Below are 56,600 nucleotides of genomic sequence, written 5' to 3'. Positions count from 1 at the left end.
CCTGCAGGCGCAGACCCAGGCGCTCATGGCCCGGCATGGCATCGACATGCCCGCGGCCCATTTCCCGCTGCTCGCAGCGCTGGACCGGCATGGCCCGCTGGGCGTGGGGGAACTGAGCACAGCGGTCGGTGTCAGCCAGCCGGTGGTCACGCGCTCACTGCGGGGGCTCGAGGCCAGCGGGCTGGTGGAATCCCGCTCCCTGAAGGACGACCGGCGCATCCGCAAGGTGCAACTCAGCGAGGCCGGGCATGTGTTGGTCGAGCGTGCCCGGCGCGAGGTCTGGCCGGTGATCGAGGCCTCGGTGGCCCAGATCTGCGCACCGCTCGAAGGCCCGCTGCTGGAACAACTGGCCGCGCTGGAGGCGGGCCTGGAACATACCTCGCTGCTGCAGCGTGCCGCAGTGTCCATCGCGGCACAGCCCGCGCGATTCCAAGGAAAGGCATCCCGATGAACAGCCCACTCGACCGCCCTGTGTGGGCCTCTCTGCTGCATGCGCCGCAGCTCGCCGAAGGCAGGGACCTCGCCAGGCGCTACCGGCGCGACGTGAACCTGTTCGCGTCCGCGCGCGATGACGACAGCGCCAGCCTTGCGGCGCTGGCGGACTTGGTGGGGGCGGGAGAATCCGTCTACTTGGCGCAGGTTCCACCCGTGCAGGTACCGCCGGGCCTGCAGATCGTGCGCAGTGCCCAGGGCGTGCAGATGCTGGCCATGCAGCCCGTCACGCCCGAGCGGGGAGAAGAGGCCGTGCTGGCACTGGGCGATGCGGATGCGCCCGAGATGCTGGCGCTCGCGCAACTGACCGAGCCCGGCCCCTTTCTGCCGCGCACGCACACCATGGGTCGCTTCGTCGGCGTGAGGATCGGGGGGCGGCTGGCCGCGATGGCTGGCGAGCGCATGCATTTTGCGGGCGCCACGGAAGTCAGCGGGGTCTGCACCCATCCCGACTTCCGGGGGCGCGGCCTCGCGCGCCAGCTGTCGTCGGTGGTGGCGCACGCCATCCAGCAGCGTGGCGAACAGGCGTTCCTGCATGCCTGGACCACCAACCACGCGGCCATCGCGCTCTATGAAAGCCTGGGTTTCCAGACCCGCACGGAGGTGCAGGTGGCCGTGCTGGCGCGGTAGTCCCGGGCGAGGTTGCCTGCAAACGCTTGCCCGGGCCACGCCGGCCTTACCTGGAGCGCAGGGGCTCGGCCATGACGAAGCGCCGTTTCCCCGCCTCCTTGGCCCGGTACATGGCGTTGTCGGCCTGCTGCAGCAGGGCCTCGCAACTGGCCAGGCCGGTGGTGGCATGCGGGCCGTAGCTGGCACCGCCGATGCTCGCGGAAATCTGCAGCACCAGGCCCTCGATCAGGAACGGGGATGCCAGGCTTTCCACCAGCTTGCCAGCCACCTTGGCCGTGCCCCGCAAGCCCGGCTGCACCAGTGCCACGGCGAATTCGTCGCCCCCCAGCCGTGCAACCAGGTCGCCGCCCCGCACCTCCAGCAACAGGCGCTGGGCGGCCTGCTGCAACAGGGCGTCGCCGACCGCGTGGCCGTGGGCGTCGTTGATGCCCTTGAACCCATCGAGATCGACGAACAGGATGGAGACGTTGCCGCCGTTGCGGTGGGCCTGCGCCAGCTGCTGCTGCACGATCTGCCGGAACAGCGTCCGGTTGGCCAGGCCCGTCAGCATGTCATGGTGGGCCTCGTGCTTCGCCGTGTCCAGCAGGTGAGCGGCCTGGCGCAGTGCGTGGCCCACCTTGTCGGCCTCCGTCAGGCCCAGGGGCGGCACCACGATGGGGGCGCCCGAACCCAGGGCCAACGCCGGCCCGGTCAAGGCCTGCACGGCATTGGCGATGCTGCCGCCGATGCGCCAGGCCAGGAGCAGGCTGGCGGTCAGCATCAGCACCAGGCCTGCGATCAGCCACGCGACCGTGCTCAGCAGCGGGGTGCTGAGGCTGCTGCCTGGAATGCCGATGGAGACCGCCCAGCCCGTGGCGGGTGAGCGGCTGAAGGCCGAGAGCACGGGAATGCCTTCCAGGGTCACGGCATCCACCGAGTCCTCATCCACCTGGGCCAGCCGCTCCAGCAGCCGGGGGGCGCCCTTGGCACCGACAAACCGCCGCATCTCGTGGCTGCGCGCGACGATGCTCCCCTCGGCGTCGTGGATGGAGACGATCCAGTCCCTGGCCAGGTGCTGGTTGTTCAGCAACTGGGTCAGCCGTTCGGGCCACAGGCTGGCCCTCAGCCACTGGTCCGAAGCAGGGGCCTTGCCGGCGTTTCCGGGCGCCACGGGCACCGCGATGGTGACAGCGGTCTCCTTCTCGAAACGGGTTTGCAGAAAGGCCGCTTGCGAGAAGGAGGATGAGGCTGGGCGGGGGCCGTGCGATGGGGTGGTGGAGTGGGTGCCTGGCGGCAGACGGGTGTCCATCAGCACGCTGCCATGGCCGTCCTCCAGCACGAGGGCCGCCACGTGCAGGTGGCCCAGCGCATCCTCGGCCTGCAGCTGGAAGGCGGGCAGGTTGCCGTCCAGCAGCGACCGGGACGTGGACAGCACCCTGAGGCCCGACTCGACACCGGCGAGGTCCTTGTCCACGGTGGCAATGATGGCGCGGGCCGTGACCACCAGCGCCCTGGCCTGCTGCTCGCGCAGGCGCTGGTAGTCGTAGACCATGACCACCACGGCCATCAGGGACACGAGCAGGCTGGCCGCCACCACCAGGAACACCAGGCGCGAGCGGATGGTCGGTGGCATGGCGCCATAGACAGAAATCAGCAGCGTGGTGACCAGGAACAGCGCCACCAGCCCGCTGATGATGAAGCCCAGCCAGCTGCCACCGATGCCGGCCGGCCCTGCGCCGCAGACGCTGCCGGGGGCGAAGTTGGCGGCCGCCATGCCCGTGTAGTGCATGCCGGCGATGGCCGCCCCCATGACCAGTGCGCTGGCAGTTTTCTTGCGAAAGCCCGTCAGCACGGTTTCGTGGCGCAGGCGAAAGCAGATCAGCAGCGCAGCGCTCGAGGCAGCGATGGCGACGAGCACCGAGAGGCCAAACAGCCAGGGATCGTAGGCGATGCGCGGGCGCATCTGCATCGCTTCCATGCCCAGGTAGTGCATGGCGGCGATACCCAGGCCCATAAGCGTGCCTGCACCCAGCAGGCGTTGCCAGCCCAGGTGCCGCCGGCTGGCCGTGTGCAGGGCCAATGCCGAGGACAGCACGGCGACCAGCCAGGATGCCAGCGTGGTGCCGGCGTCGTAGGCCAGTGGCACCGGCAGCGAAAAGGCCAGCATGCCCACGAAATGCATGGACCAGATGCCGGTCCCCATGGCCAGGGCGCCGCACCCCAGCCACAGCAGTGCGCGGCGCGCATTGCCGATGGCTGCTGCCACCCGCGAGGCCATGTCCAGCGCCACGAACGATGCCACCACCGCCGTCGCGACCGACAGCAGCACCAGCACCAGGTCGTAGCTACCCTGCATGGGCGCCCGGGATCCGGCCCCTGTGCGGGGCGGCTGGCATGCGCAGACTCATCGACACCTCCCCTGGGAAACGCGTGGACATCCTCGTCGGACAACCATGCTAGCGGTTCCCTGCGGCGGCTGAAAGCTTTGCTTTGCACGCCGCCGCCGCAGCAGCAGCGGCCGGACCGGTGCCTCAGAGGCTGGGAATTTTTTGGCCGTGTCCGAAATGCGCGCCACAACGCCTCGGATCTAGGCGTAAAGCACAGCCATAGCTCGGGCTATGGCGAGCATTTGCAACGACGATCCGGGGTGTTTTGGCGTGCAAGGCGGGCGTGGATGAAAGATTCTCAGTCTCTCAGAACCGGTAGGTCGAGGTCAGTGCGTAGGTGCGTCCCTGCCCATAGAAGCAGTCACCCCGCGCCAGGCACTGGGTGATGTGCACCTTGTCGGCCAGGTTGGTCACGTTGAAGGCCAGGCGCCAGTCGCCCGCGTCGTAGGCCAGCAGGGCATCTGCCAGCGTGGCCGAAGGGGTGGTGATGGCAGACGTGCCGCTCCACTGCGAGCCGGTGTAGCGCACGCCGGCGCCGACGGTCCAGCCGCCGCGCCCTTCGGAGGCAAAGCGGTGCGACAGCCAGGCCGATGCCGTGTGCCTGGGCACGCTGGCCACGGGCAGGCCCTGGTCGCCAGCATTGCTGCGAGAAATCTTGGCATCGGTGTAGCCGTAGGCCAGGGTGGCGTCCCAGTGGCTGGCCAGGCTGGCGGTGATCTCGGCCTCTAGCCCGGTGACCTTGACCTCGCCGATCTGCAGGCTGTTGAGCGGGTTGGCCGGGTCATTGGTCTTGCGGTTGGTCTCGCGCAACTGGTAGGCGGCGACAAAGGCCGAAATGCCCTGGCCCGGCGGCTGCCACTTCACGCCCGCCTCCCACTGCTTGCCGCGCGTGGGCTTGTAGGGCGTGCCATGGAAGTCCACGCCGCCCAGCGGCTGGAAGGATTCGGAGTAACCCACGTACGGGGCCCAGCCGCCGTCCATCTGGTAGGTGGCGCCGGCGCGCTTGGTCCAGGCCTTGTCGTCCACGGCGGCTGCGGGGCGGCCTTCGGTGTCGGTCTTGGCGCTGTCGTGGCGCAGGCCCAGCGTGGCCGTCCATCGACCCCAGGTGATCTGGTCCTGGGCATAGAAGCCGAGCTGGCGCTGCGCCACGCCGGGCTGGCGCACCAGGGCCGATGCATTGGGGGCTGTGAAATTGCCGTAGACGGGGTTGTACACGTCAATGGACGGGGCCAGCGCACGCCAGGCCGACTGGCCCGATTGGTTGCGCTGCATGTCCAGGCCTGCCAGCAGCGTGTGTTGCGTGGCGCCCGCATTGAGCTTGCCCTCGAGCTGGGTGTCGATGAGCAGCATGCGGCCGGTGTTGAGGTTCCACACCGCGTCGCGCACCACGCTGCGGTTGTCGCTGTTGAACACCGGGCGCGCGGGGCGGCCTGCGCCGGCATTGGCCGTGAAGCTGGTGTAGATGGTGCGGTAGTCCACCTCGGTCACGGTGCGGCGCAGGTTCTGGCGCACCGTCCAGGCGTCGTTCAGGCGGTGGCTGAACAGGTAGCCCCAGGAGCTGTTCTCGGTGTTGAACGCATCCCAGCCCGGCTCGCTGATGAAGGCCGAGCGCGGGATCTGGCCATAGGGGCTGGGCAACTGCGTGCCCTGCCAGGGGAAAAAGCCGATCAGCGATCCGCTCTTGTCCTTCTGGTACAGGCCCTGCAGCGTGAGCGAGGTGTTCGCGCTGGGGCGCCAGGTCAGCGAGGGGGCCAGCACCACGCGCTCATCGGCCACGTGGTCGACCTGGGTGCCGCTGTCGCGGCCCACGGCCACCAGGCGGTACAGCCATTGGCCATTGGCATCGAGCGCGCCGGTCAGGTCGGCGGCGATCTGCTTGCGCGCATGGCTGCCCACCTGCACCTGCACTTCGCGTGCAGTCTCGGCCTGGGGCCGCTTGCTGGTGAGATTCAATACGCCGCCCACGCTGCCCTGGCCATAGAGCACCGAGGTCGGGCCGCGCAAAAATTCCACGCGCTCCAGCGTGTACGGGTCGGGCCGGCTGCTGTTGTAGGTGCCGTAGGTGCGCAGCAGGCCGTCCTGGTACTGGGACACATTGGCGCCGCGCGCGCTGAAGCTGTCCACGCGGCTGTCGAAGTAGTTGGAGACCGCGCCTGCGGTGTAGGCCGTGACCTGGCGCAGCGTCTGCACGCCCTGGGCCTCCATCTGGTCGCGCGTCACCACGCTGATGGCCTGCGGTGTTTCGAGCAGCGGCGTGTCGGTCTTGGTGGCGCTCAGGGCGCGTTTGGCCACGAAGCCGGAGACCGGCGCCGTGGGGTTCTCCCGCTCTGCGCCGGATTGCACGGTCACGGGGGCGAGGGTGGCTTCAGCGGCGGGGGGCGTGGCGGTCTGGGCCTGTGCACAGGTGCTGCAGACCATCAGGAACGCGGCGTGTGCAATGGCAGTGCGCGGAAGCCGCGCGAGGCAATGGGATGGCATGGTCGTCGATGCAGTGGTAAAGCCTGCGGCCATGCGGCAGCGAAGGCGGGTTGGCTGGGGGATGGCGGTGCACGACCGGCGCCGTGAAGGCTGCCGGTGGCAGTGGCTGGCGAAAGGAAAAGGGCCGGGTGCAGGTCCGGATGCCCTGGAAATCCCCCTTCCAGGCTCGATGGCCCTGCAGCCACCTGTGTCGGGGGTTGGCGCCCTTGCGGGCGCGGGTTGTCAGTGCTTCTCGGGTGCGGGTGGCAGCGGTGGCGATACGGCGCCCTCGGCCTGCACGAAGCTCAGCGTGGTGACGTAGCTGGCTTCACCGTACTTTTCGCCCTGCGCTTCGCCCGGGGTCTTGTCGGTGTGATGCACTTCGGCCACGTACTGGCCCTTCCAGGGGGTCAGGAACTCCACGGTGCCGTCGGCGGCGGACTCGGCTTCGCGGCTCCAGCCGGCGGGCGAGACCAGCTGTACCTTGGCCTTGGGCAGGGGGTTGCCGTTGAACACGACCTTGAGCTGACCGGGCTTGCCGGTGGGCACCAGGTCCAGCGTCTGGCCGGGGGTTACCGGTTGTGCCAGGCTGGCGACCCAGCGGGCCGAGGGCTGCCAGTACATGGCGGGCAGGTTGCGCTTGCTGCGGTCGATCAGCGGGTACGTGGCGGCGGCGAACAGCGTGTCGGCATTGCCGGTCACGGTGTAGGCGAAGGCGTCCTTGGTGAGCTTGCCCTCGACCTTCTGGCTGGCGGTGCCGGCGCGCTGCTCTAGCACGGGCACGCCCTTGAACTTGTCCAGCGAGCCGGGGGATGTTTCGCGCAGGTTGTCATTGAACTCGCCGAAGTGCAGGCGGGCTTGGCCGCCGGCGTTTTCGAGCCACACTTGGTGGGCCTGGGCCGTGGTGGCGCCGGCGATCAGCAGGGCGGCGGCCAGCAGGGGTTTCAGGGAGCATGTCATGGAAGTCTTCCCTTCAAGGGTTGGATGCAGAAAAAAACGGACTCGAACAATCGCCCCACCCCTGCCGAAGCGGGGACGGGGTATGTGGCTCGCTGCGCCGGGCGCAGCCGGTGGCAGTGGCTGACCGACCCCCTGCAGGCGGGGAACCGGAAAATCAGAAATCGACGCTGGCGCTCAGGCTGAAGGCGCGGGGAGCACCCACCACCAGGTAGCCCGAGCCTGGGTAGCCGCCCACCGAGGCCCAGTAGTTCTTGTTGGTCGCGTTGTCGATGCGTGCGCGCAGAGTGACCAGCTTGCCGCCCATCTCGGTCAGGTAGCGGGCGCCCAGGTCCAGTCGGTTCCAGCCGGCCACGCGCAAGGTGTTGGTGCCGTTGGCATAGCTCGATCCGGTGTGCACCAGGCGGCCATCCAGGGCCAGCCCGCGCACGCCGGGCACGTCCCACTCCAGCCCCAGGTTGGCCTGCAGCTTGGGCACGCCGATCACGCGCTGGCCTTCGGTGAGGGCCGAGCCGGTGCGCTGTTGCTTGGCATCGAGCCAGGTGGCACCGCCGAGCACGCGCAGGCCGCTCACGGCCTCGCCCTGCATGGCCAGTTCCACGCCTTGGTGGCGGTCCTTGCCGCTCGCGCTGAAGATGCCCGCTGCATCAACCACGGAGCGTGGCTTGTCGGTGGAGAACAGCGCGACGCTGCCGCCCACGCGGCCGGCGTCGTACTTCACGCCGATTTCCTTTTGCTTGGACACGTAGGGTGCCAGCATCACACCCCGGTTGGATGCGGTCGACGGGGCGGTATCGCCCTGGCTCAGACCCTCGGCATAGTTGGCGTACACCGACAGGCTCTTGTCCAGCTTGTACAACGCAGCCAGCAGGGGGCTGGTGCGGCTTTGGTCATAGCGGTCGCTCTGGGCGCCGGTGGCGTAGGCGAAATTGGCGATGTCGAACTTCTGGTGGCGCAGGCCCAGCGTCACGAGCAGGCGCTTGTCCAGCATCGACAGCGTGTCACCCAGCGCCACGCTGCTTAGTTTGATGCGGCCTGTGGTCAGCGGGTTGTTCATCACCCCGCCGCGCAGCGCGGTGCCGCTGTAGGCCGGCGTGGCGGTGTACAACGGGTTGTAGAGGTTGGTGGCCTGGGTATTGCCGAAGTCCATGACATAGGCGTTCTTCTTGTCCAGGCTGAATGTGGACGCCGCGAGCACCCATTCGTGGCCCACGCTGCCGGTCTGCAGCTTGCCGCGCAGGCCCAGCTCGCCGGTGTTCACATTGTCCTTGCGGTTGTTGTCGAAGCGGTAGGTCGTACCTGCGCCGGTGGCCGCATTGGCCACCGAGAGGTTGGCCAGCGAGTTCGATTCGGTGCCGCTGCGCGCGCCGGCAGCGGCCCAGGCGGTGATGTTGGAACTGATGTCCCACTCGCCGCGCAGCGTGCCGAAGGTGTCGCGCTCGTTGGAGAAGGCCCAGGGCTGCGCGAAGTTGGTGTTGCCGTCGGGTGCGGTCGGCATAGCGGTCACTGCGCCGAGCGTGACGTTGGTGCGGGTGCGGTTCAGCTTGTGGTCCTGCCAGCCGATGTCGCCCGACAGGCGCACATCGCGGCTGCGCCAGTCCAGGCCCACGGCGGCCAGGCCGAGCTTGGCCTTCTCGTCGTCGACGGCGGTGCCGCCATTGTGCGAGGCCACGTTCACGCGGATGCCGGCACTGCCATCGGGGCCGAAGCGGCGGGCGATGTCGGCTGCCACATCACTGTGGCCACCGCTGCCTACGCCGACACTGACCCGGCTCAGGGGCTCGTTGGGGGCGCGCTTGGGCAGCAGATTGATGGCACCGCCCAGGCCGCCGCCACCGGGGTTGGCACCGTTGAGGAAGGACGATGCGCCGCGCAGCACTTCCACGCGCTCGAACAACTCGGTGGCGATGTACTGGCGCGGCAGCAGGCCATACAGGCCGTTGTAGGCCGTGTCGTCCGAGCCCAGGATGAAGCCGCGGATGAAGTACGACTCCTGGAAGTTGCCGAAGCCCCGGGCCACGCGCACCGTGGGGTCGTTCTGCAGCACGTCGCCCACGCTGCGGGCGTGGCGGTCCTGGATCAGTTCATTGGTGTAGCTGATGGTGGAGAACGGCGTTTCCATCGCATCGTGCGTGCCCAGAATGCCCACGCGGCCGCCGCGCGCCACCTGGCCGCCGGGGTAGGCGGGCGACAGGCCTTGCGCCGATGCGTCGGCGCTGGCGTTCACGGTGACGGTGGAGAGCGTCTTGTCGCTGCCGGCAGCGGTCTGCGCGAGTGCTGCGGGCAGGGCCAGCGTGCACAGCAGGGCGGCGGCCAGGGCCGCTGGCGTGCGTGGGACCAGAGGGAAGCGTGGGGAGTGGTGCATGGCGGTCAGAGGAAGTGAACGGAGTGGGCGGTGTCAGAAAGGGGCGGCAGGGTCATCGCCGGGGTCGGGATCGGCTGGGGATGCGGCCGGCGTGGGCCGCCAGGCGAACCAGGCCATCACGGCCACGGGCAGGCCCAGGCCGACCCAGGACCACCAGTCGCCCCAGGTATCCGAGATGAGCGCGGTGGCCAGCCCGCTGGCGGTGAGCAGCCCGAGCACGATGGGCCAGCCCCACAGGGTGCGAAACGGCGTGGGTGCGTTTTTCATGCGGACTGCTCCGGACGGGCCATGGTGGCCGTGGCGCCAGCGGGCAGGCCGGTGGCCGTGGCGGTTGCAGGCGCGGCGGCCGAGGCAGGCGCCCTGCGGCGCAGCCACAGGTACAGGCCGCTGCCCAGCACCACGATGGTGGCAATGTCGAGCAGCGCCCAGAGAATCTTCATGGGCATGCCGCCGTAGTCGCCGAAGTGCAGCGGCTGCGAGACCAGAAGCGCCGTGAGGTACCAGGGCAACTGCGGTGCGGCGGTGACCTGGCCGCTGTGCGCGTCGACCAGCACCGGCTGCAGCAGGCGCGAGGTCAGGGGCTCGGCGCCTCGCAGGAACACGGTGTTGTGGTGCGGGCTTGAGAACGAGGTTCCGGGGAAGGCGATGAACGACAGTTTGTTGCCTGGCGCGTGCGTGCGCGCGGCGTCCGCTGCCTGCTGCAGCGGCCCGCGCTGGTCCATGGCGATCACGGGCTTGCCCTTGTATGGCGCCAGCAGGGTCGACAACTGGTCGTACTGCCAGTACTTGATCATCAGGTCGGCCCAGGTGTTGATCATGCCGGTGGCGCCCACCACGAGGGCCCAGACCAAGGTGACGACGCCCAGCAGGTTGTGCAGATCAAGCCACTTCACGCGTGTGGAGCGCTCGCGCCGCACGTCGCCGAACTGCAGCTTGCGCATGAAGGGCGCGTACAGCACCACGCCGGTGACGATGGCCACCAGCAGCAGCAGGCCCATGAAACCGAGGAACAGCTTGCCCGGCAGGCCCGCGAACAGGTCCACGTGCAGGCGGAACATCAGGTTCATGAAGCCCTGATTGGTAGGCACGTCGGACAGCACCTTGGCCGTGCGCGCATCGACCGCCACGGACTTGAAGTCCTCGGTGGGCTCGGGCGTGTGCGTGAGGGTGACGAACCAGACCTTGTCGTCGTCCTCGGCCTGCGAGACGAACTGCACCATGCGCCCGGGGTGCACGGCCTTGGCGGCGGTGATCACGGTATCGAGGCTGGCGCGCGGCGTGCCCTCGGGCATGGCGGGCGCCTCGACCTCGGTTCCCAGCAGGTAGCCGATTTCGTGGTGGAAGATCAGCGGCAGGCCGGTGAGGCACAGCAGCAGCATGAAGATGGTGCAGACCAGGCTGGACCACTTGTGGGTCCAGGACCAGCGGCGGATGGCGGTGGGTGACAGCATGGTTCGGGGCTCGGTGGACCCCCTTTGGGTCATGTCGATGGACGAGTGCCGCCACGGCTGCAGGGCCGAGACGGCATTTGGGCCCAAATTTTACAATGCAAGTAAGAATGATTTGTTTTTGCGTTGTATTTGGCTTGTTGTTTTGATGCCCAAAAAAAGGCCCGGCGTCCTTGGGGAGCGCCGGGTTTTGCCAACGCCGCAGGGTGGGCGTGATCAGTACCTTGCTTTGAGCGCCAGCGTCACGCGGCGCGGCTCGCCGTAGAAGTTCTGGCGAAAGGTGTTGGAGACCTTCTCGTAGTAGGTTTTGTCGAACAGGTTGTCCACCGAGAGGTTCAGCGCCAGTTGGTCGTTGATCTGGTAACCCACCTGGGCGCTGGCCAGCACGTAGTCGCCCGGGGTGATGCGCAGCGCACCGCTCTGCGCGAAGAACTCGCTGCGGTAGGAGATGCCGCCGCCGATGCTGAAGCCGCGCAGCGCGGGCGAGGTGAAGGCATAGCGCGTGAACAGGTTCACGCTGTGGCGGGGCGTGACGGGGCTGAACACCTGGCCCTGCTGGGCCACCGGTGCCTTGAGGTAGAGCGTGTCGTTGTAGGCGTAGCCGGCCACCACGTCCCAGCCGGGCTGGGGCTGGCCGCTGACCTCGGCCTCGAAGCCCTGCGAGCGCACCTTGCCGCCGGCGATGGACGCATTGGTCGCGTTCGGGTCGGTCATGGCGCGGTTCTCGTCGATGATGCGGAACACGGCAGCATGCGCCTGCAGGCGCTTGTCCAGGAACTCGCCCTTTACGCCGAACTCCACCTGCTTGCCAGTGCGTGGCGCGAGCAGGTTCTTGGCCGCGTCGAGCTGGCTCTGCACCACGAAGGTCTCGGAGTAGCCTGCGTAGGCGGTGTACTGCGGGTGGAAGTCGTACAGCACTGCCACCGAAGGCACGAACTGGCGGCCCGGGTCGGCCACGCTCGTGGCGGCACCGGTGCTGGTGCTGCGCGTCACAGCGTCGGCCCAGCTCAGGCGTCCGCCGGCCAGTACCTTGACGGCGTCCGCCACGCTGACCTGCGCCTGGCCGTACAGCGCGTTCTCGTTGCGCGTGGTGATGGCCGTGTAGCCGGGCAGCACGAGAGCCGGGTAGGGCGCGTTGTAATTGGGCGTGAGCAGGTTAACCTCTGAGGGGATGCCATAGACGAAGTTGTTGTCGTAGCTCTTGTTCTCGCTGCGGCTGGCGCCCACCAGCAGGCGGTGGGTGCGGCCCGCCACGTCCACCGGCAGGCTGGCGAACAGGTCGTAGTTGCGTGTCTTCACATGGGTCAGACCATCCACCATTTCCATGGTGAAGTTGCCATTGGGGGCGAGGGCGCTGTTGGCGCGGGCGGCACTGTAGAAGGCGGTGCGGTCCACATCGCGGGCCGACAGGCGCACCGTGCCGCCACCCGAGAGGCGGTGCTCCAGCTCGGCGAAGAGGTCGGTGGTTTCCAGGTCCTGGCGGTTGGACGCCAGGCCCGAGAAGGCGCTGCGCGGCAGGCTGGCCAGACGGCCGTCGGCATAGGTGGGCAGGCCCTGGTCGATGGACGCGCGCACGCGCTGCTGCGCGCCGCCGATGGACAGCGTGGTGGACGGGGCAATGTCCCATTCCAGCGTGCCGTAGCCCATGCGCTTGTTGTTGAACAGCGTGTCGACATGGCTGTCGCGGTCTTCTGCCACGGCCACTGCGCGGGCGCGCACTGTGCCGCTGGCGTTGAGGGCTCCGCCCACGTCCACCTCGCCGCGGCGCAGGCCGAAGGAGCCTACGGACGCATCGGCGTTGAGCATCAGCTTGCCCGGCGCGCGCTTGCGCACCAGGTTCACGGTGCCGCCCGGCTCGCTGCCGCCCTGCAGCATGCCGGCGGGGCCGCGCAGCACCTCGATGCGGTCGTACATGGCGGCGTCCAGCGTGCTGTAGTTGCCCTGCGGGATGGGCACACCGTCGAGCTGGATGGAGCCCAGGTCGAAGCCGCGCGACTGGAAGGTGTTGTAGTTGCCCGCGCCATCGAAGCGGGTCACGTTGATGCCGGTGCTGAACTTGACCGCGTCTTCCACCTTGGTGACGTTGCGGTCGTCCAGCTGCTGGCGCGTGATAACGCTGATGGACTGCGGAATCTCGCGCGGCGCCTGCTCCATCTTGCCCACGCTGAGCTTGCGGGCCGTGTACTGGCCCGTGCCTTCGGTGGTGTCGATGGAGTTGGTCACCTTCACCTCGGGCAGGGCGGCATCCTGCGCATTGGCGGTGGCGGCTATCAGGCAGCTGCAGGCGGCCATCCGGGCCATGGTGGTCAGTGGAAATGAGGGCACTTTGGATGCGCGAAGGTGGTGGGTGGAAAGGCGGCGTTGTGTCATGGCATGGGCACGGTGGATGACGGTTGAAATAAAAGACTCAGAAGCGCGTGCGCAGCGTGACCTGCAGCGCACGTGGCGAGCCGGGCAGGATCAGGTTGTCGTTGCTGCCATGGGCCGACACGTAGTACTTGCGATTGGTGAGGTTCTTCACGTTCACGTCCAGGCCCCACTGGCCCAGCGTGTACTGCAGGGCGGCATCCACCGTGGTGTAGGCGGGCAGGCTGACCAGATTGGTCAGCGACGTGTAGCGCTCCCCTACGTGGCTCACGCCACCGCCCAGGCGCAGGCCGTGGCCCACATCCTTCATGGCCCACAGGAAAGCCGAGTTGCGTGGCGTGAGCGCGGCCACCTTGCCCTGGGAGGGCACGTTCACAACGGGCAACTGGCTGCTGGCGGCACTGGCCAGCGACTTCGTCATGCGGCCGTTGAGGTAGGCGTAGCCCGCGCTCACGTCCCAGCCGGACAGCCGGCCGCTGCCGGTGAGCTCCAGCCCATTGGTGCGCTGCGTGCCCACGTTGATCTGGCGCGCAGGGTTGGACGGGTCGGTGTTCTTGATGTTGGTGCGTTCCAGATGGAAGAGCGCGCCGGTGAGGTTGAGGCGGCCATCCAGCAGGTCGAGCTTGACGCCGATCTCCTTGTTCTGCGTGATCTCGGGCTCGTTGGCCGTGTTGTTGGCTGCCAGAGCGAAAGTCTCGCCTGAGGGCTGGAAGGACTTGCTGTACGACACGTAGTACGACACCTGCTCACTGGGCTGCCAGACCAGGCCGGCGCGCGGGCTGAACTTCTTGTCGGTGCGCTCAAGGCTGGCCAGGGTGCGGTCAAAGCGGGTGTCCTGCTTGAAGACGTCGTAGCGCGCGCCCACCAGGGCCTTCCACTGCGGTGCCAGGGTGATCTGGTCCTGCAGGTACAGGCCCACGGTGCCCTGTTCGGTGTGGCTGGGGATGGCGCCGGTGGCGGTGTAGGCACTGACGGGGATGGCAGGCGTGGGCACGTTGCCGGGGTTCAGGATGCTCACGCGGTCCACCACGCCGCCCGAGACGGACTCGGCGCGCTTTTTCTGCTGGCCCAGCTCCATGCCCATCAGCCATTCCTGGCGCAGCCCGCCCAGGTGGTTGCGCCAGGTCACGTCGGTCTGGTTGAACACGCCGCTTTCGTCGCGAAAGACCAGGCTGCGTGTGCGGCCCACGGTCATCGTGACCGGGTCGGTGGTGCCGCTGGGAAGGGTGTTGTAGCGGTCCAGCGTGTAGTCATAGACGCGGGTGACGTTGCGCACCGACCAGTCGTCGTTGAAGCGGTGGTTGAGCGTGGCCGTTAAGGACTGGACGTTGCTGGTGCTGGTGTCGTCCTTCACCGCCGTGCCCGAGCCGTAGTAGGTGCCGGCCGGCACGTTGACGGGGCGGCCGTTGAGCGCGGGGATGCCGAAGTCCGTGAGCCGCTGGTCGCGGGCGTTGGTGTACTGCAGCAGCAACTGGGTCTCGGGTGCGAGCTTGAGCGCCAGCGAGGGTGCGAAGTTGTGGCGTTTGACGAACTGCTGGTCGCGGTAGCTGCCCGAATCCTCGCCCGCCAGGTTCAGGCGCAAGGCGGCGGCATCGTTGATGCCCAGGTTCACATCGGCCGTGGCGCGGCGAAAGGCGTGGCTGCCCAGGCCCACGGTGGCTTCGCCAAAGGTGGTGCCGAAGACGGGCTTTTTGGTCACGCGGTTGATGAGCCCGCCCGACGAGCCGCGCCCGTAGAGCACGGCGGCCGGGCCCTTGAGCACCTCGATGCGTTCGATGTCGGCCAGGTCGCGGAAGTACAGCGCGTCATCGCGCACGCCATCGACGAACTGGTCGGCGATGGCCGTGAAGCCGCGGATCACCACCTGGTCGCGCTGGCCGTCGCCATGGCTCATGGCCACGCCGGGCACGTTGCGCAGCGCGTCTTCCATGGAGCGCGCGCCCTGGTCGCGCAGCAGCTGCCCCGGCACCACGTTGACGGCCTGGGGCACATCCCGCAGCGGGGCGCTGCCCTTGGTGGCCGTGGTGCTGGCAGCGGGGGCGTAGGCGTCGTCCGCCGCGCCCGATTTGATGGTGACCTCGCCCAGCGTCTGGGGCGCGCGGGGCCCGGGGACGGACTGGGCCAGAACAGGGGTGCCGAAGGCGGCGATCAGGGCCGCGGTCACAGGCGTGCGTACGGCGGAGAACAGGGGATGCAGGGGCATGGGATACCTTGGGCGGGACACAGCGATGGAAGAAAACGAAACCGGAGAGAGGGGGCGGGCGGGGGAGGGGCAGCCCATCACCACCCGGCGGCCCGGGCGGCCAGCCCGGCCAGCAGGGCTGCGCCGGCCAGCGTTGGCGCGCGACGGGGCTGCCAGGTCATCACCGCGGTGACGGCCACGGCGGCCACCGACAGCGCGATGGTCCAGGCCGTCACACCCAGCGATGAGGGGGGGCCGGAGTGGGGCCGCGCGGCCAGCCACAGCGAGAGGGCCAGCAGCAGCCAGCCCACGCGACGCAGTTGCGCCAGGCGGGGTGTGGCGGTCTCGCGGCCCAGGGCATCCTCGTGGTGGCGGTCCATGCCCAGGGCAATCGCGGACCAGGCGGCAAAGCAGAAGAAAAAGGCGGACATGGCGACTCGTTCAGGCCTGGGAGGCCGGCAGGGCATCGGGGGTGGCCATGGCTGCGGCGCGGGTGGGCACCTCGGCCTTGCGGCCTGCCTTGCCCGGCAGCGGCCGGCCCGGGCGCAGGCGCCAGGCGAGCCAGGAGAGCAGCGCGCCGGTGGCCAGGAAGCTGAGGTCCATGCCGGCCCACAGCCAGTCGCCCGCAGGCAGGCTGATGCCCAGGTGGGTGGACGTGGTCAGCGCGTTGAGCACCGGCAGCGCCGCCCAGGCGGCGCCGGCAAGGGCCAGCACCAGCGACCAGCCGCGCCGGTTGGGGAACAGCACGCCCCAGAGCAGGGCCACGCCCCAGGCGCCGAAGAAGCACGACAGCTCGGCATCGGGCCGTTCGGGCGCGTCCAGTGGAATCAGCCGGTTGGACGCCATGTACACGGCGCAGGCCAGTGGCAGGCCTGCGAGCGAGGCGATGTTGAGGCTGGCCACCAGGCGCTGGCCGAATGGCAGGCGCAGCGGCCCATCGGCTGCAGCGCTGCCCTTGCGCTGGCCCTGCGCGCTGCGCTTGACCGACCACAGCACCATGCCGGTGGCGATCATCAGGCTGCCCAGCAGGCCGAAGCCCATCAGCACCCAGCGCATGCCCGGGCCGGCAAAGCGCCCCAGGTGCAGGCCATAGAGCACGCCATAGGTCACGGCGGCGGGCGTGGTGGCGTCGGTCTGTTCCAGCACGGCGCCGGTGGTGCCGTGGAACAGAATGCGCTCGGGCCGGTACTGCAGGCGGTCGCCTTCGTGGCGCGTGACCTCCACCACCGGCGTGCCCTGTGCGTCGCGCCGCGCCTGGATGCCACCGATGCGCCCGCCCTCCCAGCGCTGGCGCGCGGTTTGCAGGATGGCGGCGAGTGGCATCGCTGCGGGCAGCGGCTCCACCTTGTCGCCGGGATTGCGGCGCACGCGGCGCTCGGGTTTTTCGCCCTGCAGGTCGGCAAAGTAGGTCTGTGAATCCACGCCTTTGGGGCCCTGGTAGGCCGCAGCGATGCCCGAGGGCATGTACAGCGTGTGGAAGATCATCAGCCCGCTGAAGGTGATCATCAGGTAGAACGGCAGCACCAGCACGCCGGTGACGTTGTGGGCGTCAAGCCAGGCGCGCTGCCCGCCCTTGGCGGGGCGGAAGGTGAAGAAGTCCTTGAAGATGCGCCGGTGGGTGACCACGCCGGTGAGCAGGGCGATGAACATCAGCATGGTGGCCAGGCCCACCACCCAGCGGCCTTCGATGGCCCAACGGCTTTTCTGCGCGGTGCGCAACTCGTAGTGGAAGCGGTAGAAGAACTCGCCGCCCATGGTCTTGCGCGCATCCACCGTCTCGCCGGTCTGCGGGTTCATGAGCAGGGTCTCGAAGCGGCCATTGCCCGTGTCGCGCCACAGCAGCGTGACGGCATTCTGGCGCTCGTCGGGCATGCGCAGAATCCACTGCGTGACGTCGGGCACCTTGCGGTTCATGGCGGCCACGGCGCGCTCGGCCACGTCGGCAGTGGCGGGCGGCATGCCGTGCAGCTCGGGCCGCATCCACAGGTTCAGCTCGGTCTTGAAGAACGACAGCGTGCCCGTGAGGAAGATGGCAAACAGCAGCCAGCCCAGCACGAGACCGGCCCAGGTGTGCAGCCAGGACATGGCCTGGCGAAAGCCCTCGCGGGCCTGTTCGCGCGCTGCGCGCGGCGCGGGGGAAGCAGGGGTGATATCGGTCATTGCAGTGTCTCCAGCCAGCGCGGCGCCATGGCGCAGGCACCCAGCAGCAGCGCGGGTAGCAGGGTGCCGCCCCAGGCGCCCCAGGCCGTGCGGGCGTAGAAGGCCCAGCCTGCGGCGCCCGCGTAGACCAGCCAGGCCAGCATGGTGGCGGTGAGCACCGCTTCCACGCGCGGCATGGCCTGGGCCAGGGCGAGGGACAGGGCGGCGGTGAAGGCCGCAGCCAGCGCATACCCGCCCGCCGTGGCGGCCAGCGCGCGCGAGGTGATGGCCAGGCGGTAGCGCCAGCCGGGATGGGTCGTTTTCATGACGAGCCTCCCTGCCTCAGAAGCCGCCGCGCCGTGTGGGCGAGGCGGTGCACGGGCCCAGGCGGTGGTGGTCGTTCTGGTGGGGCAAGCGGCGGTGCATGTCGGTACTCCCTGGTGTCGCGTTCGGTGGTTGCTTGCGGCCAGGGGTGTTGGTAGTGCTTGCATGGCAGGCGCGGCGACACCCAAGGCGTGGCACCCGAAGGCGGCGGCGCCATGACGACGGTGCGCAGCCAACGGATGAAGGCCGCGCACAGGCGCGGCGCGGGATGCGGGGGCATCCCGGAATTCATGGTTGGCTGGCAGGAGAGGGTGCGTGAACGAACGCGCCCCGGTGCTGGGGGTGCGCTGTGGAGGCGGGCTGCTGGCTGGGCCCGTAGTTTACTTAATTGAGAACGGTTCTCATTATTTGTTTGCAACGTGTGTGCGTTTGCAACAACGTTGGCGCCGTCGAGCCACTGTTGTCCGGCGAGCGGGCATAAAAAAACGGGCCGAGGCCCGTTGTGGAAGGTGTGGGGTACTTGTCGTTGGCGCTGGTTTGTCAGTCTTTTTATGGTCGAGTCTGCTTTTTCTACTGTCTTCGTGGGGCGACTCGTGAATGGGGAAAGCTCAGTCTTCTTCGCTCATCTGGGACTGCAGGTAGTTCTGCAGGCCGACCTTGGCGATCAGCTCGATCTGGGTTTCCAGAAAGTCGATGTGCTCTTCGGTGTCGTCGAGGATCTTCTGCAGGATGTCGCGCGAGACGTAGTCGCGCACGGTCTCGCAGTGGGCAATGCCCTCCTTGATGGTGGCCTGGGCGCCTTTTTCGGAGCTCAGGTCGCAGGCCAGGATCTCCGGCACGTCCTCACCGACCTGCAGCTTGGCCAGGTCCTGCAGGTTGGGCAGGCCGTCGAGCATGAAGATGCGGTCCATGAGCACGTCGGCGTGCTTCATCTCGCCGATCGACTCCTGGTATTCCTTCTTGGCCAGCTTGTCGAAGCCCCAGTGCTTGAGCATGCGGTAGTGCAGGAAGTACTGGTTGATGGCGGTGAGCTCGTTCTTGAGCTGGGCCTGCAGATGGCCGATGACCTGTGCGTCGCCTTGCATGGGGAGACCTCCTTGTTATGTGATTCGCCGCTGATTGTCGTGAGCGCGGGCGCCGCACGCAAGGCAAGCCCCCGTACCTTCGCATTGGCTGCGTGTGATGCTGAGTTGTGTTCGCGTTCGGTGCTCTTCGCGGTGCCTCGCCCAGGGGTTTTCGCCAAAAATTCACAGAAGCTGCCCACAGTCATGCCGGGGACCCAGGCGCCTGAAACAGCCGCTTTCAACCCGCAACAGACGCAGGGCCGGGTTTCTAAGTATAGTCACAGGCAATTGATTCAATCAAATCAATTAATTGGATTGATGGCCTCAGAAGGCCTAAACTTCAGTCCCTAGTCAGTTCAACCACCCTTAAGGAAACAGCAATGTCCCTGATCAACACGCAAGTTCAACCCTTCAAGACCACCGCTTTCGTCAACCGCAATGGCAAGGGCGAGTTCATTGACCTGACCGAAGCCGATCTCAAAGGCAAGTGGTCCGTGCTGATCTTCATGCCTGCCGCCTTCACCTTCAACTGCCCCACCGAAATCGAAGACGCGGCCGACAATTACCCCGAATTCCAGAAGGCTGGCACCGAGGTCTACATCGTCACCACCGACACGCATTTCTCGCACAAGGTCTGGCACGAAACCTCGCCCGCCGTGGGCAAGGCCAAGTTCCCCCTGGTTGGCGACCCAACGCACCAGTTGACCAATGCCTTCGGCGTGCACATCCCTGAAGAAGGCCTGGCTCTGCGCGGCACCTTCGTGATCAACCCCGACGGCATCATCAAGACCGCCGAAGTGCATTCCAACGAAATCGCCCGCGACGTCAAGGAAACCGTGCGCAAGCTCAAGGCCGCCCAGTACACCGCCGCCCACCCCGGTGAAGTGTGCCCCGCCAAATGGAACGACGGCGCCAAGACCCTGGCTCCTTCGCTGGACCTGGTCGGCAAGATCTGATCGGCTGATTGCATCGGCAGAGCGGCCTTGGGGCCGCTCCCCAGCCGGACAGCGTCATGGCGCGCGTGCGCCATGCCGTCCGGCTTTTTTTCGCCCATTTTTTACGCTCTGTTGCGGACCCAGGCTTGCCACAAGCGGCCTTGGCCCCCACCCTATAAGTCAGAACTCGAAAGGACACCACCATGCTCGACGACCAACTCAAGACCCAGCTTGCCGCCTACCTGGAGCGCGTGACGCAGCCGTTCGAACTGGTGGCCTCCCTGGACGACAGCGCGACCTCGCGCGAGATGCTGGAGCTGTTGACCACCATCCAGTCCCTGCGCAGCGACAAGATCAGCCTGCGCACCGATGGCCAGGACGCACGCAAGCCCTCGTTCAGCCTGCAGCGCGTGGGCAGCACGAATTCGCTGCGCTTTGCCGGCCTGCCCCTGGGCCATGAGTTCACCTCGCTGGTGCTGGCCCTCTTGTGGACCGGTGGCCATCCGCCCAAGGTCGAGCCCGAAGTGATCGAGCAGATCGCCGCGCTCGACGGTGACTTCGAGTTCGACGTCTACATGAGCCTGACCTGCCACAACTGCCCGGACGTGGTGCAGGCGCTGTCGCTCATGTCCATTTTCAATCCCAAGATCAGGACCACGGTGGTCGAGGGCGGTGCCTTCCAGCAGGAAGTGGCCGACCGCGAGATCATGGCCGTGCCCATGGTGTTCATGAACGGCAAGGTCTTCGCCTCGGGCCGCATGTCGGTCGAGGAGATCATCGCCAAGCTCGACACCGGCGCGGCGGCCCGCGACGCGGCCAAGCTGTCGGCCAAGGCTCCTTATGACGTGCTCATCGTCGGCGGCGGCCCCGCCGGCGCGGCAGCCGCGGTGTACGCTGCCCGCAAGGGCATCCGCACCGGCGTGGCGGCCGAGCGCTTCGGCGGCCAGGTGAACGACACGCTGGCCATCGAGAACTACATCTCGGTGCTGGAGACCGACGGCCCCAAGTTCGCCGCTGCCCTGGAAGCCCACACCCGTGCCTACGACGTGGACATCATGAACCTGCAGCGCGCCGACAAGCTGATCCCCGCCAGCGAGCCCGGCGGCCTGATCGGCGTGCAACTGGCCAACGGTGCCACGCTGCATTCCAAGACGGTGATCCTGTCCACCGGCGCGCGCTGGCGCAACGTCAATGTGCCCGGCGAAGCCGAGTACAAGAACAAGGGCGTGGCCTACTGCCCGCACTGCGATGGCCCGCTGTTCAAGGGCAAGCGCACGGCGGTGATCGGCGGCGGCAACTCGGGTGTCGAGGCAGCCATCGACCTGGCCGGCCTGGTGGCCCATGTCACGCTGGTCGAGTTCGCCGACCAGCTCAAGGCTGATGCCGTGTTGGTCAACAAGCTCAAGAGTCTGCCCAACGTGAGCATCCACACCAACGCGCAGACCACCGAGATCACCGGTGCCGACGGCAAGGTCAATGGCCTCAAGTACAAGGACCGGGCGACGGGTGAAGAGCACCTGGTGGCGCTTGAAGGCGTGTTCGTGCAGATCGGCCTGGTGCCCAACACCGAATGGCTCAAGGGCACGGTGGAGCTGTCCAGGTTCGGCGAGGTCATCGTCGACTCACATGGCCGCACCAACCTGCCCGGCGTGTTCGCCGCAGGCGACTGCACCACGGTGCCGTTCAAGCAGATCGTCATTGCCGCAGGCGATGGCTCCAAGGCTGCCCTGGCCGCCTTCGACCACCTGATCCGCATGCCGGTGGTGGCCAAGGCCACGGCTGAGGCAGTGCCCGAGGCTGTGGCTGCGTGATTCTGCAGGCCCAGCATGGGATGAACGGGAGCCTTCGGGCTCCCGTTTCTGTTTTATGGACTGGGCAATGGGCAGAGTCAATTCGTATTGATAATTATTCTCATATAATGCAGCGGTAGCCAGCCATTGCCAGCCCTTTGAAAGGGCCTCCCGGCGTCCGAAGCCAGCTCTGTTTCCATCCGTCTCAGAGAAAAAGGGTTTCCTGCCGTGGCGCAACCAATCGACCAATCCCCCCGTTTCGCACTCCGTCCGCTGGCTCTGCTGACCGCGCTGGCGTGTACCTCCTTCACCGGCGCCCAGGCGCAGACCGCGGGCGCGCCCGTGCAGATCGTGGCTGCGGGCCCGGCGCTCAAGGAGGTGGTGATCAGCGGTTCGCGCAGCGAGCAGAACCCCGACGAACTGCCGATGAGCATCGACGTGATCAACGCCCGCGCGCTCGAAGAGGGCCAGGTGCGCGATATCCGCGATGCGGTGCGCGAGCTGCCCAACGTGTCGGTCACGCGCTCGCCCGCGCGCTTTTCGCTGGCCAGCGGCTCCACGGGCCGCGAGCAGAACGCGGGCTTCAACATCCGCGGCCTGGACGGCAACCGCGTGTTGATGATGGTGGACGGCATCCGCCTGCCGCGCAGCTATGTGTTCAGCGCCAACGCCTTCGGCCGCGACTACCTGGACATGGGCCTCTTGCAGCGCATCGAGGTGGTGCGCGGCGCCACGTCGGCGCTGTACGGCTCGGATGGCATGGCCGGCCTGGTGAACTTCATCACCGTGGACCCCGAGAACTTCCTCAAGGACGGCAAGACCCTGGGCGGCCAGGTGAATGCCGGCTACGACGGCGATGACCATGGCAAGCGCCTGGGTGCCACGGTGGCCGGCCGCGCCAACGACACGGTGCAATGGCTGGTGGCCGGCAGCGTGAACCGTTCGCGCGAGCTCGACAACATGGGCACCAAAGACTCGGCCAACGCCGATCGCACCCTGCCCAACCCGCAGAAGGACCAGGGCGGTGCGCTCATGGGCAAGGTGGTGCTCACGACCGGTGGTGGCCAGCGCCATGTGTTCACGCTGGAGCATGTGGACAAGACCTCCGACTACGAGCTGCTCACCGCGCGCTCCAAGCCGCCGCTGGCGGCCACGTCCACGCTGGCATCCAACTCATCCACCGACATGCAGCGCACGCGCGCCACGTGGGAGGGCCACTGGCGCCTGAACACCGGCTTCGCCGACGATGTGAAGGCCACGCTGAGCTTCCAGGACGCGCATTCGCGCGACTACGCCTTCGAGGACCGCAGCACCGCCGCCGACCGTGTGCGCGACGTGACCTACGACGAGCGCAGCTGGCAGGCCAATGTGCAGGGCAGCAAGCTGCTGCGCTCGGGTGGCGACTGGGTGCAGAAGATCACCTACGGCATCGACCATTCGTCCGCCAAGGTTACCAACCTGCAGGACGGCGTGACGCCGCCCGTGGGCGAGACCTTCCCACTCAAGCGCTTTCCCGACACCACCGAGACCAGCACCGCCCTGTATGTGCAGGACGAGATCATGAGCGGCCCCTGGAGCGTGACGCCCGGCGTGCGCTTCGACACCTTCCGCATCAAGGCCGACCAGAGCGGCTTCGGCGCGCAGGCGGTCTCGCTGTCCGGCAACGCCACCTCGCCCAAGCTCGGCGTGCTGTACCGCGCCACCGATGCCTGGAGCGTGTTCGGCAACTATGCCGCGGGCTTCCGTGCGCCCAACGCCGGCCAGGTCAACGCCTTCTTCGAGAACCCGGTCAGCAACTACAAGACGGTGCCCAACGGCGACCTCAAGCCCGAGAAGAGCCAGAACTTCGAGCTTGGCGTGCGCGGCCGCATGGACGCGCTGTCCATCGAGGCAGCCGCCTTCACCAGCCGCTACAAGGACTTCATCGAAGACCTGCGCCAGGTGGGCGGCACGGGCGCGCCGGGCAACCCGCTGGTGTTCCAGTCGGTCAACATCGGCCGCGTCAAGCTCAATGGCTTCGAGGTCAAGGGCGACATGCGCTGGGGCAGCTTCGTAGGCGGCCAGCTGAGCACCCCCTTCGCCTATGGCCAGACACGCGGGTGCGACACCGCCACCGGCAAGCCGGTCAACACCGTGGACCCGCAGCGCCTGACGGCCGGCCTGCGCTACGACACCAGCGCGTGGATGGCCCGCCTGGACCTGACGCACGCCGCCGCCAAGAAGGCCAGCGACGTGACCGTGGCCACGGGCAGCACGCAGTACCTCACGCCTTCGTACACGGTGCTCGACCTGTCGGGCCAGTGGCGCATCCGTAAGGACCTGCGCCTGAACGCGGGCATCTACAACCTGACCGACAAGAAGCACTGGCGCTGGGCCGACGTGCGCGGCCTGGCCGCCAACGCCAGCTTCATCGACGCCTACAGCCAGCCAGGCCGCAACGTGCGTGTCTCGCTGGTGGCGGACTTCTGATCGATCATTTCAACCCATCCATCGCGCAAGGAGACAGACCATGAGCCATGCATCCGACAGCCCCGCCTCCGGCGCCCACTGCGACGAGGAATACAGCCTGCCCTGCGCCGAGGCGCTGCTGGCCGGCACCCTGGCCCTGATGACGGGCTATGTGCAGGCCTGCTGCGACAGCCACCGCGATGCGATGGGCCGCAAGATCACCGCCAACCTGCAGATGCTGGCCGACGCCGAGGGCTTCACGCCGCACTTTCGCACCGTGGTCTGGAGCCTGCAGGGCCGCTGGGCCCAGCAGGGGGCAGGGCAGGGGGGCGATGCCGCCAGCGCCGCCCTGTCGGCCGCCGAGCAGCGCCGCGCGCTGTGGCTGACCGCACCGGAGACCGTGCAATGAGCGATGTACTGATGACGAACAACGCCGACCCGAACGGCATGCGCCTGCAGACCGCGCCCGCCATCCGCGAGCAGTTCGCCGCCGTGCGGGCCACGGGCAAGCGCGCCAAGGATGCGGCCGAAGCCCTGGGCCTGTCCGAAGGTGCAGCCATCGCGGCCCATGCGGGCGAGCACGAGTACCCGCTCAAGGCCGTGCCGCTGCAGGGCTCGTGGCTGCAACTGCTGCAGTCGCTGCAAGCCTGCGGCCCGCTGATGGCGCTGACGCGCAACGAGGGCGTGGTGCATGAGAAGACCGGGGTCTACATGAACATCTCGGCCGCGGGGCCCGTGGGCCTGGCCTTGAGCGAGGACATCGACCTGCGCCTGTTCTTCGCCCAGTGGCATGCCGGCTTTGCCGTGACCGAGGCCGCCAGCGACCCGGCACGCGCGCCCCAGCGCAGCCTGCAGTTCTTCAACGCCCACGGGCGTGCGGTGCACAAGGTGTTCGTGCGCGAAGCCACCGACCTGGCCGCGCTCGATGCCGTGGTGCAGCGCTTTGCCCAGCCGAGCGCGGGCTATGTGTTCGGTGCCGCGCCGCTGGCCGAAGTGCCGCGACCCGACACCGAGATCGACGCCGCCGGCCTGCGCGAGGCCTGGGCCGGGATGCAGGACACGCACGAGTTCTTCGGCCTCACGAAGAAGTTCGCGGTGGAGCGCCAGCAGAGCTTTCGCCTGGTCGAGGGGCAGTTTGCCTGGCGCCTGGCGAAGGAGTCCGTAGCGACGCTGCTGCAGGGCGCGGCGGCAAGCGGTCTGCCCATCATGGTCTTCGTTAGCAGCGGCGGTTGCATTCAGATCCATACCGGCCCCATGAACAACATCAAACCACTGGACACACCCGGAGCGCAGTGGATCAATGTGCTCGACCCCGGCTTCAACCTGCACCTGCGCACCGACATGGTGGCCAGCGTGTGGCTGGTGGAAAAACCCACGGCCGACGGCGTAGTGACCTCGGTCGAGGCCTTCGACCCTGCGGGCGAGCTGATGGCCATGTTCTTTGGTGCGCGCAAGCCCGGCAAGCCCGAGCTGCAGGGTTGGCGCGACCTGGCGGCACGCCTGCCACGATTGCAGGAGCTGGCCCATGCCGCGTGATACCGGTTGGATCGAACGCCGCCATCTGCTGCGCGGTGCTGCGGCGTTGCCGCTGTCCTTCGCGCTGGGCCAGGTCCATGCCGCAGGGGCTACCCGCATCGTCTCGCTGGGCGGCGCGCTGACCGAGGTGGTCTACCTGCTGGGCGCGCAGAGCCAGCTCGTGGGCACGGACACGACGAGCCTGTTTCCCGAGGCCGCGCTCAAGACCGCCAAGGTCGGCTACATGCGCCAGCTTTCGGCCGAGGGGCTGCTGTCCCTCAAGCCTGATGCCGTGGTGGGCACCACCGAGGCGGGCCCGCCCGTGGTGCTCGACCAGGTGCGCAGCGCCGGTGTGCGCGTGGAGCTGGTCAAGGCCGACCACACCTGGGACGAAGTGCAGCGCAAGGTGGCCACCGTGGGCCGCGTGGCGGGCCGCGAACGCGAGGCCACAGCCCTGCAGGCCGACCTGGACGCGCAATGGGCGGCGGTGCAGAAGGCGGTGGCCGCGGCCACGCGGCGCCCGCGTGCCTTGTTCATCCTCTCGCACAGCGGCAGCCCCATGGTGGCCGGCACCGGTACCGCAGCCGATGCGCTGATCCGCTTTGCCGGCGGCACGAATGCCATCACCCAGTTCGCAGGCTACCGGCCGCTCACGGCCGAGGCCATGGCCAGCGCCGCGCCCGAGGTGCTGCTCAACAGCACGCAAGGCATCGAGGCGCTGGGCGGCGAGGCTGCCTTCTGGCAGCGGCCGGAACTGGCCTTGACTCCGGCATTCCGCCGCAAGGCCCTGGTGACGATGGAGGCCAGCCAACTGCTCGGCTTCGGGCCGCGCCTGCCTGGCACCGTGCGGGAGATCCAGGTGCGTATGCAGGCGATCACCGCGTGAGCGGGTTGGCGGCCGTGCAGCCCCTGGTGCGGCTCACCCCGGGGCGCCTGTCCCCGCGCACCGCGCTGGCGCTGGGCCTGGCTCTGGTGCTGCTGGCCTTCGTCTGGGGAAGCACGCAGGGCGCCTATGCGATCACGCCGGTAGAGCTGTGGCAGGTGCTGCTGCAGGCCCTGGGCGCCGCGCCGGTGCCCGAGCATGCGCCCGAGTACCTGGTGTTCGTCAACATCCGCCTGCCGCGCCTGCTGATGGGCGTGGCCGCCGGGGCCGGCCTGGGCCTGGCCGGTGCGCTGATGCAGGGGCTGTTCTGCAACCCACTGGCCGACCCCGGCCTCATCGGCGTGAGCAGCGGTGCCGCGCTGGCGGCGGCCCTGGCCATCGTGCTGGGCATGCACTTTCTGCCCGATCTGCCGCGCACCCTGGGCAGCTGGACCCTGGTGCTCATGGCCTTTGGCGGCGGCCTGCTGGTCACCGCGCTCATCTACGGCCTGGCGCAGACCGATGGCGGCACGCGCATGGGGCTGATGCTGCTGGCCGGCGTGGCCGTCAATGCGCTGGCGTTGGCGGGGATCGGCTACCTCAATTTCATCTCCACCGACGAGCAGTTGCGCAACATCCAGATGTGGCTGTTGGGCAGCCTGGGCGGGGCGCGCTGGAGCGCTGTGGCCCTGGTGGGCAGTTTGGTCGCGGTGGCCTGCGGACTGGGCCTGGCGCTGGCGCGCCCGCTCAATGCCATTGCCCTGGGCGAGGCGCAGGCCGCGCTGCTGGGCGTGCCGGTGGAGCGCACCAAGCGCCTGGCCGTGCTGGTGACGGCGCTGGCGGTGGGTGCCGTGACTGCGGCCACCGGCATCATCGGTTTCATCGGCCTGGTGGCGCCGCACTGGGTGCGGCTCGTGGCCGGGCCGGACCACCGCGTGGTGCTGCCCTGCTCGGCGCTGCTGGGCGCCACGCTGGTGCTGGCGGCCGACGTGGTGGCGCGCACCATCGTCAAGCCGGCCGAGCTGCCGCTCGGGGTGCTCACGGCCTTCATCGGCGTGCCCCTGTTCCTGGCCATGCTGCGCCAGTTCAGGAGCAAAGTGTGAGCGCAAGTTCCCTCCATCCTGGCTATCCGCTGGTATGCGATCAGTTGGGGGTCGGCCTACTAGGGCGTCCGCTGCTGGCCACCGTGCATGCACGCCTGGCGCCTGGCCGCTTTACCGCCATCCTCGGGCCCAACGGGGCGGGTAAGTCCACGCTGCTGTCCATGCTCTCGGGCCAGCGCGCGCCGCGCTCGGGTTCGGTGAGCCTGGGGGGCAGGGCGCTCTCGGCCATGGCCGCGCTGGAACTGGCGCGCCTGCGTGCCGTGCTGCCGCAGGAGACAGCGGTGGCCTTCGACTTCACGGTGCAGGAGGTGGTGGAGATGGGGCGTTTCCCCCACCGCCAGTTGCCCAGTCGGCACGAGGTGCGCATTGCCCACGATGCGATGGAGGCCACCGGCGTGGCCCACCTGGCGACGCGGGGCGTCAACACCCTCTCGGGCGGCGAGCGCGCACGCGCCCACCTGGCCCGGGCGCTGGCCCAGATCTGGGAACCAAGGCCCGATGGCGCCACACGATGGCTGCTGCTGGACGAACCCACTGCAGCGCTCGACCTGGCGCACCAGCACCAGGCCATGGCCCTGGTGCGCCGCTGGGCGGTGGAGCAGGGCATTGGCGTGGTGGCGGTGCTGCACGACCTGAACCTGGCGCTGCGCTATGCGCACGACACGGTGCTGATGGGCGCTGGGCGCTGCGACGTGGGGCCCACCGGCGAGACGCTGGATGCCGCGGCCATTGCGCGCGTGTGGGGTGTGGAGTGCTCCGAGGTGCATGCCAGCGATGGCACGCCGCAGTTTCTCGTGGCGGCCGGATGATGTGCAGATGACGATTCGGTCATCTGCCATGGCCATGCCCTTGGCCCCATGGGGACATGCGCGCTTGCGCATGCTGCGCTGCACGTTCTTGTCACTAGAATGCGCGCACACCACCATGCGCCGCCTGCTCCTCGTCTTCCTGCTGCTGTTCATGCCGCTCCAGTCCATCTGGGCCGCTGCATCGCCGTATTGCGGGCACGAGGCCGCACCGCAGGCCTCGCATTTTGGCCACCATGTGCATGAGCACCAGGCCGATGACCAAGCCGCACCATCCCAGACCAGTGAAACGCCCGACCATAGGGGCCTTGCCACCTCTGGCACGGCCGACATGGATTGCCATGCCTGCCATGGCGCGGGCAGCGGCATGGCGCTGAGCGCCAGCGCCCAGGCCATCGTGGTGTCGGTGGGCCGCCCTGCGTCCCAGGCGGCGCCAGCCTGGGTCCACCCACCCCTCTCCCGCCCCGAACGCCCCAATTGGTTCCGCCTCGCCTGAGCGGCGAGGCGGGCACCGGGTAGCCCCTTCCTGACGATTCCACGTGGCCCCGGCGGGCCGCGGCGGTGCGCACCTGCGCGCCGGGCATCGTGCCTTGCCGATTTCAACCCCGTGGCCCCTGGCCACTGCAGAGGAATCGGATGCAACGAACGAGAAGAACGAACCACACACCACGGCTGTCCATGGCGGCTGTGGCCCTTGGATGGGCGCTGGCCGGCAGTGCCGCGCTGGCCCAGCCGCCGGCACCACCGCTCACGCTCAAGGCCCTGTTCGACAGGGCCTGGGAGCGCCAGCCCGAGGCACAGTCGGTCGCGCTGCGGCGCGAATCGGCGCAGACCGCGCGCAGCGGCGCATCGTCCTTTACGGCCGAGCCCGCCGCGCTGGAGTTGTCCACCAAGACCGACCGGCCCGGCAGCAACCAGGGCAGCCGCGAGGTCGAGCTGGGCGTGGCCCTGCCGCTGTGGCTGCCCGGCGAGCGCGCACGCAAGGCCGCACTCGGCGATGCCGAGATCAAAGCCGTGGAGAGCCGCCGCCTGGCCGCGCAGCTGCAATTGGCCGCCAGCGTGCGCGAGGCCTGGTGGGCCCTGCAGCGTGCGCAGGCGGAACTGGGCCTGGCCCAGTACCGCCTGCAGAACGCCCAGCGCCTGGCGGCCGACGTGGCCCGGCGCTTCCAGGCCGGCGACATGTCGCGTGCCGACCAGACCCAGGCCGAGGGTGCTGTGGCCCAGGCAGAAGCCGCCGTGGCCGAAGCCACCGGAACGCGCGATGTGGCGCAGGCGGCCCTGGCTGTCTGGGGTGGCGGCGTGGAGCTGGCCGACGGGGCAGAGCCCGAGGCCGTGCCCGGCGCCGGCCTGCCCGCCGACCACCCCGCCGTGGCCGACTGGCAGGACCAGGCCGAGGTGGCGCGCCGCGCCGCTGACCTGGCTGCCGTGCAGACCCGCGCTAACCCCGAACTGACCGTGGCCGCCACGCGCGGGCGTGAGCAATCGGGCGAGCGCTACCTGCAAAGCTTCACCGTCGGCCTGCGCGTTCCCCTGGGCGGTGGCGACCGGGCGCGCGCCAAGGAGGCCGCCGCACGCGCCGACGCGCTCGATGCCGAGGTGCGCGCCCGCGTGGAGCAGGACCGGCTGGCCGCCGACGTGGCCGCCGCCACGGCCCGCGTGAAGGCCACCCAGACCCAGCGCGAGGCCATGACCCGCCACGCAGCGCTGGCGCGTGACACGCGCGGCTTCATCGACAAGGCCTTCCGCCTGGGCGAGGCCGACTGGCCCACGCGCCTGCGCGTGGAGCTCGAAGCCGTGCAGGCAGAACGCCAGTTGGCGCGTGCCCGCATCGATGCAGCGGCCGCCGTTTCCACCTTGCGCCAGGCCCTCGGCCTGTTGCCGCAGTGAGCGTCGCCCCATCCACCCCGACACCATTTCTTGTGATCACCATGCAACTCCGTTCTCTCTTTTTCACCCTGGCCCTGGTGCTGCTGCCGCCGGCAGTCCATGCCGATGCCGGCCATGACCATGGCGAGGCTCCCGCCGCTGCGGCCGGCCCGGGCCTGCCGCGCTTTGCCGCCACCTCCGACCTGTTCGAGCTCGTGGGCGTGCTCGATGGGAAAAAGCTGGCGCTCTACCTCGACCATGCGGGTGACAACAGCCCCGTGAAGGAGGCCCAGCTGGAGCTCGATATCGCCGGCACGCGCGTGCCCGTCACCCGCGTCGCTGAGGGCGAGTTCCAGGCTGCGCTGGCGGCACCGCTGGCCGAGGGCGTGAGCCCTGTCACCGCCACTGTGGTGGCCGGCACTGAGACCGACCTGCTGGCCGGCGAGATCGATGTGCATGCCGCTGCGCATGCCCACGCCGAGCCTGCGGGCCGGCGCAACGCGCTGGTGGCCGGTGCCGTGGGCGCCGTGCTGCTGGCCCTGGGCGCCGTGTGGGGTCTGCGGCGCAGCCGCGCCGCCCGTGTGGGAGGTGCCGCATGAAGCGCTCAATTGCAACCCGTACCCTGGCCGCCTTGCTGGTGGCCGCCGGCCTGTACGCCCCTCTGGGCGCGGTGGCCGGCGAAGGCCATGACCATGGCGACGCACCTGCGGCCGCCGACGGCAATGGTCCCAAGCGCCAGCCCGATGGCAGCGTGTTTTTGCCCAAGCCCGCGCAGCGCCAGCTGGGCGTGCGCACCCTGGTGGCTGCTGAAGGGCAGCATGCCAAGGCCTTCGAGCTGGCCGGCACGGTGGTGATGGACCCCAATGCCGGTGGCAAGGTGCAGGCCGCGCTGGCCGGCCGGCTGGAGGCAGGGCCCAAGGGCCTGCCCGGCGTGGGCCAGGCAGTGCGCAAGGGCGAGGTGCTGGCCTATGTGGTGCCTACGGCGGGAGCCATCGAGCGCTCCAACCAGTTGGCCCAGCAGGCCGAGCTGCGCGCTGCGCGCGACCTGGCTGCGCGCCGAGTGGCGCGTTTGAAGGACCTGGCGGACACCGTGCCGCGCAAGGACATCGAGGCGGCCGAGAGCGAGCTGCAAAGCTTCACCCAGCGCCTGGGCGCCGTGGGGGCGGGCCTGTCCACGCGCGATGCGCTGGTGGCACCCGTGTCGGGCGTGATCGCCTCGGCCAACGCCGTGGCAGGGCAGGTGGTGGATGCGCGCGAACTGGTGTTCGAGGTGGTGGACCCTTCGCGCTTGCGCGTCGAAGCCCTGGCCTACGACACGGCGCAGGCCCACAGCGTGGCCGGTGCCGCGCTGGCCGTGGGCGGGCAGCGCGTGCCGCTGCGCTTTCTGGGCGCGGCGCGCAGCCTGCGCGACCAGGCGCTGCCGCTGCAGTTTGCGGGGGACTCGGCAGTGCTGGGCACCCTGGCCCTGGGCCAGCCCGTGCGCGTGTTCGTGCAGTCCACCGAGCAGGCCGCCGGCGTGCAGGTGCCCGTGGCCTCGCTGCTGCGCAACCCCGCGAACCAGACCATCGTCTGGGTCAAGGAGTCGCCCGAGCGCTTCGTGCCCCGCGTGGTCACCTACGTGCCGCTGGACGGCACCTCGGTGGCCGTGACCTCGGGCCTCAAGGCCGGTGACCGCGTGGCCACGCAGGGCGCCACGCTGATCAACCAGGTCCGCTAGGAGCCATCCGATGTTCAAGTGGCTACTCGAAAACAGCCTGGCCAACCGGCTGCTGGTGCTCATCGCGGCCGGCGTGCTCATGGCCTATGGCGCCTTCACGCTCTCGCGCACCCCGGTGGACGTGTTCCCCGACCTCAACAAGCCCACCGTCACGCTGATGACCGAGGCCGGCGGCATGGCCGCTGAAGAGGTGGAGCAGCTCATCACCTTCCCGCTGGAAACCACGATGAACGGGCTGCCCGGCGTGGGGAGCGTGCGCTCCACCTCCAGCGCGGGCCTGTCCTTCATCTACGTCACCTTCGACTGGAGCACGGACATCTTCCGTGCGCGCCAGATGGTGTCCGAGCGCCTGTCGTCCATGGAGGAGGGGCTGCCCGTGGGCGTGACGCCGCGCATGGGGCCCATCAGCTCCATCATGGGCGAGATCATGCAGGTGGCGATCCCCATCGACGTGCAGCGCACCACGCCCATGGCCGTGCGCGAGTACGCCGACTGGGTGCTGCGCCCGCGCCTGCTGGCGATTGCCGGCGTGGCGCAAGTGATACCCATCGGCGGCGAGGTGCGCCAGTTCCAGGTGCAGCCGCAAACGGCGCGCATGGCCGAGCTGGGCATCACACACGACCAGCTCACAGGGGCGCTCAAGGGCTTCTCGGCCAATACCTCGGGGGGCTTTCTGGAGCTCAACGGGCGCGAGTACCTGATTCGCCACCTGGGCCGCACCTCGCGCCTGGAAGACCTGCAGAACCTGGCGCTCACCGCAAGGAACGGCCAGCCCGTGCTGCTGCGCCAGGTGGCCGAGGTGACGTTTGCCGCCGCGCTCAAGCGCGGGGACGCGGGCTTCGAAGGCAAGCCGGCAGTGATCCTGGGTATCCAGAAGCAGCCCACGGCCGACACAATTGCGCTCACGCGCAGCATCGAGGCGGCACTTGGGGACTTGAAGAAGTCGCTGCCAGCGGGCATGGAGGTGCCGCGCGTCACCTTCCGCCAGGCCAGCTTCATCGAGGCCTCGGTCACCACCTTGCAGGGCAAGCTCATGGGCGCCTCGGTGTTCGTGGCGGTGATTTTGTTCGTGTTCCTCGGCACGCTCAGGCCCACGGTGATCGCGCTCACGGCCATCCCGGTGTCGATCTTCATCACGGCGCTGGTGTTCAAGTACTTCGGCCTGTCCATCAACACCATGACGCTGGGCGGTTTGGCCATTGCCATCGGCGGCCTGGTGGACGATGCCGTGGTGGACGTGGAGAACGTGCTGCGCCGCCTGAAGATGGACCGCGCCAAGCACCCGAACCACCGCTTGCACCCCATCGAGGTGGTCAAGCTCGCGTCGATGGAAGTGCGCTCGGGCATCCTCTACGCCACGGCCATCATCGTGCTGGTGTTCCTGCCGCTGTTCGCGCTGCCAGGCATCGAGGGGCGGCTGTTCGTGCCCCTGGGCATTGCCTTCATCGTCTCCACCGTGGCCTCGCTGCTGGTGTCGGTCACGGTCACGCCGGTGCTGGCCTTCTATCTGCTGCCACGCATGAAGAACCTGGACCATGGCGACACGCGCGTGGTGGCCTGGCTCAAGGCGCGCTACCGCAGCGGGCTGCTGGGCGTGCTGGCGCGGCCGCGCATCGCCATGGCCGTGAGCGCAGTGGCGGTGGTGCTGTCGGTGGCGGCGGTGCCGTTCTTTCCGACCACCTTTTTGCCACCGTTCAACGAGGGCACGCTGCTCATCGGCATGCGCCTGAACCCGGGCGTGACGCTGGCCGAGTCGGCCGCCCTGGCCAGCCAGGCCGAGGTGCTGGTGCGCCAGGTGCCCGAGGTCACGCACGTGGGCCGGCGCAGCGGCCGGGCCGAGCTGGACGAACATGCCGAGGGCGTGCACGTGAGCGAACTCGACGTGGGCCTGCTGCCCGCGGCCGAGCTGAAACGCAGCATGGCCGAGGTGCAGGCCGACATCCGCAGCCGGCTGGCGCAGATGCCGGCGGCGATTGCCATCGGCCAGCCGATCTCGCACCGCATCGACCACATGCTCTCGGGCGTGCGCTCGCAGATCGCGATCAAGCTCTTTGGCGAAGACCTCGACACCCTGCGCGGCCAGGCCGATGCGCTGCGCGCGCGCCTGGCCAGCATCGACGGCCTGGCCGACCTGGAGGTGGAAAAGCAGGTGCTGGCGCCGCAGATCACCGTGCGCGTGGACCATGCCGCCGCAGCCCAGTACGGCGTGCCGGCCGCGCAGGTGCTGGCCACCTTGCAGGGCCTGGTGGAGGGCGAGAAAGTCACGCAGATCGTGGAGGGCAGCCGCCGCTTTGCGCTGGTGGTGCGCCTGCCCGAGAGCGCGCGCTCACTTGAAGGCCTGGCGCAGATCATGATCGAGACCCCGCGCGGGCGGGTGCCGCTGTCGCGCCTGGCCAGCATCGAGGACGGCGACGGCCCCAACCAGATCAGCCGCGACGACGGCAAGCGCCGCATCGTGCTGTCGGCCAACGCGCAGGGCCGGGCGCTGTCCGACGTGGTGGCCGACATCCGCAAGGTGGTGGGCGAGACGCGCCTGCCCGATGGCTACTTCATCACCCTGGGCGGCCAGTTCCAGGCGCAGGAGGAGGCCAGCCGCCTGGTGGGCATGCTGGCCGTGGTCTCGCTGGTGCTGATGTTCGTGGTGCTGTACACGCGCTACCGCTCGGCCACGCTGTCGGCGCTGATCATGGCCAACATCCCGCTGGCGCTGGTGGGTGCCGTGCTGGGGCTGTGGATCTCGGGCCAGCCGCTGTCGGTGGCGGCGCTGATCGGCTTCATCACGCTGGCGGGCATCTCGGTGCGCAACGGCATTTTGAAGGTGAGCCACTACCTGAACCTGATGCGCGTGGAGGGTGAGAACTTCGACCACGCCATGATCGTGCGCGGCTCGCTCGAACGCCTCTCCCCCGTGCTCATGACGGCCCTGGTCACCGCCTTCGCGCTGGCGCCGCTGCTGCTGGAAGCCGAGCGCCCCGGAACCGAGATATTGCACCCGGTGGCGGTGGTGATCTTCTCGGGGCTGATCAGCTCGACCCTGCTCGACACCTTCCTCACCCCCGCTCTGTTCTGGCTGTTCGGCCGCCGTGACGCCGAACGCCTGCTCGATGACAAGAACGCCGAGGCGTTCTGAGCTTTTCCCCTCTTCCCGTCAACCCTTTGAAAGGACACCCATGACAACCAAACAACTCCTGGCCGCCCTGGCACTCACTCTGGCTGGCAGCGCCTTTGCCGCCGGCGAGCACAGCCATGCCCCTAAACCCGAGCACGGCGGCGTGGTGGCCGAGGCCGGCGAGATCGGCTACGAACTCGTGGCTCGGCCCGACACCCTGACCTTGCACCTGCTTGACCACGGCAAGCCGGTGAAGACCGAAGGGGTGGGCGCCAAGCTCACGCTGCTCAACGGCACCGAAAAGTCCGAGGCCGTGCTGGTACCGGCCGGCGAGGGCAAGCTTGAAGCCAAGGGCACATTCAAGGTCGCGGCGGGCACCAAGGTGGTGGCGCTGGTGACACTGCCAGGCAAGAAGCCGGCGAATGTGCGTTTTGCGCTGAAGTAAGCAGGCACCAACGCCAGCCGGTGCGCAATGCGTCACGAAAAGGGCGCCCCGTGGCGCTGGCATGGTCTGCCTGCGACCCAGGGTGGGCCTACCATGCAAGCATGCCTGCTTCCACCGACTTCGATTTCGCCGCGCTGGCCGAGGGCATCGCCCAGGCCAGCCGCGCGGCCCTGGCCGATATCTCCGAGCGCTGCGGCCCGCACGACCCCGTGTGTGCCTTCACCCTGTACACCGACGACGGGGCCATGACCGTCTGCCCGGCCCTGTTGACCGAATCGCAGGTGCGCGAACTCACAGCGCGCCACCCGGACGAGGCCAGCTTCTACCTCTACAGCTCCTCGGAATGGCCCCTGGAGGGGGAGGGCGCCAATGGCGCCTTCAATGACCTGTGCACGCTGGTGCGTGAACATGTGCTTGCGCTGCCGGACGAGGGTGGCGATGCCGCCTTCACGGCTTTTCGTGCGCAACTGCTCGAAACCATGGTCCAGGTGCTGGAGCGCCTGCGCCGCGAAGACCCGGCCTTCGCCCGCGAGTCCCTGCTGCTGCAGGTGTCGGTCTCGGATGGCGATGAGCCGGCCGAGGTGCTGAACCAGTGGGTGGCCCGCCTGAACCCGCCTGCCGCAGCAGCCGAATTCAAGGCCTGGACCGATTCCTGGGGTTGACGGCTGGCGCGGGCATGGCCCGCCGCCGTCAATACACCAGCCGTTCGGGCCGGATCTCCTGCAGGATGGTGGTGGCGATCTCTTCGATCGACTTGGTGGTGGTGGACAGCCAGCGGATGCCGGCGCGGCGCATCATGGCCTCGGCCTCGGCCACCTCGTGGCGGCAGTTGACCAGGTCGGCATACCTGGAGTTGGGGCGGCGCTCGTTGCGGATCTCGGACAGGCGCTCGGGCTGGATGGTCAGGCCGAAGATCTTCTTGCGGTGCGGCTCCAGCGCGGGCGGCAGCTGGCGGCGGTCGAAATCCTCGGGGATCAGCGGGTAGTTGGCGGCCTTCATGCCGTACTGCATGGCCAGGTACAGGCTGGTGGGGGTCTTGCCGCTGCGGCTCACGCCCACCAGGATCACGTCGGCACCGGCCAGGTCTCGGTTGCTCTGGCCGTCATCGTGCGCCAGGCTGAAGTTGATGGCTTCGATGCGGTCGGTGTACTCCTTGCTACGGCTCACGTCCGAAAAGCGGCCCACGCGGTGGTGGGACTTGATGCCGAGCTCTTCCTCCAGCGGGTGCACGAAGGTGCCGAACATGTCGAGCAGCATGCCCTTGCAGCCTTCCTGGATGACGCGCAGCACCTCCATGTTGACCAAGGTGGTGAAGACGATGGGCTTCTTGCCCTCGATCTCGGCCGTGTGGTTGATCTGCCGCACCGTCTGGTGTGCCTTGTCCACGCTGTCGATGAAGGGCAGGCGCACATGGCGGGGCTTGAGCTCGAACTGGGCCAGGATGGCATTGCCGAAGGTCTCTGCCGTGATGCCGGTGCCGTCCGAGACGAAGAATACGGTGCGCGTGTGCATGAGGGGCAGGGCCTTTCGTCGCTTTGGCAGCGCCTTGGGTTCGGGTGGATCGTAGTGCGAGGACTACAGGCATCGTAAACAGGTTCCTGCGTGCTCCCGGCGCGGCAGGCCTACAATTGTGTCAATTATCCAAATTTCTCAACCATGCACGCCGTCGGCACACAACCACAACGACAAAGCCTGAGCCAGTGCATGGCCGCTCGCCCCACGGTGCCCCTTGGTGGGGGCGGGCGCGCAGACGACCCGGTTTCAACTTCTGGAGCTTTCCCATGTCTGCACTTTTCAGCCCGACCGCCCTGGTCGTACCGTTTGAAAACCTGAGAATGACCGATGTCGAGTCGGTGGGCGGTAAAAACGCCTCCCTCGGCGAAATGATCTCGCAGCTGCCCGAGGGCGTGCGCGTCCCTACGGGTTTTGCCACCACGGCACATGCCTTCCGCGAATTCCTGGCCCACGATGGCCTGGCCGACAAGATCAGCGCCAAGCTGGCCAGCCTCGATACCGAGGACGTGCGCGCCCTGGCCCGGGTAGGCGGCGAAATCCGCGCCATGGTCGAGGCCCAGCCCTTCCCGGCCGACCTGCAAAAAGCCATTGGCGAAGCTTTTGCCACCCTGTCCGCCGGCAACCCGCAGGCCAGCTTTGCCGTGCGCTCGTCGGCCACGGCCGAAGACCTGCCCGACGCCTCGTTCGCCGGCCAGCAGGAGACCTTCCTGAACGTGGTGGGCATCGACGACGTGCTGCACAAGATGAAGGAGGTGTTCGCCTCCCTGTACAACGACCGCGCCATCTCCTACCGGGTGCACAAGGGCTTTGCGCACGATGTGGTGGCCCTGTCGGCCGGCGTGCAGCGCATGGTGCGCTCCGATCTGGGCGCAGCGGGCGTGATGTTCACCATTGACACCGAGTCGGGCTTCGACCAGGTGGTCTTCATCACCAGCAGCTACGGCCTGGGCGAGACGGTGGTGCAGGGCGCCGTGAACCCCGACGAGTTCTACGTGCACAAGCCCACCCTGCAGGCCGGCAAGAAGGCCGTGATCCGCCGCAACCTGGGCAGCAAGCTGGTGCAGATGGTGTTCTCCACGGCCGAGGAAAAGGCCGCATCGGGCAAGCTGGTCAAGACCACCGACGTGCCCACCGAGCAGCGCAACCGCTACTCGCTGACCGATGCCGACGTGCAGCAACTGGCGCACTACGCCCTGGTAATCGAGCAGCACTATGGCCGCCCGATGGACATCGAATGGGGCAAGGACGGCACCGACGGCCTGCTTTACATCCTGCAGGCGCGCCCCGAGACGGTGAAGAGCCAGTCCAAGGGCCAGGCCGAGATGCGCTACAAGCTCAAGGGCCAGGGCACCGTGCTGGCCGAGGGCCGCGCGATTGGTCAGAAGATCGGTACCGGCCCCGTGCGCCTGGTGCACAACATCTCCGAGATGGACAAGGTGCAGCCCGGCGACGTGCTGGTGACCGACATGACCGACCCCAACTGGGAGCCGGTGATGAAGCGCGCCAGCGCCATCGTCACCAACCGCGGCGGGCGCACCTGCCACGCCGCCATCATCGCGCGCGAGCTGGGCATCCCGGCCGTGGTGGGCTGCGGTGACGCGACCGAGCTGCTCAAGGACGGCACCCTGGTCACGGTGAGCTGCGCCGAAGGCGACACCGGCCACATCTACGATGGCCTGCTGGAAACCGAGGTCACCGAGGTGCAGCGCGGTGAGATGCCGGCCATCAAGACCAAGATCATGATGAACGTGGGCAATCCCCAACTGGCCTTTGACTTCTGCCAGTTGCCCAACGAAGGCGTGGGCCTGGCGCGGCTTGAGTTCATCATCAACAACAACATCGGCGTGCACCCCAAGGCGATACTGGACTACCCGCAGATCGACGCCGACCTGAAGAAGGCCGTGGAGTCGGTGGCCCGCGGCCATGCCAGCCCCCGCGCCTTCTACGTGGACAAGGTCGCCGAAGGCGTGGCCACCATCGCTGCGGCTTTCTACCCCAAGCCGGTGATCGTGCGCCTGTCGGACTTCAAGAGCAATGAATACCGAAAGCTCATCGGCGGCAGTCGCTACGAGCCTGAGGAAGAGAACCCGATGCTGGGTTTTCGCGGTGCGGCGCGCTACCTGAGCGCCGACTTCGGCGAGGCCTTTGCGATGGAGTGCGAGGCACTGAAGCGCGTGCGCAACGAGATGGGCCTGACCAACGTGCAGGTGATGGTGCCCTTCGTGCGAACCCTCGGCCAGGCCGAGCGCGTGACGCAGCTGCTGGCCCAGCATGGCCTGCAGCGCGGCAAGGACGACCTCAAGGTCATCATGATGTGCGAGGTGCCGAGCAACGCCATCCTGGCCGAGCGCTTCCTGGAGTTCTTCGACGGCTTCTCCATCGGCTCCAACGACCTGACCCAGCTCACGCTGGGCCTGGATCGCGACTCGGGCCTGGAATTGCTGGCGCAGGACTTCGACGAGCGCGACCCCGCCGTGCTGGCGCTGATCCACCAGGCCATCAAGGCCTGCCTGGCGCAGGGCAAGTACATCGGTATCTGCGGCCAGGGCCCCAGCGACCACCCTGACTTCGCGCAGTGGCTGGCGGCCGAGGGCATCTCCTCCATCTCGCTGAACCCCGACAGCGTGATGGCCACCTGGCAGCAGCTGGCTGCGGGCTGACGCCTTGCGGGCACGGGCACGCCAATCCATGCAGCGCCCTGGCTGACCCGATGCCCGTGCTGCCCCGTTCCCCCATCAAGCCTGCCGAGCCCGAGCTCGCAGGCCCATTTCCGCCCGACCTGCACGACGTGCGCCACCTGTGGCTCAAGGCCGGGCTGCTGGTGATCTGGGTGCTGGTGTCCTTCGTGGCCACCTACTTCGCACGTGATCTGCAGTTCCTCATCCCGGGCGGCTGGCCGCTGGGCTACTGGATCGAGGCCCAGGGCGCGGTGCTGGTGTTCATTGCCATCGTGGTGGTGTATGCCTGGGCCATGAACCGCTTCGAGCGGCAGGACGAACGGCGCCGCCTGGCGCTGGAAGCCGCTTTGCCAGCGGACGGCAAGTTCCCTGCGGACGCGGCCTGACGCCATGCGCAAGCAGGGCCCTGCAGGAGCGCCTCCCGGCAATGCGTCCGGGGCCGGCCCGAGCGCGGTGGAGAAAGCCTATTCCTGGCGCCTGCACCGCATCCTGGCGCTGTACATCGCCGGGGTGCTCGGCTTCCTGACCCTCATGACCTGGGCCGAACACCAGGGGCTGTCGCGCCACTGGATCGGGCCGATCTTTTTGTTCCTCACCGTCATGGTGTACGCCGGCATCGGCGTCTATGGCCGCACCTCGGACCCCGAGGAATACTACGTGGCCGGGCGGCGCATTCCGCCCATGTACAACGGCATGGCTGCGGCCGCCGACTGGATGAGCGCGGCCTCGTTCATCAGCCTCTCGGGGGCGCTGTACCTGCAGGGCTTTGCGGGCACGCCCGGCCAGCCCGGCGGGCTGGCCTACCTGCTGGGCTGGACGGGGGGCTTTTGCCTGGTGGCCATGCTGATCGCGCCGCATCTTCGGGCCATGGGCCTGTACACCGTGCCTGATTTCTTCCACGTGCGCTTTGGCGGGCGCTGGCCACGTGTGATCGCGGCGCTGGCCGCCGTGCTGTGCTCTTTCACCTATGTGGTGGCGCAGATCTACGGCGTGGGGCTGATCGCCTCGCGCCTGACGGGCGTGCAGTTCGAGATCGGCATCATGCTCGGCCTGGGCGGGGTGCTGCTGTGCTCGTTCCTGGGCGGCATGCGCGCTATCACCTGGACGCAGGTTGCGCAGTACGTGGTGCTGCTGCTGGCCTTTCTGATCCCCGTGTCCTGGCTGGCCTACAAGCAACTGGGCAGCCCGCTGGCGCCGCTGGTGTACGGTGCACAGATCACCAAGATCGCCGACCTGGAGGCGCAACTGCTGGACTCGCCCGCCGAGCAGCAGGTGGTGCAGATCTACCGCCAGCGCGCGCAGGAATTCGAGGAGCGCCTGAAGGACGTGGAAGCGGCCCTGGAGCGCGAGCGCGAAAAGGGCCGTGAGCGCATCCGCACGCTGCGCGCGCAGAACGCCGAAGTGGGCCTGATCGTGCTGGCCAGCCGCGACCTGGCGGCGCTGCCGCGCGACCCTGCCGCCGCGCGCGAGCGCTGGACGCGCGAGATGCAGGAGAACACCGAGCGCGCCCGCCCCCTCGGGGGCCTGCCACAGCACAGCCAGGCCTTTGCGGGCGACCCCGATGGCACGCCCGAGGAGCAGCGCGAGTTCGACCTGAGCCGGCGCAACTTCATGGCACTGATGTTCTGCCTGATGGTGGGCACGGCCGGGCTGCCGCACCTGCTCACGCGCTACTACACCTCGCCCACGGTGTCGGGCGCGCGGGCCTCGGTGGGCTGGTCGCTGTTCTTCATCGCCCTGCTGTACCTGAGTGCGCCGGCGCTCGCGGTGCTGGTGAAGTTCGAGGTCATGCACAACCTGGTGGGCAGCAGCTTCGAGGCGCTGCCCAACTGGATGGCCCAGTGGGCGCGGGTGGATGGCTCGCTGCTGTCGATCGAAGACGTCAACGGCGACGGTATCGTGCAGTTCGGCGAGATCCGGCTCGGGGCCGATCTGATCATGCTTGCCACGCCTGAACTCGGCGGCCTGCCCTACGTGGTTTCGGGCCTGGTGGCGGCGGGCGGGTTGGCGGCGGCGCTGTCCACTGCCGACGGGCTGCTGCTCACCATCAGCAATGCGCTGGTGCGCGACCTGTACTTCCAGGGCTCCGACCGCGAGGCATCGCCCGAGCAGCGCGTGATCCTCACCAAGTTCGCACTGCTGGCGGTGGCCCTGTCGGCGGCCTTCGTGGCGGCGCTCAAGCCGGCCGAGATTTTGCCCATGGTGTCGGCCTCGTTCTCGCTGGCGGCATCGGCCTTCGTGCCGGTGATGGTGCTCGGGATCTTCTGGCGCGGCACCACGCGCCAGGGGGCGGTGGCGGGCATGCTGGCGGGCCTGGGCGTGGCGGTGTACTACATGCTCTCGCATGTGGTGGCCGTGAAGGCGCTGCTGCCGGCCTGGCTGCTGGCCGATGGGCTGTGGTTGGGCATCCAGCCCATCTCGGCCGGGGTGTTCGGCGTGCCCCTGGGATTGCTGGTGGCGCTGGTGGTCAGCCGCATCACGCGGCCTGCGCCCGAGCTGCCGCGCGTTCGCATGGAGATGTAGCCACGCGCTTCGCCTGGCGGCCGTGGCCTGCGGGATGGGGCCCTGAGCCGCTCTAAATCGGTACAGGCCGAAGGGGCATGGAAAAACCCGACTTCTCAAGGCGCCGCAAACGTGACACCCTGTAAACCGGCTCCTGCGGGAGGCGGTGGATTGGGCTGTGCTCAGTCTGCGGTGGGCTATTTCAAAAGATTTCGGGGGAGAGTCATGGTTCTGGTCAAAACGCAGGCGGGGCAGGAAGCGCTCAAGGACCGCCAGGGTGGTTTGACATCGCGGCAGCGCTCCGCCTTCATTCTGTTCGATGGCAAGCGCTCCACAGGCGAGGTGCTGGCGGCCACGGCGGCCATGGGCATCACGCAGGACGACGTGCAGGCCATGATATCCCTGGGCCTGCTGGAGCCACAGTCCGGCAGCGGCGCAGGCGCTGCCGTGGCTGCGGCAGCCGCCGCCAAGGGCACGGGACAGGCGGTGGCAGCTGCCAATGCCGCGTCTTCGGCCTCGAGCACGTCGTACGAAGCCACGGTGGCCATGGAGGCCGTGAAGGGCAGCGGCCGCTCGGACCAGCAGCGCTACACGGATGCCTACCCGATTGCCACGGAACTCACGGCCGGCCTGGGGCTGCGGGGCTTTCGCCTGAACCTGGCGGTGGAGGGGGCTGGCAGCTTCTCCGACCTGGCCGCGCTGGCCCCCAAGATCCGTGAGGCGGTGGGGGATGCGAAGTTTGCGCGCTTCGACAAAGCGCTTTTTGACTGAGAGCAGTCACAACCGGCCATGAAAAAGCGGCCCGCAGGCCGCTTGGTCTTTCCGGTCGCCAGGAGGCGCTGGGCTCAGCGGCCGACCTTGAGCAGTTCCACGTCGAACTTGAGCGTGGCGTTCGGAGGGATCACGCCGCCGGCGCCGCGCGCGCCGTAGCCCAGGGCTGCGGGGATGATCAGCGTGCGCTGGCCGCCGATCTTCATGCCCTGCACGCCTTCGTCCCAGCCCTTGATGACCATGCCGGCACCCAGCGAGAACTCGAAGGGGTCGTTGCGGTCGCGGCTGGAGTCGAACTTGGCGCCTTGTTCGCCGTTGTTGTAGAGCCAGCCGGTGTAGTGCACCGATACGTTCTGGCCCTTGGTGGCTTCTGCGCCTTCACCCACGGTGGTGTCTTCGTACTGCAGGCCGGATGCGGTGGTGGTGAACGCCATGAAAATCCTCGTTTGCTATGGAGTTGGTAGCGCGATGCCGTTGTATTGCAACGGAAAAACGCCGGTTGATGGGTGTTGGTGGAGGGCGCTGGCCCTGTAGAACGGCCTGATTTTACGCGGCAGGCTTCTTCACGCGGCTGGCCACCCAGCGCGTGGCAAAGGCCTGCACGTCGCTCAGGCGCTTGAGCAGGTCGGTGCCCGAGGGGGTGACGGTGTAGCCGTCGCTGCCGTGGTCGACCAGGCCGGCCTCGCGCAGTTCCTTGATGCGGGTGTTGAGCGTGTTGGGGGTGATGCCGCCCACGCTGTCCTGCAGCAGGCGGAAGGTCTGGGGGTGTCCGTCACGCAGGGCCCACAGCACACGCAGCGCATAGCGGCATTCCAGCCGCTCGAACAGCTGGTTGATGGCGAAATTTTCCTTGGAGCTCATGCAAGCTTCTCCTCGCGCGGTGTGTATGGAAAACAGTGGCGGCCCGCCGGACACTGCCCGCAAGACGCTGTCAATATAGCTTGGAAACGATTTTGCTACAAGTTTAATAGCTCTGAACGCAGCACTGATATGCGCCAACCCCCTTAACCAAGGGTCTTTTTTGCGAAGTGTTGCGGTGCTGCCACGGCGGGGTGAAGTGGGTAGCATTCCGGCCATCGAGGCGCGCTGCCTTGCGAGGAATTCATGGAACACAAACACCTGCACGAGGCCAACCGGCTGTCCTGGAACGCCGCCACCCGTGCCCACAACCAGCACAAGGGCGACCAGGCCGCCTTTTTGCGGAACGGCGGCTCGCCGTTGTTTTCCGAAGAAACGGCGCTGCTGGGCGACCTGCACGGCCAGGCCGTGCTGCACCTGCAGTGCAATGCCGGGCAGGACAGCCTGGGCATCGCCCAACTGGGCGCCCGGGTGACGGGGGTGGACATCTCGGACGAGGCCATTGCCTTTGCCCGGGCACTGTCCGATGCCAGCGGCATTGCAGCGGAGTTCGTGCGCTCCGATGTGTACGACTACTTCGACGGGCTGGCGGCCTCGGCAGGGCCGGGTGGGCTGTTCGACACCGTTTTCAGCTCCTACGGCACCATCTGCTGGCTGTCGGACCTGGCGCGCTGGGCGCGCGGCATTGCCGGGGCGCTGCGCCCGGGTGGGCGCTTCGTCTTCGTGGAGTTCCACCCTGTCGCCCTGGTGTTCGATCCGCAGTGGCAGGCGCGCTACGACTACTTCAACGAGGCACCGGTGCACGAGGCCGGGGTGGGCGACTACGTGGGCGAGACGCAGAAGGCGCGCGAAGGGCAGGAAACCGCGGGGCCCGAGGTGTTTGCCAACCCCCACCCCAGCCACGAGTTCGCCTGGGGCCTTGGCCGCGTGGTGACGGCGCTGCTGGGCGCCGGCCTGCAGGTCGAGGCGCTGGAGGAGTACCCGTACCTGAATGGCTGGCGCGCCTTCGAGGGGATGCAGGATCTGGGCGGGCGGCGCTGGGGCATGCCGCCGGGCATTGCGCGCATGCCGTTGATGTATTCCATCGTCGCGCGCAAGGCCGTTGGCAGCGCAGTGCCGGCCTGCTGATGTCGGGATTGCCCGACTGCGGCAGTCCCTGTTCCCGACCCGTGGCCGCCGGCTCGGGCGGGACCGTTTATCGTGCTGACCCATGAATGCTTCTCTGAACTCCCCACTGTCTCCGTTCGAATCCGCTGTCTCTGCCCCCCCGGCGCTGCCCCTGGCCGGCCTGCGCGTGGTGGAATTCACCCACATGGTCATGGGCCCCACCTGCGGCATGGTGCTGGCCGACCTGGGGGCCGAGGTCATCAAGGTCGAACCGGTGGACGGCGACCGCACGCGCCACCTCCTGGGCGCTGGTGCCGGCTTCTTTCCCATGTTCAACCGCAACAAGAAAAGCATTGCGCTCGACCTGCGCCGGCCCGAAGGCCTGGAGGTGGCGATCCGCCTGGCTTCGTCGGCCGACGTGGTGGCGCAGAACTTCAAGCCCGGGGTGATGGCCAAGTACGGCCTCGACTACGCTGCGCTCTCGCGCCTGAACGAACGCTTGGTCTACGTGAACCACGCGGGCTTTCTGCCCGGCCCCTACGAGCACCGCACCGCGCTCGACGAGGTGGTGCAGATGATGGGCGGCCTGGCCTACATGACGGGTCGCCCGGGCGACCCGCTGCGCGCGGGCAGCAGTGTGAACGACATCATGGGCGGCATGTTCGGCGCCATCGGTGCCATGGCGGCGCTGATGCAGCGCGCGGCCACCGGGCGCGGGCAGGAGGTGGATTCGGCCCTGTTCGAGAACAACGTCTTCCTGGTCGGCCAGCACATGATGCAGTACGCCGTGACGGGCCAGCCCGCGGCGCCCATGCCCGAGCGCATCTCCTCCTGGGCGGTGTACGACGTGTTCAGCGTGAAGGACGGCGGGCAGATCTTCCTGGCCGCCGTGAGTGATGCGCAGTGGGTCACCTTCTGCGATGCCATGGGCTATGCCGACCTCAAAGCCGACCCGGCGCTGGCCAGCAACAACGACCGCGTACGCGCCCGTGGCGCCCTGCTGCCCGACCTGCGCCAGCGCCTGGCCCTGCACACGGCCGAGGAGCTGTCGGCCATCTTCGAGCGGCACGGCCTGCCGTTCGCGCCCATCATGCGGCCCGAGCAGTTGTTCGATGACCCGCACCTGAATGCCACCGGCGGCCTGGCCGACATCACGCTGCCCGATGGCGAGCGTGCTGGCAGCACGGCGCGCGTGACGCTGCTGCCGCTGCGCCTGGATGGCCAGCGCATGGGCGTGCGCATGGACCCGCCCCAACTGGGCCAGCACACCGCCGAACTGCTCGCTGGCCTGGGCTATACGGCCGACCAGGTGCAGGCACTGCAGGCGGCCGCGGCAGTGGCCTGAGTTCCCATTCCCCGCCAGGTGACATGAGCGCAGCAGCAGTCTGCGCGCCCCCGGCGGTTCGCCCCCACAGGAGACAAACCATGCCGACCCTTCCCCTCATAACCACCTCCCGCCGCCGCGCCCTGGCGCAGGGCGCCGCAGCCCTCGCGGCCCTCGCGGCCCCAGGTCTCGTGCTTGCCCAACTGGGCGACAAGCCCTTGCGCATCATCCTGCCGCTGTCGGCCGGCTCGGGGGCCGACGGCGCCATCCGCGCCATCAGCAACAGCCTGGCCAAGGCACTGGGGCAGCCGGTGGTGATCGAGAACCTGCCGGGCGCGGGTGGCATCACCGGCACCACGCAACTGGTGCGCGCACCCAAGGACGGCTCGGTGATCGGCGTGGTGTCCAACAACCACGTGGTCAACCCCAGCGTCTACAAGAACATCCCCTTCGACTCCATCGAGGACATCACGCCCATCACCATCATCGGCGCCACGCCCTTCGTGCTGGTCGCCAACCCGGCACTGCCGGCGAAGAACGTCAGGGAACTGATCGCCCTGGCCAAGGCCAAACCGGGCGTGCTCAACTACGGCTCGTCGGGCAACGGCACCATCCTGCACCTGGGCGCGGCCATGTTCGTGGACCAGGCGCAGCTCGACATCAAGCACATCCCCTACCGGGGCATGGGACCGTTGATGAACGACATCCTGGGCGGGCAGGTGCAGCTGGGCGTGGTGGCGGTAGCGCCGGCCGCTGCCCACATCAAGGCTGGCACCCTGCGCGCCCTGGGCGTGAGCACGGCCACCCGCGTGCCCTCGCTGCCCGACGTGCCCACCATTGCCGAGCAGGGCCTGCCCAGCTATGCCCTGGACGGCTGGATCGCCGCAGTGGCGCCCGCCGGCATTCCCAAGGCCGAACTCGCCCGCCTGTACAACGGCTTCAAGAACGCCCTGGCCATGCCCGAAGCGCGCGATGCCCTGGTCGCCCAGGGCTACGAGATCAAGCTCACGGCGCCCGAGGCATCCACGGCCTTCATGCGCAGCGAACTGGCCCGCATGGCGCAGGTGGTGAAGAACGCGCATGTGACCATGGATTGAGATGCCCGTCGTGCGAGGTGCAATATCGGGCCTTACCGCGGTACGCGCTACCTGCGGCGCATGAAACTGGCGGAGCCAAGGCCAGTGCCCCGTGCAAGGGCCGCCAAGCCGCGTAGNCTCCCGACTCGCGTAGCGAGTCGGGAGGGGGGTGAAGGCGCGAAGCGACTCAAGGGGTGCCTCTCAAAACATGTAACGCATGTTCAGGTGGAAGCTGCGCGGTGCCCCCCAGGTGTAGTGCAGGCTGCTGAAGTTGGTGACGCCCGAGAAGTACTTCCTGTCGAACAGGTTGTTGATGTTGGCGCCCACGCTCAGGTGGCGGTTGACCTGGTAGCGGGCCATCAGGTCCACCAGCCAGTAGGACTTCTGGGCCAGCGTGGCGGCATCGTTGCGGGTGGAAGTCTCGCTCTGCCAGCGGGTGGCGGCCCCCACCATCAGGCCCTGCAATGCGCTGCCGCCCAGGCGGTAGGTGCTGCCCAGCTTGAACTGGTGCCTGGGGTGCTGGCTGGCGCTGGTCAGGCTGCTGCTTTGGGTCACGTAGCTGCCCTGGGCCTGCCAGCCTTTGGCGATCTCGCCGGAGAGTTCGACCTCCCAGCCGCGTCGCGTCGCTCCGGTGACGGCGCGGTAGGCCATGTCACCCGAAGGGGTGAGCTGGCCGGTCTCTTCGGCCGTGTTGTCGGTCTTCATCCAGAAATGGCTGATGGCGGCGTTCAGGCGCTTGTCGAAGAACTCGCCCTTGGCGCCGACTTCGTAGGTCACGCCCTTTTCGGGCGGAAGCGCGTGGCCCTGCTCGTCCTGGCCGCTCTGGGCCTCGAAGATGTTGGTATAGCTGCCGTACAGTGAGACATTCGGGTGCACGTCGAACACCAGGCCTGCATAGGGCGTGACCACGCCGTGCTCCTTGAGGTCGTAGTTCCACCAGAAGGGGGTGGTGTCCAGTTGCGCATAGTCGGTGATGCGCACGCCGGTGATCAGCTTGAGCGGGTCGGCCAGGTGAAAGCGCCCGGCTGCATAGGCGTAGTGCTGCTTGCGCGAAAAGCGATTGGGCGCGTAGCTGTAGCGGCTCCAGTCGGGCGTCGGAATCTGTGCACCGCCGTCGGCATAGGCCATGCCCAGGCTGGCGAGCTGCGTGCGCACGCTGTTGCTGGTCTGCATCTCGCCCTGGTAGCGGGCCGTGCCGGCGCCCATCAGCAGCTCGTGCTTGCGGCCAAAGAGTTCGATGGGGCCCTTCACGTCCAGGTTCACCGTCCAGTTGCGGTTGTCGATGCCCTGGTAGGGTGCGGTGGCGACGCTGCTGCGGTCGTACAGGTAGCCGAGCAGCATGTCGTCCATCTGCACGCTCTGGTGCGAGAACTGCAGCTTGGTCGACCAGTCGCCGGCAAAGCGGTGCTCCACGCTGCCGAAAACATTGAGTGCATCCTGCTGGTAGCCGGCCCAGGGCGCGCCGGGGTTGAACGAGCGCGGCAGCCAGGCCACGGTGTCGCCGGTGCTGGTGTAGCGCTGGATGGGCTGGGTGCTGCCCATGCCGCGCAGCTCGCGCCGGCGCCAGGTGAAGCCGCCGTTGACCGAGGTCTGCGGCGCGATGTCCGCCTCCAGCGCGCCGAACAGCATCTGGCTATTGCTCTTTTCGTGGTCGCGGAACGAATCGGCATCCGACACCGAAGCCACGATGCGCCCCCGCAGGCTGCCGCTGGCGTTGAGCGGGCCGCCCACGTCCACGTCGCTGCGCAGGGTGTTCCCGCTGCCGGCGCTGGCGCCCACATGGGCCTGGAATTCGGAGGTGGGGCGCTTGCGCACCAGGTTGACGGTGGCGCCCGCGCTGCCATAGCCGTTGACCAGGCCCGAGGAGCCCTTGAGCACCTCGATGCGGTCGATCTCGGCCATGTCGTCCAGCGCGTACATGGTGCTGGTGAAGTAGTACCAGTCGCTGGTGAGCTGGCGCACGCCATCGGTCTGCAGGTTGACGCTGGAGCCGCGCGCCTGGAAGTCGGTGGCATTGCCCTGGCGGTAGGTGCTGATGCCGGGCGTCTGCTCCATCACGTCGGTCAGCGTCTCGAGCTTGAAGTCGTCCATGCGCTGGCGCGTCATCACGCTGACGGACTGCGGTGTTTCGCGCAGCGAGAGGGCCAGGCCCGTGGCCGTGCCGCTCGGGCCGCGTGCGGTGTAGCTGCCCGTGCCCTCGGTGGTGGCATCGTTGCGCGGTGCCTCGGCCGTCACGCGCACTTCGGACAGGGTGACGCTGCCGGCGGGTGCCGCTGCGCCGGGCGGTTGGGTGGGGGTTGGGGCGCGGCGCAGGGTGTAGGTGCCGTTGTCGGCCACCACGGCAGACAGGCCGGTGCCCACCAGCAGGGCGGCCAGCGCTTGCGGCGCGGTGTGGCTGCCCTGCAGGCCCGGGCTGCTGCGGCCGTGGACCAGGTCCGGCGTGTAGGCCAGCAGCACGCCCGATGCCTTGGCGAAGGATGTCAACGCGGGCTCCAGCGGGCCGGCGGGGATGCTGTAGCTGGCGCTGCGGCTGGCCTGCGCCGTCTGCTGCGCCTGTGCGTGGGCGGGCAGGGCTACAGCGGCGAACCATGCGCCGGCCAGCGTGGCCGCCAGCACGGCGGTGGGGCGCAGGGTGAAGAGGGGCTGGGAAGAAGGCGTGCGGGCAGCAGCGTGCCGGGGTGCGGTGGGCATGGTGGTCGGATGGAAGGTGGAAGGAGTGGAATGCGCTATTCCCTTCCTTGTCACGCGAAGGCGCAAAAGGTACAGACCGGGCGCGAAATAGTTCTCACAGGCCGGCACGCCTGCCGCTGCGCACCGGCGCTCAGGCCGAAGGGCCTATGCGCACCCAGTAGCGCACCGGCACCCGCACCTCCACCGGCAGCACCTGGGCCAGCGATTGCAGGATGCGGTCCGTGTCCGCCAGCGGAAACACGCCCGACAGGCGCAGGTGCGCCACCTCGGGTGCCAGGCTGATCACGCCGCTGCGGTAGCGCCGCAGCTCGGCCACGAAGTCCGAGAGGCGCATGTCGGAAGCTACCAGCACGCCCTCGGCCCAGGCCGGGTCCGCTGCGCCGGCACTGAGGGCGGTGGCGGCACCGGATGCGAGCCGGGCCGATTGGCCTGCGTCGACACGCACGGTGGCGTCCGGCCTGTCCAGGGGGCTCAGCTCCACCGCGCCGTCGTACACGGCGACCTCGCTGGCGATGCCATCGTGCCGGACCGTGAAACGGGTGCCCAGGGCACGGATGCGTCCGGCCGGCGTGTCCACCACGAAGGGGCGCGGCGGCGTGGCCGCATCATCGGGTGCGGTGGTGATGAGCACCTCGCCCTCGCGCAGGTGCAGGCGGCGCAGGCCAGCGGTGTAGCGCACGTCGAGCGCGCTGCTGGTGTTGAGCACGATGCGCGTACCGTCCGGCAGGGTGGTGCTGCGTTGCTCGCCCCGGGCGGTGCGCAGGTCGGCGCCCCAGCCGCGCCAGGGCAGTTGCTCGTAGCCCAACCACGCAGCCACGCCCCCAACGGCCAGGCCGCCGATGCCACGCAGCGCATGGCGCCGGCGGGGTGATGGCGGTCCGGCCAGCGTGGTCACGGCGGTGGCGGCCGTGACCATGCCGGCCGTGCGCCCGCGCAGGCGTGTGTCGGTGGCCTCGATCTGTTGCCAGGCCTGCTCGTGCTGCGGGTGGGCGGCGCGCCAGCGTTGCCAGTCGGCCCGGCTCTCGGCGGTGGCCGTGCCGGACCACAGGTGCACCAGCCACTCAACCGCGGCATCCACCACAGGCGCGGGCAGGGCCGTGCCGGGGTGTGCAGGCAGGTGGGCGCTCATGCGCCTGCCCCTGGAAAGTAGCAGTGCCGTATGGCGCGCGCCATGTACTGCTTGACCGAGCTGAGCGAGACCCCCATGCGCTCGGCGATCTCGGCATAGGGCATGCCGTCGAGCTGTGCCCAGAGGAAGGCGGTGCGCACCTTGGGCGGCAGGCCGTCCAGGATGGCGTCGATCTCCAGCAGTGCCTCCAGCACGATGGCGCGCTCCTCGGGCGAGGGCGCCAGGGGCTGGGGCATGTGGGCCAGCGTTTCGAGGTAGGCGCGCTCGATCTCGCGGTGGCGCAGGTGGTTGGCCACCACGCGCTTGGCCACGGTGGTCAGGAAGGCGCGCGGCTCGCGGATGTCGGCCAGCACGGTGCGCGATTCGATCACGCGCAGGTAGGTGTCCTGGGCAAAGTCGGCCGCATCCCCCGCATGGCCCAGCCGCCGCTGCAGCCAACTGCGCAGCCAGCCATGGTGCTGTACGTAGAGATCGGTCAGCGCGAGCGGGAAGGACATGGAGTGGTGGAAGGTACGCGGTGCGGTGCTGCTGAAAAACAGGGAATGATAACCATTCTTGTTGATTGGGTGCCTGCAAGCCTTGTGTGCCATGCTGCAGGCCATCTCCTTGCACCAGGCAAAGTAAAGATTTTGCAAATGCAAATGGTTGTCATTCTCTGAAACTAGAATACGGGCTTCGCACTCGGCGCACCGCCTGACAAGGCTCCATCGCGCGCACCCCTCCAGGAATGAACAAACCACAGGACAACCGGCGCCGGTCTTACTGGCTCAAGACGCTGCACGAATGGCATTGGGTCAGCTCGGCCATGTGCCTGATCGGCATGCTGCTGTTTGCCGTCACGGGCTTCACGCTCAACCATGCCGGGCAGATCGAGTCCAAACCCAAGGTGGTGAGCCAGCAGGCCCCCGTACCCGATGCACTGCTGACCACGCTCAAGGCCCTGCCTGCGCCGCCGAAAGACCGTGCCCCACTGCCCGAGGCCTTGCAGGCCTGGGCGCGCACACGGTGGTCGCTGGACACGGCGGGCCGTGAGGCCGAGTGGTCGGCCGATGAAATCTATGTCTCGCTGCCGCGCCCCGGCGGCGATGCCTGGCTGCGCGTGAACCTGGCCGACGGCGAGGCCGAGTACGAGCGCACCGACAGGGGCTGGATCTCTTACCTCAACGACCTGCACAAGGGGCGCAACACCGGTGCCGCCTGGAGCTGGTTCATCGACATCTTCGCTGCCGCCTGCCTGGTGTTCACCGTCACCGGCCTGTTCATCCTGAAGATGCACGCGGGCAACCGCCCCTTCACCTGGCCCATGGTGGGCATGGGGCTGGTGATCCCGGTGGTGCTGGCGCTCCTGTTTATCCACTGAACCGAAAGAAGAAAAGAATGCCTGTGACAAAGCATTTGCACCTGCGCTACAGCATAGCGCTGGGCGCATGCCTGGGTGCCCCGGCGTTTGCCGCCGGCCTGGGCGTGGGCGTGGAGATCCCGCGCCTGGACGTGGCCGAGTACCACCGCCCCTACGTGGCGATGTGGGTCGAGCGGGCCGACAACTCGGTGGCCTCGACGCTGGCCGTCTGGTACGACGTGAAGATGAAGAACGAAGAGGGCGCCAAGTGGCTCAAGGACCTGCGCCAGTGGTGGCGCCGCACGGGCCGTGAGCTCACCGCGCCCATCGACGGCGTGACCAGCCCCACGCGCCCCGTGGGCAAGCACCAGGTGGCTTTCAACGAAGGCACCAAGCAACTGGCCACACTGCCCGCCGGCAGCTACAAGCTGGTGGTCGAGGCCTCGCGCGAGGTCGGCGGCCGCGAGCTGGTGACGATTCCCTTCACCTGGCCCGCCGCCAAGGCCCAGCAGCTCAGTGCCAAGGGCAGCAGCGAGCTCGGTGAGGTCACCCTCGACCTCAAGCCCTGAACCCTTTGACGAATACCCGGAGTACCTTCATGCAATTCAAGACCCGTATCGCCACCTGCATCGCCCTGCTGTGCGGTGCCTTCTCGGCCCAGGCCCACAACGTGTGGCTGCTGCCATCGACCACCGTGCTCTCCAAGGCCGAGTGGATCACGGTGGACGCCGCCGTCTCCAACGACCTGTTCTTCTTCAACCATTTTCCGCTGGGCCTGGACAACCTCGTGGTGGTGGCCCCCGATGGCTCCGCCGTCAAGCCCGAAAACTCGCACCGCGGCAAGCTGCGCAGCGTGTTCGACCTGAACCTCACGCAGACCGGCACCTACCACCTGGCCGTGGTGAGCAGCGGCCTGAACGCCAGCTACAAGGACAAGGCCGGCCAGCCCAAGCGCTGGCGCGGCACGGCCGAGAAGTTCGCGGCCGAAGTGCCTGCCGACGCGCAGGAGCTGAAGGTGACGCAGTCGGCCGGCCGCATCGAGACCTTCGTGACGGTGGGCAAGCCCAGCGCCATCAAGCCCACGGGCCAGGGCCTGGAACTGGTGCCCGTGACGCACCCCAACGACCTCGTGAAGGGTGAGAAGGCCACGTTTGCCTTCCACGTGGACGGCAAGCCCGCCGCCAACCTCGAAGTGGTGCTGATCGCCGGTTCCACCCGCTATCGCGACAAGATCGGTGAGATCAAGGCCACCACCGATGCCAAGGGCGAGTTCAGCGTGACCTGGCCTGCCGCCGGCATGTACTGGGTGGATGCCGATGCCAAGGACGAGAAGACCTCGCTGCCCCAGGCCAAGGAACGCCGTCTGTCGTACGTGGGCACGCTCGAAGTTTTGCCTTGATCTGTTGCAGCTGAGGTTTCGGCGCGCATGAGTATCCAGGTGCAGTACGGGCAGGGGTTTGGGCGCGCAGCCGTTGCTGCGGCGCCTCTTCCTGCCTTGGCATCGTTCGGCGGGGCAGGCCATGCCGCCCCGCATGCGCCCGTGCGCGCTGCCGATCCCGCTGTCTTGCAGACCCTGGTCGGCGAGGCCATGGGCACCACCTGGTCGGTGCGGCTGTGCAATCCGCAGTTCGTGCCGCTGGCACCCGTGCGCGCCGCCATAGAAGAAGCGCTGGCCCTGGTCGTGCGCCAGATGAGCAATTGGGAATCCGAATCGGAGGTCTCCCGCTTCAACCGCGCGCCCGCGGGCAGCTGGCATGCGCTGTCGCCCGAGTTCTTCACCGTGCTGCAGGCTGCGCAGCATTGGGCGGTGGCCAGTGGCGGTGCGTTCGATGTGGGCGTGGGGCAACTGGTGGGCCGCTGGGGTTTCGGCCCCCGGCACGACCCGCAGGCCGACCACATGGCTCCCGCCACGATGCCTTCGGCGCAGGAGCTGCAGGCCCTGCGTCCGCACAGCGTGGGCGCAGGCCTGGTGCTGCGCGACGAGGGGCCGCAGGCGCTGCAGCCCGGGGGCCTGCAGCTGGATCTGTCGGGCATTGCCAAGGGCTACTCGGTGGACCTGGTGGTGCAGGCCCTGCAGGCGCAGGGCTGGGTGGATTTTCTGGCCGAGGTCGGTGGCGAGCTGCGCGCCAGCGGCACACGCCCCGGCGGCCAGCCCTGGCGCGTGGCCGTGGCAGGCGAGGCGGGCTCGGCCCGGGCGCTGCCTCTCCAGGGCATGGCCATCGCTACATCGGGCGACCATTGGCATGCCTTTGACCACGGGGGCCGGCGCTACTCGCACACCATAGACCCGCGCACTGGCGAGCCCGTGGTGCATGCGCTGGCCAGTGTGACGGTGCTGCACCAGGAATGCATGCATGCCGATGCCCTGGCCACGGTGCTCACCGTGCTAGGGCCCGCAGCAGGCCTGGCCTTTGCTCTGGAGCAAGGGGTGGCCGCGCTGCTGCGTGAGCGCACTGCACAAGGTCCGGTATGGACCGCGAGCCCGGCGTTTGCTGCGCACTTCCCCGAATTTTCATGAATGGTTCCGACCCCGCCGTGCGGCTGGCCGCTGCCGTCGCTTTGGTGCTGCTGTACGCCGCCCTGTGCGCCGCCATCTGGCTGCGCGAGCGGCGCAGGCACCAGGCGCAGGCCGCACAGGCCCTGGCCTTGGCATCGGCGCGCGAGGGGGTGCAGCCGCTGCTGGTGGTGTATGCCAGCCAGACCGGCCAGGCCGAGGAACTGGCGCGCGAGACGGCGCGCCTGTTGCACACGGCGGGCGAGCCCGTGCACCTGTGCGCGCTCGACAAGCTCGATGCGGCCTTGCTCGCACGCAGCCGGCGTGCGCTGTTCCTGGCCAGCACCTACGGCGAGGGCGATGCGCCCGACAATGCGGCGGCCTTCCAGCAGGCGTGTATGGGGGCGAGCGAAGACAGTGCCCCAGACCTGTCGCAACTGCAGTACGGCCTGCTGGCGCTGGGCGACCGCCAGTACGCCCACTTCTGCGGCTTTGGCCGCCAGCTCGACGCATGGCTGCGCGCGCGCGGCGCCACACCGTTGTTCGAGCGCGTGGAGATGGACAACGGCGCGCCGGCAGCCCTCACGGCCTGGCAGCACCAATTGGCGCAGGTGTCGAGCCTGAGCGAGCTGCCTGCGTGGGAGGCGCCCGCCTTCGAGCGGTGGACCCTGGCAGCGCGCAGCCACCTGAACCCCGGCAGCGAGGGGGCGCCCGTGCACCTGGTGGAGCTGGCACCGCCCGCTGGCGCGGCGGCTGCATGGGAGTCGGGCGACCTGGTGCAGGTGTGCGTGCCCGGCGACATGGAGCACCCGCGCGAGTATTCGATCGCCTCGCTCGCCAGCGATGGCCGGGTGCACCTGGTGGTGCGCCAGGCCACGCGCGAGGATGGCACGCCAGGCCTGGCATCGCATTGGCTCACCACGGGCGCTCAGGTGGGCGCAGCGGTGCCAATGCGCCTGCGCGCGCACCGCAATTTCCGGCTCGAAGACAATGCTTCGCGTCCGTTGATCCTGGTGGGCAATGGCACGGGCATCGCCGGCCTGCGCAGCCACCTGCGCGCGCGCGCGTTGGAGGGGGCAGGGCCCAACTGGCTGCTGTTCGGCGAGCGCCATGCGGCGCACGATTTCCTCTTTCGCGACGAGCTCACCGCCTGGCAGGCGGCTGGCGTGCTCACGCGGCTTGACCTGGCTTTCTCGCGCGACGACCCGGCCCACAAGGTCTATGTGCAGGACCTGCTGCAGGCGCAGGCCGCCAGCGTGCGTGCCTGGGTCGAGGAGCAGGGCGCGGCCGTCTACGTGTGCGGCAGCCTGCAGGGCATGGCGCAGGGGGTGGACATGGCCCTCACGGGTTTGTTGGGCCCTGCACCCATGGCCGAGCTGGTGCGCAGCGGGCGCTACCGGCGTGATGTCTATTGAGGGCGGCGCATGCGCGCGTTTATGCGCGTTGCAACCGTGCGTAGATGCGTTTGGCCAGTCCATCAATATGGACGAGGCCGGTCAACGCGGCGTTGTACAACCTGTTCAACAAGGATTTTGTGGAGTACACGGCATATACGGTGCCGGGGGCGCCCGCGGTGACGAACTATAGGAACCTTTATACGAACAGCCAGGATGGGCGGCGGCTGTGGCTTTCGGCTACTTACCAGTTCTGATTGCGTGATTGGGGTTGTCGCTTCGCTCTGATGGGGCGGGCTTGGGTTGAAGGCGGAGGCCGGGATGTGCGCCCGGCA

Annotated in this window: 47 protein-coding genes and 1 pseudogene (1 of these 48 only partly in view); 29 read left to right on the top strand and 19 right to left on the bottom strand. The window is 68.3% G+C overall.

Annotated elements, in window-relative coordinates; translation table 11 throughout:
- Positions 1-451, top strand: the 3' portion of a protein-coding gene (locus tag ASE28_RS19715) for a MarR family winged helix-turn-helix transcriptional regulator (RefSeq protein ID WP_057202316.1). 71 nt of this gene lie to the left of the window's left edge; 451 of the gene's 522 nt are visible here — the last part of the coding sequence; the start codon falls outside the window, past its left edge; the stop codon is at positions 449-451.
- Positions 448-1,122, top strand: coding sequence for a GNAT family N-acetyltransferase (locus ASE28_RS19710; RefSeq protein WP_057268147.1), 675 nt, complete (start codon positions 448-450; stop codon positions 1,120-1,122). Before ASE28_RS19715 ends, ASE28_RS19710 begins: the two co-directional genes overlap by 4 nt.
- A gap of 46 nt (positions 1,123-1,168) precedes the next feature.
- Here the strand turns inward: ASE28_RS19710 and ASE28_RS19705 are convergent, their stop codons facing one another.
- The 13 genes and pseudogenes from ASE28_RS19705 to bfr form a co-directional block, all read right to left on the bottom strand.
- On the bottom strand, positions 1,169-2,734 hold the full coding sequence (locus tag ASE28_RS19705; protein ID WP_369818235.1) for a diguanylate cyclase domain-containing protein: 1,566 nt from the start codon (positions 2,732-2,734) through the stop codon (positions 1,169-1,171).
- Positions 2,735-2,968: 234 nt separating this feature from the next.
- Positions 2,969-3,460 (bottom strand): annotated as a pseudogene (locus ASE28_RS33620) (MHYT domain-containing protein); the annotation flags it as partial.
- Between the two features lie 334 nt (positions 3,461-3,794).
- Positions 3,795-5,906 (bottom strand): TonB-dependent siderophore receptor, encoded by a 2,112-nt coding sequence (locus ASE28_RS19700; protein WP_235516176.1) that lies wholly within the window; start codon positions 5,904-5,906, stop codon positions 3,795-3,797.
- Between the two features lie 282 nt (positions 5,907-6,188).
- Entirely contained in the window at positions 6,189-6,905 is a 717-nt protein-coding gene (locus tag ASE28_RS19695) for a TonB-dependent receptor (protein WP_057268145.1), read from the bottom strand.
- A gap of 154 nt (positions 6,906-7,059) precedes the next feature.
- A complete protein-coding gene (locus tag ASE28_RS19690) occupies positions 7,060-9,267 on the bottom strand; it encodes a TonB-dependent siderophore receptor (protein ID WP_057268144.1) in 2,208 nt (735 codons plus the stop codon).
- A gap of 33 nt (positions 9,268-9,300) precedes the next feature.
- Positions 9,301-9,534 carry a hypothetical protein gene (locus ASE28_RS19685; protein ID WP_057268143.1) on the bottom strand — a complete coding sequence of 78 codons (234 nt, stop codon included), beginning with the start codon at positions 9,532-9,534 and terminating at the stop codon, positions 9,301-9,303.
- Positions 9,531-10,718, bottom strand: a complete 1,188-nt coding sequence (locus ASE28_RS19680; protein ID WP_200963974.1) for a PepSY domain-containing protein — start codon at positions 10,716-10,718, stop codon at positions 9,531-9,533. Before ASE28_RS19680 ends, ASE28_RS19685 begins: the two co-directional genes overlap by 4 nt.
- A 213-nt stretch (positions 10,719-10,931) precedes the next feature.
- Complete coding sequence (locus tag ASE28_RS19675; protein WP_162262267.1) at positions 10,932-13,016, bottom strand: TonB-dependent siderophore receptor; 2,085 nt, start codon at positions 13,014-13,016, stop codon at positions 10,932-10,934.
- Between the two features lie 106 nt (positions 13,017-13,122).
- Positions 13,123-15,285: a TonB-dependent siderophore receptor gene (locus ASE28_RS19670; protein WP_157422056.1), complete on the bottom strand. Its 2,163-nt coding sequence runs from the start codon at positions 15,283-15,285 to the stop codon at positions 13,123-13,125.
- A gap of 77 nt (positions 15,286-15,362) precedes the next feature.
- On the bottom strand, positions 15,363-15,695 hold the full coding sequence (locus ASE28_RS19665) for a DUF3325 domain-containing protein (RefSeq protein WP_057268141.1): 333 nt from the start codon (positions 15,693-15,695) through the stop codon (positions 15,363-15,365).
- Between the two features lie 10 nt (positions 15,696-15,705).
- A complete protein-coding gene (locus tag ASE28_RS19660; protein WP_057268140.1) occupies positions 15,706-17,424 on the bottom strand; it encodes a PepSY domain-containing protein in 1,719 nt (572 codons plus the stop codon).
- On the bottom strand, positions 17,421-17,729 hold the full coding sequence (locus ASE28_RS19655; RefSeq protein ID WP_057268139.1) for a hypothetical protein: 309 nt from the start codon (positions 17,727-17,729) through the stop codon (positions 17,421-17,423). Before ASE28_RS19655 ends, ASE28_RS19660 begins: the two co-directional genes overlap by 4 nt.
- 606 nt (positions 17,730-18,335) lie before the next feature.
- A complete protein-coding gene (gene bfr / locus ASE28_RS19650; protein ID WP_057202336.1) occupies positions 18,336-18,812 on the bottom strand; it encodes a bacterioferritin in 477 nt (158 codons plus the stop codon).
- A gap of 359 nt (positions 18,813-19,171) precedes the next feature.
- Between bfr and ahpC the strand changes: the two genes are divergently transcribed.
- The 15 genes from ahpC (at position 19,172) to ASE28_RS19575 (ending at position 36,049) form a co-directional block, all read left to right on the top strand.
- Entirely contained in the window at positions 19,172-19,747 is a 576-nt protein-coding gene (ahpC, locus tag ASE28_RS19645) for an alkyl hydroperoxide reductase subunit C (RefSeq protein ID WP_007854684.1), read from the top strand.
- 182 nt (positions 19,748-19,929) lie between these two features.
- Positions 19,930-21,537, top strand: a complete 1,608-nt coding sequence (gene ahpF / locus ASE28_RS19640; RefSeq protein ID WP_057268138.1) for an alkyl hydroperoxide reductase subunit F — start codon at positions 19,930-19,932, stop codon at positions 21,535-21,537.
- A 207-nt stretch (positions 21,538-21,744) separates the two neighbouring features.
- Positions 21,745-23,985, top strand: coding sequence for a TonB-dependent hemoglobin/transferrin/lactoferrin family receptor (locus tag ASE28_RS19635; protein ID WP_057268137.1), 2,241 nt, complete (start codon positions 21,745-21,747; stop codon positions 23,983-23,985).
- A 40-nt stretch (positions 23,986-24,025) separates the two neighbouring features.
- The gene (locus tag ASE28_RS19630) at positions 24,026-24,373 is read left to right on the top strand and encodes a hypothetical protein (protein ID WP_057268136.1); all 348 of its coding nucleotides are present in this window, start codon (positions 24,026-24,028) and stop codon (positions 24,371-24,373) included.
- A complete protein-coding gene (locus ASE28_RS19625; protein WP_057268135.1) occupies positions 24,370-25,500 on the top strand; it encodes a hemin-degrading factor in 1,131 nt (376 codons plus the stop codon). Before ASE28_RS19630 ends, ASE28_RS19625 begins: the two co-directional genes overlap by 4 nt.
- Entirely contained in the window at positions 25,490-26,365 is an 876-nt protein-coding gene (locus ASE28_RS19620) for a hemin ABC transporter substrate-binding protein (protein WP_157422055.1), read from the top strand. Before ASE28_RS19625 ends, ASE28_RS19620 begins: the two co-directional genes overlap by 11 nt.
- Entirely contained in the window at positions 26,362-27,444 is a 1,083-nt protein-coding gene (locus ASE28_RS19615; protein WP_057268134.1) for an iron ABC transporter permease, read from the top strand. Before ASE28_RS19620 ends, ASE28_RS19615 begins: the two co-directional genes overlap by 4 nt.
- Complete coding sequence (locus ASE28_RS19610) at positions 27,441-28,253, top strand: heme ABC transporter ATP-binding protein (RefSeq protein WP_057268133.1); 813 nt, start codon at positions 27,441-27,443, stop codon at positions 28,251-28,253. Before ASE28_RS19615 ends, ASE28_RS19610 begins: the two co-directional genes overlap by 4 nt.
- Before the next feature lie 115 nt (positions 28,254-28,368).
- Entirely contained in the window at positions 28,369-28,746 is a 378-nt protein-coding gene (locus ASE28_RS19605; protein ID WP_164470726.1) for a DUF2946 family protein, read from the top strand.
- A 182-nt stretch (positions 28,747-28,928) separates the two neighbouring features.
- Complete coding sequence (locus tag ASE28_RS19600) at positions 28,929-30,137, top strand: TolC family protein (protein WP_157422054.1); 1,209 nt, start codon at positions 28,929-28,931, stop codon at positions 30,135-30,137.
- A 41-nt stretch (positions 30,138-30,178) separates the two neighbouring features.
- Positions 30,179-30,715 (top strand): hypothetical protein, encoded by a 537-nt coding sequence (locus tag ASE28_RS19595; protein WP_057268192.1) that lies wholly within the window; start codon positions 30,179-30,181, stop codon positions 30,713-30,715.
- Positions 30,712-31,833: an efflux RND transporter periplasmic adaptor subunit gene (locus ASE28_RS19590; protein ID WP_057202355.1), complete on the top strand. Its 1,122-nt coding sequence runs from the start codon at positions 30,712-30,714 to the stop codon at positions 31,831-31,833. The genes ASE28_RS19595 and ASE28_RS19590 overlap by 4 nt, the downstream gene beginning before the upstream one ends.
- 10 nt (positions 31,834-31,843) lie before the next feature.
- A complete protein-coding gene (locus tag ASE28_RS19585; RefSeq protein WP_057268131.1) occupies positions 31,844-34,963 on the top strand; it encodes an efflux RND transporter permease subunit in 3,120 nt (1,039 codons plus the stop codon).
- A gap of 40 nt (positions 34,964-35,003) precedes the next feature.
- Positions 35,004-35,387 carry a hypothetical protein gene (locus tag ASE28_RS19580; RefSeq protein ID WP_057268130.1) on the top strand — a complete coding sequence of 128 codons (384 nt, stop codon included), beginning with the start codon at positions 35,004-35,006 and terminating at the stop codon, positions 35,385-35,387.
- A gap of 101 nt (positions 35,388-35,488) precedes the next feature.
- Positions 35,489-36,049, top strand: a complete 561-nt coding sequence (locus ASE28_RS19575; protein WP_057202361.1) for a DUF4303 domain-containing protein — start codon at positions 35,489-35,491, stop codon at positions 36,047-36,049.
- A gap of 28 nt (positions 36,050-36,077) precedes the next feature.
- Here ASE28_RS19575 and ASE28_RS19570 read toward each other — a convergent pair whose 3' ends face one another.
- Positions 36,078-36,899 (bottom strand): pyruvate, water dikinase regulatory protein, encoded by an 822-nt coding sequence (locus ASE28_RS19570; protein ID WP_057268129.1) that lies wholly within the window; start codon positions 36,897-36,899, stop codon positions 36,078-36,080.
- A 269-nt stretch (positions 36,900-37,168) separates the two neighbouring features.
- Between ASE28_RS19570 and ppsA the strand changes: the two genes are divergently transcribed.
- From ppsA to ASE28_RS19550, 4 genes are all read left to right on the top strand, one after another.
- Positions 37,169-39,562, top strand: a complete 2,394-nt coding sequence (gene ppsA, locus ASE28_RS19565) for a phosphoenolpyruvate synthase (RefSeq protein WP_057268128.1) — start codon at positions 37,169-37,171, stop codon at positions 39,560-39,562.
- Positions 39,563-39,612: 50 nt separating this feature from the next.
- The gene (locus ASE28_RS19560; RefSeq protein WP_057202367.1) at positions 39,613-39,966 is read left to right on the top strand and encodes a DUF4212 domain-containing protein; all 354 of its coding nucleotides are present in this window, start codon (positions 39,613-39,615) and stop codon (positions 39,964-39,966) included.
- A gap of 4 nt (positions 39,967-39,970) precedes the next feature.
- Positions 39,971-42,103, top strand: coding sequence for a VC_2705 family sodium/solute symporter (locus tag ASE28_RS19555; protein WP_235514452.1), 2,133 nt, complete (start codon positions 39,971-39,973; stop codon positions 42,101-42,103).
- A 204-nt stretch (positions 42,104-42,307) separates the two neighbouring features.
- On the top strand, positions 42,308-42,853 hold the full coding sequence (locus ASE28_RS19550) for a hypothetical protein (protein WP_057202371.1): 546 nt from the start codon (positions 42,308-42,310) through the stop codon (positions 42,851-42,853).
- Positions 42,854-42,927: 74 nt separating this feature from the next.
- On the opposite strand, the gene ASE28_RS19545 is transcribed toward ASE28_RS19550, so the two are convergent.
- Both ASE28_RS19545 and ASE28_RS19540 read right to left on the bottom strand, forming a co-directional pair.
- Entirely contained in the window at positions 42,928-43,287 is a 360-nt protein-coding gene (locus ASE28_RS19545; RefSeq protein WP_057202373.1) for an FKBP-type peptidyl-prolyl cis-trans isomerase, read from the bottom strand.
- Between the two features lie 112 nt (positions 43,288-43,399).
- The gene (locus ASE28_RS19540; protein ID WP_007857697.1) at positions 43,400-43,714 is read right to left on the bottom strand and encodes a helix-turn-helix domain-containing protein; all 315 of its coding nucleotides are present in this window, start codon (positions 43,712-43,714) and stop codon (positions 43,400-43,402) included.
- A gap of 243 nt (positions 43,715-43,957) precedes the next feature.
- Between ASE28_RS19540 and ASE28_RS19535 the strand changes: the two genes are divergently transcribed.
- From ASE28_RS19535 to ASE28_RS19525, 3 genes are all read left to right on the top strand, one after another.
- Positions 43,958-44,839 (top strand): bifunctional 2-polyprenyl-6-hydroxyphenol methylase/3-demethylubiquinol 3-O-methyltransferase UbiG, encoded by an 882-nt coding sequence (locus tag ASE28_RS19535; RefSeq protein WP_057268127.1) that lies wholly within the window; start codon positions 43,958-43,960, stop codon positions 44,837-44,839.
- Positions 44,840-44,921: 82 nt separating this feature from the next.
- Positions 44,922-46,163, top strand: a complete 1,242-nt coding sequence (locus tag ASE28_RS19530; protein WP_057268126.1) for a CaiB/BaiF CoA-transferase family protein — start codon at positions 44,922-44,924, stop codon at positions 46,161-46,163.
- Between the two features lie 80 nt (positions 46,164-46,243).
- Positions 46,244-47,239, top strand: coding sequence for a tripartite tricarboxylate transporter substrate binding protein (locus ASE28_RS19525; protein WP_157422053.1), 996 nt, complete (start codon positions 46,244-46,246; stop codon positions 47,237-47,239).
- A gap of 180 nt (positions 47,240-47,419) precedes the next feature.
- Here the strand turns inward: ASE28_RS19525 and ASE28_RS19520 are convergent, their stop codons facing one another.
- The 3 genes from ASE28_RS19520 to ASE28_RS19510 form a co-directional block, all read right to left on the bottom strand.
- Complete coding sequence (locus tag ASE28_RS19520) at positions 47,420-49,909, bottom strand: TonB-dependent siderophore receptor (protein WP_082608166.1); 2,490 nt, start codon at positions 49,907-49,909, stop codon at positions 47,420-47,422.
- Between the two features lie 130 nt (positions 49,910-50,039).
- Complete coding sequence (locus ASE28_RS19515) at positions 50,040-51,038, bottom strand: FecR domain-containing protein (RefSeq protein WP_057268125.1); 999 nt, start codon at positions 51,036-51,038, stop codon at positions 50,040-50,042.
- On the bottom strand, positions 51,035-51,535 hold the full coding sequence (locus ASE28_RS19510) for a sigma-70 family RNA polymerase sigma factor (protein WP_057268189.1): 501 nt from the start codon (positions 51,533-51,535) through the stop codon (positions 51,035-51,037). The genes ASE28_RS19515 and ASE28_RS19510 overlap by 4 nt, the downstream gene beginning before the upstream one ends.
- 230 nt (positions 51,536-51,765) lie before the next feature.
- Here ASE28_RS19510 and ASE28_RS19505 point away from each other — a divergent pair, with 230 nt between their 5' ends.
- The 5 genes from ASE28_RS19505 to ASE28_RS19485 are packed head-to-tail and all read left to right on the top strand — an operon-like array spanning position 51,766 to position 56,286.
- Positions 51,766-52,398, top strand: a complete 633-nt coding sequence (locus tag ASE28_RS19505) for a PepSY-associated TM helix domain-containing protein (RefSeq protein WP_057268124.1) — start codon at positions 51,766-51,768, stop codon at positions 52,396-52,398.
- A gap of 17 nt (positions 52,399-52,415) precedes the next feature.
- Entirely contained in the window at positions 52,416-52,946 is a 531-nt protein-coding gene (locus ASE28_RS19500) for a DUF2271 domain-containing protein (protein ID WP_057268123.1), read from the top strand.
- Positions 52,947-52,975: 29 nt separating this feature from the next.
- Positions 52,976-53,776, top strand: coding sequence for a DUF4198 domain-containing protein (locus tag ASE28_RS19495; RefSeq protein ID WP_057268122.1), 801 nt, complete (start codon positions 52,976-52,978; stop codon positions 53,774-53,776).
- Positions 53,777-53,803: 27 nt separating this feature from the next.
- Positions 53,804-54,895: an FAD:protein FMN transferase gene (locus tag ASE28_RS19490; protein ID WP_057268121.1), complete on the top strand. Its 1,092-nt coding sequence runs from the start codon at positions 53,804-53,806 to the stop codon at positions 54,893-54,895.
- Positions 54,892-56,286, top strand: a complete 1,395-nt coding sequence (locus tag ASE28_RS19485; protein WP_057268120.1) for a sulfite reductase subunit alpha — start codon at positions 54,892-54,894, stop codon at positions 56,284-56,286. Before ASE28_RS19490 ends, ASE28_RS19485 begins: the two co-directional genes overlap by 4 nt.
- Positions 56,287-56,600: the final 314 nt, after the last annotated feature.

Source organism: Acidovorax sp. Root219, from assembly GCF_001428665.1.
In the GTDB taxonomy this organism is placed as follows: Bacteria; Pseudomonadota; Gammaproteobacteria; order Burkholderiales; family Burkholderiaceae_C; genus Acidovorax.
This window is presented reverse-complemented; position numbering and strand designations above follow the sequence as displayed.

Coding starts and splice junctions, on each gene's coding strand:
- bfr (WP_057202336.1), bottom strand. CDS start 18,812: ATGCAAGGCGACGCACAGGTCATCGGCCATCTGCAGGCCCAGCTCAAG.
- ASE28_RS19630 (WP_057268136.1), top strand. CDS start 24,026: ATGAGCCATGCATCCGACAGCCCCGCCTCCGGCGCCCACTGCGACGAG.
- ASE28_RS19500 (WP_057268123.1), top strand. CDS start 52,416: ATGCCTGTGACAAAGCATTTGCACCTGCGCTACAGCATAGCGCTGGGC.
- ASE28_RS19675 (WP_162262267.1), bottom strand. CDS start 13,016: ATGGCCCGGATGGCCGCCTGCAGCTGCCTGATAGCCGCCACCGCCAAT.
- ASE28_RS19530 (WP_057268126.1), top strand. CDS start 44,922: ATGAATGCTTCTCTGAACTCCCCACTGTCTCCGTTCGAATCCGCTGTC.
- ahpC (WP_007854684.1), top strand. CDS start 19,172: ATGTCCCTGATCAACACGCAAGTTCAACCCTTCAAGACCACCGCTTTC.
- ASE28_RS19575 (WP_057202361.1), top strand. CDS start 35,489: ATGCCTGCTTCCACCGACTTCGATTTCGCCGCGCTGGCCGAGGGCATC.
- ASE28_RS19555 (WP_235514452.1), top strand. CDS start 39,971: ATGCGCAAGCAGGGCCCTGCAGGAGCGCCTCCCGGCAATGCGTCCGGG.
- ASE28_RS19540 (WP_007857697.1), bottom strand. CDS start 43,714: ATGAGCTCCAAGGAAAATTTCGCCATCAACCAGCTGTTCGAGCGGCTG.
- ASE28_RS19570 (WP_057268129.1), bottom strand. CDS start 36,899: ATGCACACGCGCACCGTATTCTTCGTCTCGGACGGCACCGGCATCACG.
- ASE28_RS19505 (WP_057268124.1), top strand. CDS start 51,766: ATGAACAAACCACAGGACAACCGGCGCCGGTCTTACTGGCTCAAGACG.
- ASE28_RS19595 (WP_057268192.1), top strand. CDS start 30,179: ATGCAACTCCGTTCTCTCTTTTTCACCCTGGCCCTGGTGCTGCTGCCG.
- ASE28_RS19625 (WP_057268135.1), top strand. CDS start 24,370: ATGAGCGATGTACTGATGACGAACAACGCCGACCCGAACGGCATGCGC.
- ppsA (WP_057268128.1), top strand. CDS start 37,169: ATGTCTGCACTTTTCAGCCCGACCGCCCTGGTCGTACCGTTTGAAAAC.
- ASE28_RS19485 (WP_057268120.1), top strand. CDS start 54,892: ATGAATGGTTCCGACCCCGCCGTGCGGCTGGCCGCTGCCGTCGCTTTG.
- ASE28_RS19585 (WP_057268131.1), top strand. CDS start 31,844: ATGTTCAAGTGGCTACTCGAAAACAGCCTGGCCAACCGGCTGCTGGTG.
- ASE28_RS19535 (WP_057268127.1), top strand. CDS start 43,958: ATGGAACACAAACACCTGCACGAGGCCAACCGGCTGTCCTGGAACGCC.
- ASE28_RS19685 (WP_057268143.1), bottom strand. CDS start 9,534: ATGAAAAACGCACCCACGCCGTTTCGCACCCTGTGGGGCTGGCCCATC.
- ahpF (WP_057268138.1), top strand. CDS start 19,930: ATGCTCGACGACCAACTCAAGACCCAGCTTGCCGCCTACCTGGAGCGC.
- ASE28_RS19490 (WP_057268121.1), top strand. CDS start 53,804: ATGAGTATCCAGGTGCAGTACGGGCAGGGGTTTGGGCGCGCAGCCGTT.
- ASE28_RS19510 (WP_057268189.1), bottom strand. CDS start 51,535: ATGTCCTTCCCGCTCGCGCTGACCGATCTCTACGTACAGCACCATGGC.
- ASE28_RS19680 (WP_200963974.1), bottom strand. CDS start 10,718: ATGCTGTCACCCACCGCCATCCGCCGCTGGTCCTGGACCCACAAGTGG.
- ASE28_RS19665 (WP_057268141.1), bottom strand. CDS start 15,695: ATGTCCGCCTTTTTCTTCTGCTTTGCCGCCTGGTCCGCGATTGCCCTG.
- ASE28_RS19520 (WP_082608166.1), bottom strand. CDS start 49,909: ATGCCCACCGCACCCCGGCACGCTGCTGCCCGCACGCCTTCTTCCCAG.
- ASE28_RS19515 (WP_057268125.1), bottom strand. CDS start 51,038: ATGAGCGCCCACCTGCCTGCACACCCCGGCACGGCCCTGCCCGCGCCT.
- ASE28_RS19560 (WP_057202367.1), top strand. CDS start 39,613: ATGCCCGTGCTGCCCCGTTCCCCCATCAAGCCTGCCGAGCCCGAGCTC.
- ASE28_RS19700 (WP_235516176.1), bottom strand. CDS start 5,906: ATGGTCTGCAGCACCTGTGCACAGGCCCAGACCGCCACGCCCCCCGCC.
- ASE28_RS19655 (WP_057268139.1), bottom strand. CDS start 17,729: ATGAAAACGACCCATCCCGGCTGGCGCTACCGCCTGGCCATCACCTCG.
- ASE28_RS19695 (WP_057268145.1), bottom strand. CDS start 6,905: ATGACATGCTCCCTGAAACCCCTGCTGGCCGCCGCCCTGCTGATCGCC.
- ASE28_RS19620 (WP_157422055.1), top strand. CDS start 25,490: ATGCCGCGTGATACCGGTTGGATCGAACGCCGCCATCTGCTGCGCGGT.
- ASE28_RS19525 (WP_157422053.1), top strand. CDS start 46,244: ATGCCGACCCTTCCCCTCATAACCACCTCCCGCCGCCGCGCCCTGGCG.
- ASE28_RS19705 (WP_369818235.1), bottom strand. CDS start 2,734: ATGCCACCGACCATCCGCTCGCGCCTGGTGTTCCTGGTGGTGGCGGCC.
- ASE28_RS19690 (WP_057268144.1), bottom strand. CDS start 9,267: ATGCACCACTCCCCACGCTTCCCTCTGGTCCCACGCACGCCAGCGGCC.
- ASE28_RS19670 (WP_157422056.1), bottom strand. CDS start 15,285: ATGCCCCTGCATCCCCTGTTCTCCGCCGTACGCACGCCTGTGACCGCG.
- ASE28_RS19495 (WP_057268122.1), top strand. CDS start 52,976: ATGCAATTCAAGACCCGTATCGCCACCTGCATCGCCCTGCTGTGCGGT.
- ASE28_RS19545 (WP_057202373.1), bottom strand. CDS start 43,287: ATGGCGTTCACCACCACCGCATCCGGCCTGCAGTACGAAGACACCACC.
- ASE28_RS19600 (WP_157422054.1), top strand. CDS start 28,929: ATGGCGGCTGTGGCCCTTGGATGGGCGCTGGCCGGCAGTGCCGCGCTG.
- ASE28_RS19710 (WP_057268147.1), top strand. CDS start 448: ATGAACAGCCCACTCGACCGCCCTGTGTGGGCCTCTCTGCTGCATGCG.
- ASE28_RS19660 (WP_057268140.1), bottom strand. CDS start 17,424: ATGACCGATATCACCCCTGCTTCCCCCGCGCCGCGCGCAGCGCGCGAA.
- ASE28_RS19605 (WP_164470726.1), top strand. CDS start 28,369: ATGCGCCGCCTGCTCCTCGTCTTCCTGCTGCTGTTCATGCCGCTCCAG.
- ASE28_RS19590 (WP_057202355.1), top strand. CDS start 30,712: ATGAAGCGCTCAATTGCAACCCGTACCCTGGCCGCCTTGCTGGTGGCC.
- ASE28_RS19550 (WP_057202371.1), top strand. CDS start 42,308: ATGGTTCTGGTCAAAACGCAGGCGGGGCAGGAAGCGCTCAAGGACCGC.
- ASE28_RS19580 (WP_057268130.1), top strand. CDS start 35,004: ATGACAACCAAACAACTCCTGGCCGCCCTGGCACTCACTCTGGCTGGC.